This window comes from Gemella haemolysans (assembly GCF_028308085.1).
Classification (GTDB): Bacteria; Bacillota; Bacilli; order Staphylococcales; family Gemellaceae; genus Gemella; species Gemella haemolysans_D.
In genome coordinates, this window is sequence record NZ_JAQMFS010000064.1 from 1 (window position 1) to 48,756 (window position 48,756).

The following is a 48,756-nucleotide window of genomic DNA, read 5'->3' on the forward strand; positions in this document are numbered from 1 at the left end:
ATAACATCCACATGTTTAAACTAAATATATATGTGTCCAGAATTTTGGGTACACATCATTTCTTCGAAATCACGATTTTCAAGTCACTCCCTATTGAATTACATCGTTTACAATTTAATACTTATTCTTTAGGATATCATTTTTAATTAAACTTTTCACATGATATAATATTAGTAAATTACTATGAAAGGCGCAGCTTATGGAGAATAATTTACTTTGTTTTAAACGCACTTCAAACCTTACTGCTCTATCACTTCCAAAAAACTATAGAGAGGGCTTTTATACTAAACAAGGTGTTTGGACAAAACTGATAATAGTTAAAGGAAAAATGAAATTAAGCTTTCTAGATATAGAGAACAGCGTAATTAAACAGTGTTCTTTAAATAAAAAGAGTGAAATTAGTCTCATTGAACCAGAAAGCACATTTAGAATTCATCCTAATTCTACTGACCTACAGTTTCACCTAGAGTTTTACTGTACAGCTGAGAATTACTTTTTTAACAAGTACAACCTAAGTCCGGCTCATCCGGAAGTTGTAGCTGCAATGAAATATATAAAACCTTGCAAAACATTAGACTTAGGTGCAGGTCAAGGAAAAAATTCATTATACCTTTCTTCATTAAATTTTAAAATTACTGCTGTTGATATTGATGCGAAATTCTTACAAGATCTTGCTGACATATCAATTAAAGAAAAACTAAATCTTAATGTTTTTAAACATGATATTGTCGAAGCAAATATAAAAGATACATATGATTTTATCTTCGCTACTGATGTATTCATGTATTTGAATCCAACAAGAATACATAGTATTATCGCTAATATCAAAAAACAAACTAATGATGGTGGATACAATCTAATCGCGAGTGCATTAAACAAAGCAGGTCATAGATGCCCTCCTTTCCCCTTTACTTTTATTGAAGGTGAGTTAAAAAACTATTATAATGATTGGAAGATAATTAAGTATAATGAGAATCTTTCCGCTTCACCTTATCCATACGCTGTAATTCTTGCTCAAAAAATATCAGAATAAAATTTATCCCCACAAGAATATTCAAATTTTCTTGTGGGGCTCTTTTTCTATTCAATATTTTCTCTAATATCTTTCTGCTTCCTTCAAAGCTTAAACATTAGATACTTTCAATTTAAATTGTTTTCTTACATACAAGGCTAATAACACACCAATTAATGTTATACCAGCATTAAACAATACTATATTTACAGGCCCATTCGCTGGACTTACTTTTGTTATATATCCAGCTATTTCTAAAATCACATAGTTAGCTAAACTTGATGCTATCATAACTATTGAAGTGATTTTCCCTTTATTAGTTGGGAATAATTCATTTGCCGTTGATACAGCTAGTTGTAATACTCCACCAGCTCCCGCATAACCAATAACAAATCCAGCAATCAGAGTAATAGATGGTGTTCTTACCAAGTATGTTATAACTAACATCACAAATGATATTGTTGGATATAAAACAAGAACATCTACTGGCTTAAATTTTTTCAAAACTACTAATGCAGTAAATAATATTGCACAAATAGTTCCAGCTGCATACATTGTCTGAATCATTCTAGGATTAGCAAGTCCATACATTTTTCCTAGTTCTTGGTTTGCATTTAACCATAATTGGAATGTTGCTGTACATGTTAAACCAATAGTAATCAATGCAATTGCTGTTGCGTCGAATTTCATTTTTGTTTCTTCTACTTTACTACTTCCCACATCAGAATTCAACTTAGGGAATTTTAAGAAAATAATTAATATACCATCAATAGCAATTAATAATCCCGCTAAATAGAATAAAGTTGTATAAGGTAGGTTCATTCCAGATACTATCCCTATGCAAAACGGTAATACAAGTTGTCCAATTGAAATTGAAAACTTAGTAAACATGTTTGCAATCGCACCTTTATCTTTAAATATTTCTAAACATGATGGAGTTACACATGTATCAAGAAATGAGTTCGCAATACCTCCCATGATAGCAAATACATATGCTACTTCCATAGATTTAGATAATGCTACACCACCAAAGTATAAAACATAAAAGGCAATACCTATTAATCCAGAAACTTTTCTTCCAAATTTATCAGAAATTGGCCCCGAAAACGGTAGTGATATTAATCGCCCTAAACCTAAAGCAGCACTTACTCTAATTACTAATCCAAGATTACTTTCACCCCATGCAGCGACTAAATCACCTTTATACTGAGCCAAAATAGAAACCCCAATACCATGAATAAAATAAGTAAAATATAACGCTAAAGCCGTTAATATAAATGGGTTTTTCGCTTTATTTTCCATTTTTCTTTTCTCCTAATCTAATTTTACTATTTCTAATATTTTTCTAAGTTCAGATACAGGAACTTGTCCTGGTGCAGACGCTTCTTTTGCTGAACCAAATGTTGCAGCAGAACCAAAAGCTTCACCTGCTATTCTACTTATCATACCTAAAGATCCCATTGACATAGTTATTAATGGTTTATTTACTTTTTTCGAAGCTAAGCGTGTTGCTTCTAGTAAAGTTAATACATCTTTACTTTCATTAGGCATGACCGCTATTTTACATATATCAGCACCTTTTTCTTCCATAGAAACTAAACGCTGTACAATTTCTTCGCAAGCGGGAGTTGCATCGAAATCATGATTACACATTACAATTTTTATATCTTTTTCATGAGCAGCTTCTATCAATTTATTTACATCAACTGAATTCATAAATAATTCAACATCTAATAAATCAACTTCCCCATGATTAATCAAGTTGTGATAAATTTCAAAATACTTTGAATCCTCTAACTCTAATACTCCACCTTCCTTTTTTGTTCTAAATGTAACTAAAAGTGGACGTGCAATTGCATCACGAACTTTTTTAGAAATATTTGCTACTTTTTCATTAACCTTTACTTCATTGAAGAAATCGATTCTCCACTCAACTAAATCACAGTCTAAATTTTTAATATCTTCAGCTGCTTCTAAAATTTCTTTTTCTGTTTTTCCTACTATCGGAACTATTATTTTTGGTCTTCCTTTTCCAAAAACAACATTACCTACTGATAATTTTGGCATATGAAATCTCTCCTTCTTTTTTAAAAAAGAGCAACTTAAAAATCTTAATTCATATAAATTTATTTTTAAGCCACTCTTACATACTATAATTAGTACTAAATAGACTTATATAGTCTTAACTAAATGCTATAAAACCTATACTTTTTTAGTATTAATATACAAAACTTTATATTTTATTATTTTTCATTAAATAAAATACTTTTAACGTGATCTATTGGCATATCTTCACCAGTAAATAATTTAAACGCCTCTGCTCCTTGATGAATCATCATACCAATACCATTAATTGCTTTTTTAGCACCATGCTCTTTTGCAAATTTTAATAGCTCTGTTTCTCTTGGAGAGTATACAACATCAAATACTACTAAATCTGGTCGTATCACTTCTGGATCATTAATTAATTTTTCTTTTTCCAGTGGTTTCATTCCTACCCCTGTGGCATCAATATAAATGCTACTTTCTGCAATAGATTTTTTAAAATCATCTTGATTCACAAGGTCTGTGATAGTCGCTTTACAATCTGTATTTTCATTAATTTTTCTAACAGTTTCTTCCCCATTAGCATACTTATCATCTTTAACATTAAATATACGGATTTCTTTTGCACCATCTAATGCAGCTTGAATAGCGATAGCTGTTCCAGCTCCACCGCAACCAGTTAATGTAATAATTTGATCTTTAATATCAACGCCTTCATCAGCTAGAGCACGAACTGCTCCAGTTCCATCGGTAACATGTCCTACTAAATGTCCTTTCCCGTCTTTATTTACCACCGTATTAACAGCCCCTACTAGTTTTGCCGCAGGAGATAATTCATCTAGTAGCGGTATGATAGCTTGTTTATTTGGCATAGAAACGTTAGACCCTCTAATTCCTAGAGCTCTAATACCTTGAACTGCATCAGCTAATTCTTCGTTACCTACTTCAAAAGCTAAATATGCATAATCAAGTCCTAATTTTTTAAAGCTTTCGTTGTGCATTGTAGGTGACATACTATGTCTGATTGGAGTAGCAATTAAGCTAATTAGTAATGTGTGTCCTGTTAAACGTTCTGTAATTTCTGTCATTCTCTTTTACCTCTTTTTTTAAAATTTTTATTTTGATTTTCTAGGTTTTAATACTCTGTTATAGCGATACGTTACCAATATTAAAAGTATTGCTCCTAAAACTCCTAGAACCATATTATATGCAAAAACTGATTTTATTGATTTTTCAGCTATTAATCCAGTTAAATATGGTGTCACCATCAACGATATAGAAGTTGATAATGAATATAATCCTGTGAATTTTCCTTTATTGGCTGGGAAGAAATCTAATAATAAAGAAACCCCTAATTGCCAAATTCCACCTGCTGCAAAAAATCCTATAATTAAACTAACAATAGTTATTGATATTGTTGATGTATTAACTAACATATTTATCTGAGCTATTGCTATCATAACGCAACAAAATGCAATATAAGCCGGTACATTAAGACCTTTTTTCACCATATATGATGTAACAAATACCGATATTATTGAACAAATACTGTAAATTGTTACAAATGTTAGACTTTGAGTTTTCCCTATATGAATAGTCTGTTGCGCAAATGTAGGTATCCAAATAATAAATATATTAAATATAGATGCTGAAATAAATGAGAAAGCAAATAAGGCTATTCCTTCTACCCCTAATTTAGATTTTAGTGTTGGCGTCGATTCTTTAACTTCATTCCTTTTTTCTATATACATAGGAGGAAACTTCATCTTAGAAATCATAATGAAGTTAAATACTATAAATATAGTAATAATTATAAATGGCCATCCAAAATACAAATTTCTAAGCAATACAAATTGTGTCATTAAAGGTAGTATAAACTGTCCTCCAGATATTCCTGCTTTTACAAATACATTAAATGAACTGCTTTCTTCTTTATATGCATCAGATATCGCCGGATAAGTAGATGTATCTAAAAACGCATTACCTACCCCTGCAACCATAGTTAACCCAAATGCTGCAATATAACTTGGAACTAATAATAGTCCTATATAAAAAATCAAATAACAAGTTAGTCCAATGTATACACCTAATTTTCTACCATATTTATCTGAGAAATACCCCGCATAATTTATACTTATAATCCTACCTACTCCAAGTGCACTTATTACCAAAGCCACTTTACTCGCTTCTACTCCCCAAAATTCTTCGAAAGTCGACATATTTTGAGAAATTATTATTTGATCCATTCCTTGGAAAACATAGTTTATTAATAGTAATATAATTAACGGAAGATAATTTTTATTTGTATCTTTCATCTTATTTTGTCTCCATAATTTATTTTTAAAGTAGAGACTGATTTATCTTTAGAATAACTCCCTCTCTAGTTTCAATTTAATTAATTATTTTTTAGAGATTCTTTCTAAATATGAAGCATGCTCTTTAATCGCAAATGCTTTTCTTCCACCTGGTTTTGGAGTTTGATCTCCCATCATAATTCCAAACCCACCTTCTACACGTAACTCATGACCATTTGTATAGTTTGAACGATCACTTGCTAAGTATAATACAGCATTAGCTATATCTAGTGTATTACCTATACGTTTATTTGCAGTTAAAGCTTTTCTACCTTGCTCTACTTGTGGATCTGCATAAAACGCTTCAGATAAAGGTGTTTTAACAAAGCATGGTTGGATACAGTTACTACGTACTCCAAATTCTCCCCATTCAGCAGCCAGTTGTCTTGATAACATATTTACACCAGCTTTACTTGGGCTATATGCCGCAGAGTAAGTTTCTGGAAATACTGAAGCAATAGTTGATATATGTACCATATTTCCATATTTTTGTTCAATCATTAATCGTCCGAAACGTTGTGATACTAAGAAGTATCCTGTTAAGTTAACATCAATTGTTTGACGCCATTCATCTAACGGAAGATCTTCTAATGGACAAGCACGTAACATAGCTGCCGTATTAACTAAGATATCAGCACGTCCAAATTTTTCTTTAACAGCTTCTACCGCAGCATCTACTGTATCTTCTTTTGTAGTATTCACAGCAAGACTAAGTGTTTCTACCCCATAAGTATCTTCTAAATATTTAGCATATTCATCCGCCTTATCTTTAAATAAGTCTAATAAAACGATTTTTGAATTTTGTTTTGCAAACTCTTCACAGATAGTTTTACCCATTCCCCCTACTGCGCCTGTAACTACTACTACTTTTCCTTCTAATCCTAACCATTTATCCATTGTTTTATTCTCCTTTTTTTATATTTGTTTCTATTTTATTTATTATTAGGAAGTTTTTCCGACCATGCTTCTTTTAATACTTTTACTGTATTATCAAAATTATGTTTCGCAGCTTCTTCAACACCTTTTGATAATATTTCGTCAGAAATCACTTCTACACCTATTACTTTTGGATTTATACCTGACTCTTTAATCATTTTTACAAATCCAGCAGTATCTTTAACTCCAGTTCCTGGAGCAAGTCTGTCATGCATACTTTCATCACGTAATACAGATTTAGCATAAGGGCGATCATATGCATCATTTATTTGTATAGAGATAACTGATTCTGCTTCTTCTTTTGTTAAAATTCTATATTCTTGGTCTGCTCTAACCCAGTGCCATGAATCTAGAATTATCGCTGCATTTTCAACATTTGCTTGTTTAACAACTGCATATGCTTTATCAAAATCTGGAATTCCGCTATATGGCATTGGTTCTACTCCTATAATATATGGGGATGATCTCTGACATAATTCTTTTAATTTTTGAGCTGTATGTTCTATAGAATAATTTTCCATAAGTCCTACATTAATGTGTTTTACCCCAAATAATTTACACATGTGAAAACACATTTGCTCTTTGTATTTTTGTTCATAAGAACGTTTATCTTCAGCCCATTGAACAATGTACTCGACTTCAGTTACTTTTATATCATATTTTTCTAAGATATTTAAAATATCATCATCATGCAAACCTTCAACTAAAGCATCTACATACGTTTCAGCACGTAATCCTATACCTTCAAATCCTGCTTCTTTAGCCGCTTTTACACGATCTTCAAATTTACATTCATCCCCTAATGTCCATGAACTTACTGTTATTGGTGATTCTTTACTCATTTCATTACCCTCCAAGTATGAATAATTATTTATATATATAATTAGTGAATTTTTTTTGAATTAATGATAAAATATATTTATTAATTAATTAAAGGAGATTTTATATATGAATATATCTCAACTAGAAGCCTTTGTAATCTTAGCCGAAAATGAACATATGACTAAAACTGCAAAGCAACTAAAAACTTCTCAACCTAATCTTAGCTATACTATATCTGAGTTAGAAAAGGAATTAGGTGTTCCACTTTTCAAGAAAACCGGTCGAAATATCAAATTAACTAAATACGGAAAAATATTTTACGAACATGCATCTAGTGCTTTAATTCGATTAAATCAAGCTTCCTCTCTTATTCAAGAAGAATTAAATCCATATTCTGGAAAAATTAATTTTGGTTTTGTCTATACTGCAGGTTCCGAAATCGCTCCTTTATTAACGAGACTTTTCTTGGAACAAGCAGATAATAAAGATATTAAATTTTCTTTTTCTCTAGGAAACTCATTTCAACTTTTAAATAATCTTAATGATGAAACAATTGATATCGCTATTACTTCATTCGTTGAAAATGTTGATAATATCCAATTTGAAAAATTAATAGAACAAAATATTTATCTTGTTGTACCTCTAGATCATCCTCTTGCTAAAAAGGATGGAGTTTTCCTGAAAGAAACAAAGGACTATCCTTATGTTTACTTTGATGAAAATAGTGGACTTCGCCCTTATTTAGACAACCTTACTAAAAGTTTAAAATTTAAACCTAATATAACTATTGAAGCAAATGAAGACCATACATTACTTGGATTTGTATCTGAAAACCATGGTATTACTATCATGCCTAAAATTAAAGGTATCAGTTCATACCCTGTAAAAGTGTTAGAAATACTTGATAAGCATGAACCACGTTGGCTTTATATTGCTACTCGTAAAGATGGTTTCATTACTCCTGGGGCATTACGATTTAAAGAATTCTGTTTAAACCATTTTAATAAATAATTTTATCTTAGAAGCTGAGCAAAAGCCCCGCTTCTATATTTTTTTATTTTACGTATTTTTTTTCAATTGATTCAGCTGCTAATTTCCCTGAAGTCAAGGCCCATGCATTATTCGCTCCCGATGGTGAGTCTGTTCCCATAACTCCCCCTACTACTTCACCTGCAGCGTATAATCCATTTATTACGTTTCCTTTTTTATTCACAACCTCTAGAGTGTCATTAACAACTAATCCACCCATTGTTGTTGCAAATCGAGGTTTTTGTTCTACTAAATAATATGGTCCTTCGCCTACTTCTTTTTTCAAGAATCTAGCTTCACGATGGAAATCTTTATCCTCTCCATCTCTTACAAAACTATTATATTTAGCTACAGTTTCTTTCAGACTCATTTCAGGCATACTTGCTAATTCTGCTAATTTCTCTAAAGATTCCGCATGATAGAAGTGTGGTGTTCTTTCACCGTTACTTTCTAACCACCTGTCGATATCTTGACTAGAAATACCACCTTCTGCAACTTCTCTTCTGAAGATTTCAAAATGTTCTTGATCTAGTAAGATATATAGTGTTTGATCTTGTTCTTTCATTAGCACATCTAAGATATCATGGTTACTTGCTCGTTCGTTAACAACACGTTTACCAGATTTATTTACTAGCAATCCATTTTCTCTTAGAACTGCAATATTACCTCCAATTGTAGATTTTGCATAACCATTAGATACTTCTATACCATTTGGATAAATTTTTCCATATTCCATCATACGAGTTGCCGCATCTACACCTTCTTTAGTAGCCATCATCAATCCTTCACCATTTGATGACTTAGTTCCGTAGAACAATACTTTTCCTAATTCTTTACTAAGGAGTTGTTTATTATTACCGTATCCACCAGTAGTTAGAATTACAGATTTCGCATGAATAATATGCTTCCTTCCAGTTTCTTCTCTAGCTATTAACCCTACAACATTACCTTCTTCATCTTGTAGTAGCTCTTTTGCCTTAGTTTGTAACAATAACTTCACATTACTATTAGCAACTTTTTCCCTTGCTGCTCCAGCAAATCCATGACCTCCATGATTATATGCAAGCTCACGATCTTTTCGATATTCAGCAAGAACATGCAATCCACCTTCAAGATCATACTCAACTCCAACATAATCTGTTAACCAATCTGTTGTTGGTCCAACATTATGAGCTAATAGATTTAATAGTTCTGGAATATTTTTATTATTTCCATTTTTCATAAAGTCTTCAAACATAAGTTCTGGTGTATCATCTGTTACACCTAATTGTTTTTGTAATTTAGAACCAATTACTACTTGGTTACCTCCACTAATAGAAATTGCTCCACCTATAAATGCTTGTTTTTCTATTAGAGTAACTTTTAATCCTAGTTCATCAGCTCGTAACGCTGCAGCAATTCCTGCAGCTCCTCCACCAATTACAACAACATCTGTTTCTTCTTCTACAACATCTTTAACCCATTTAATCGCAGGTTTTGGTCTAACTAATAGTACTTCCGGATCTGCTCCTGCTAATTTAACAGCTTCAGCTACCCCGTTAACCAATCCCTTACTTGAACTTGAAGCACCTGAAATTGCATCAACATTAAGAGTTTGTCCTTCAATGATTTGCTTAGGTAGTCTAGTAAATACTTGTTCTGATAATCCTTCTGACTCTCCACTATTATCAACTTCAATTTTTTCAATTCTTTCACGTGAAAAAGTTACTTGCATTGGTAGGCTACTATTATGTCCTTTGGCCTGTACTTCATATGTACCTTCTTTAAATTCCAATTTCGTATTTAATAATTTTTTGATTTTTTCATGTTTTTGTTTTTCTACTTCTGCATCTGAAACCATATAAGATATGAAATCCCAAAGTGGCATAGGTAATACTAATTCTTCCCTAAGGTGTTTATCTACAAAATCAGGTATAACTTTCCCATTTGTAACTGCTTCTACCCATTTAGGTTCAATTAAATATCCTTTCCCAACAGCAAGAATATCATAACCTAGTTTAAATGCCTCTTCTGCATCTGCTTTTTGTAGGATACTTCCTACACCGACAACTGGAATCTCAGCAAGTTTTAAACTACGTCTTGCTAAATACTGTGTAATAAGCTCCTCAGGGTTATCAGTATCAACAATTGAACTACGAGTATAAACTCCCATCGAAAAGTGAACATAGTCTAATCCTTCTTCTGCCAATTTGTTTAATAAAAACATAGTATCTTCAAATCTAATTCCAGGTATTTCTAATTCTTCTGGAGAAAATCTATATCCAATTGCAAACTGTTTAACATTTTCTTCAACAACAACCTGTTTAATAGCTCTTAGTACTTCAAGTGGAAATTTAGCTCTATTATCACGACTTCCTCCCCATTTATCTTCACGACGATTAGAATGTGGTGAGAAAAATTGTTGCACTATGAAAGTATTAGCACCATGGATTTCTACTCCATCAAACCCTGCTTTTATCGCTCTTCTTGCTCCATCAGCAAACAATTTAATCATATTTTCTATTTGTTCTTCAGTCATTTCACGTGGAGTTGGTGCATTCGGTCTTAGTGCAGCAACAGGACTTGGGGCAATTGGTTCTGCCCCACCATTATATGCTGGCCAAGCCATTCTTCCTGCATGATAAAGCTGAATAAATGCTTTCGAACCTTTTTCTTTTATTGCATTGGCTAATTTAGTTAACCCTATAATTTTATCATCTTTATCAATACCTAGCGCTCCAGGAAATCCTTTACCGTTAACTTCAACAAACGCACTTTCTACTACAACTGCACCAGCATCCCCAGATCTATGACTATAATATTCAATCATATCCTCGGTAACCCCACCGTCATAAAATGCAGATTGAATAGTCATTGGTGATACAAATACTCTGTTTTTTAAAGTAACTCCTGAACTAAGCTTCATCTCATCTAACAATTTTTTCACTTCAGTTCCTCCTAACTTTTAAATCAATCAGTTATTTTTATTAATTTATATCAATTGATAAATATATTATATAACTATCTGTTATAGTTGTAAAGAGGTATTTAATATATTTTTAACTAACAAAAGCGAATAAACACTGTATTATTCTGTAATAATACAAAATTACAATAGAAAAACAACCTTAATTCATAGCAAATTACTTATTTATATCAATCAACACATTACTGTACTAAAAAAAGAGTTAGATAATTTTCTAACTCTTTTTTCTATTTAATATTTTCTCTAATATCTTTTTGATACCATACGACATCATACCAACGATTAAATTTATAACCTACTTTTTCGAAATGAGCTACCTTTCTAAACCCTCTCTTCTCATGAAACGATACACTACCTTCATCCGGATATGCTATACATGAAGTCAATCTGCATATTCCTCTATCGTAAAGTTGTTTTTCAAGTTCATTATACAACTTCTCTCCAACACCTTTTCCACGTACTTTTTCATCTAAATAAATCGTAATTTCAGCAGTCCATTTATATGCATCTTTCGGATAAAACTCACTAGCATATGCGTATCCTAATAAATCATCTCCTTCTTCCGCTACTAAAAATGGGTAACTTTGAATTGATTTTGAGATTTTTTCTTCGAATTCGTGTACACTTGGTACAGTGTAATCAAAAGTAATAGCCGTATGTTCTACATATGGTCTATAAATATTTACTAAATTTTCGGCATCTTGTAATTCAACCGTTCTAACGTTTAACATTATCTATCTCCTTGAATACTCCCTTTTACAAAGTCAATAATCGCTTTAGTTGCCTCTTCTTGTTGAGCTCCTCTAAACCCATGACCTGCTCCTGGAATTTCTTTTAACCTAGCATCTTTAAAAGTTTCTATAGCACGTCTCGAATAACTTATCGGTGCTACATTATCACTTGTTCCATGAACAATAAGAACTTTTCCATCGTAGTTCTTCATATCATTATAAACATCATAGTCTAATGATTTTTCAAAATAAGCTTTCCCTACTTCTGTTCCTCTATGATTATAAACTTCTGGAATATCTGATACTGATTTGAATAATTCTCGTGCATCATCAAATAATACAAACGCTGGGAATATCAATATTAATCCTTTGATTTCATTTTTAAGTTTAGCACCTTCAATAGTCGACACGACTCCACCTTGACTTTGACCTAATAAGAAAATGTTATTTTTATCTACAAAGTTTTGATTTTTTAATGTGTTTACTACTACGTCGAGATCATCAACCTCTGTAAATACAGACATTTTTAAAGTGTCATTTCCACTTCGGCTATTTTTGTTTCCACCCGTAAAATCAAATGAGTAAACTACATATCCTTCTTTGGCTAAACTCTGAGCATAATAATCTTCTCGTTCAGCATTTCCTCCAAAACCGTGAGAAGCAATTATTGTTGGTAGCTTTTGTTCCTTATAATTTTTTGGTGCTGTTATGTATCCGTATATTTTCTTTCCTTGACCTTCGGCATATAGTTCTTCTTTAACTATATTACTCGTATCAATATTTGAAGTATTTACTGATGAGTTTTCTACAAGACTATTTCCTCTTTCTTGAGGTGTATCTTTATGTGAAAATTGCGATTTTACTCCTAAAGCTACTGCTGCTATAGCAATTAATGCTGCTATTCCTATTACTATTTTTTTAGAATTCATTTATCCTTCTTTCTTGTATCTAATTTAATGTTAGTACATATCTTATTTTACCCTATTAAAGATTATCTTTCTTGATTTTATCTAATAAAGCCGTACATCCTTTAGTTACATCACTAAATGTTGTTTTGAAATCTCCTGTATACCACGGATCATCAATAATTCTATCTTCTCCTGCGTATTCTAATAATTTTTTTACCTCACCAGTTTTTCTTCCTGCGATAAATTTCTTAATGTTTTCTATATTGCTATCATCCATCCCTACGATATAGTCTGCTTGTAAATCGCTATCATTAAGGATACGAGAATACATTCCCTCTACTCCAATTCCAACTTTAGCAAGTTCTTTTCTAGTTCCACTATGAACGGGATTACCGTGTTCCCAACTACTAGTTGCTGCTGAATCAATTTGAATTTTTTCGCTTAATCCTTCTTTTTCTACCATATCTCTAAATATTGCTTCTGCCATAGGTGAACGACAAATATTCCCTAAACATACAAATAATACTTTTACCATTTTTTCATTACCTCATTAATATTTATTTTCTATTTTATTATAACATAAAGAATTAAAATCAACATAATAAAGACAAGGGGCTGACCTAAAAGACCTAAATTTTAACAACGTGTATATAAGAACTCATAGACGCAGTGGTTTATTGATATCTAAAATCCGCTTTAGAAAAGCTTTTTAGATATCTAATAAACTGTGCGGGGGTGACTCGACAAAATCTTGTTTCTTCGAAATCACGATTTTTGAGTCACTCCCATTGTTTTATTTTTATATTTTACATGATATAATTAACTTAAAATTATCCATTAGTAAGGAGATTAAAATGACAGAAAACTTAGTATGTTACAAAAGATTACCAAATTGGACTGCTCAAACTCTACCTGAACCATTTAGACATAAACACAATACTAGAAAAGATGTTTGGGCAAAATTAACTATTCTTAAAGGAAAGCTACAGTTTACAGAATTAACTGAAGAAAATGAGATTGTGAAGGAGCATATATTTACACCTGAGAGTAGTATTCCGTTCGTGGAACCACAAGCATGGCACCGTGTTGCACCTTTATCTGATGATTTAGAATGTTTCTTAGAGTTTTATTGCGAGCCAAAAAATTATTTCGCTAACAAATACAATATTAATCCTGCTCATTCTGAAGTGGTAGAGGCCATAGAAACGATCAAACCTTGTAAAACTTTAGACCTTGGATCTGGTCAAGGACGTAACTCTCTATTCCTTTCTAAACTTGGTTTCGAAGTCACTGCGGTAGATAATAATATTCCTGCTTTAGAATTTTTAATGGAGACTTCTAGAATTGAAAATCTAGATATTAAAATCGGTAGTTACGATATAAATACAGCAGCTCTTAGAAATACTTATGATTTCATACTATCAACTGTTGTTTTAATGTTTATCGAAGAACAATCTATTCCTAGTGTAATAAAAAATATGCAAGAACAGACTAACATAGGTGGCTATAATTTAATTGTTGCTGCTATGTCAACCGAAGATGCTCCTTGTCCTCTTCCTTTCCCATTTACTTTTAAAGAAAATGAGCTTAAAGAATATTACAAAGACTGGGAATTTATAAAATATAATGAAGATTTTGGACAACTTCACAAAACAGATGCTAATGGGAATAGATTTAGGTTACGTTTTGCTACTATGTTAGCCAAGAAAATAAAATAATTTCCTTTGTGCAAGCTAGTTTTTTGACACCGTTATCAACGGATGTTATAATTTTAGTTAATCATTAAAACATTTGGGGTGCATTTAAGCTGAGATTATACCCATGGAACCTGACGTTGTTAGTACAATCGTAGGAAAATGTTTATTTAACCATGTTTATTTTTAAGTATATGAAATTTAAAAGTACCTCTTGTTGTTTTAATGAATAAAATAACAGGAGGTTTTTCTTATGAAAAAATGGTCTACAAAGGACATTATTATTTTAGCCTTAATAGGTTTCTTATTTGGGGGGATATTCCTTGCTGCAGGGTGGATTTATGCTGCATTAGAGGCTGCACTTACTCCGCTAGGTTATCAACCTTTCGCAAATGAGATTCTATTCGGGCTTTGGGTTATGGCTGCACCTGTCGCTGCTGTATTGGTTAAAAAACCAGGGAGTGCAACTTTAGGTGAAGTTCTAGGGGCCTTAGCTGAAATGCTATATGGTTCATTTTTTGGAGCTGGGGTTATTATCTCAGGTATAGTACAAGGATTAGGATCAGAGTTCGGATTTTTTGTTACTAAATATAAACGTTACGATTATAAATCTCTATTCTTATCTGCAATAGGTATTACAATTTTTAGCTTTGTCTTTGAATATTTCAAACTTGGCTATGAAGCCTATTCTATCGGACTGATTTTAGCATTATTAGTTGTTCGTTTTATCTCAGTAATAATTTTTGGCGTTATCTGCGTAAAACTTATTTTAAATATCGTTAATAAAGTTCAAAAAAGCGGTAATGAGTAATGAACATTATAGAAATCGTTGATTTTTCTCTAAAAATTAAAGACAAGGTCTTATTTGATAATGTTAATCTAAATATAAAAGAGCACAGTTGGCTAGTTTTAACAGGAAATATTGGTAGTGGCAAGTCTACCCTACTTCGAACAATTTGTAAATTAAATAAGGAAAAATACGACGGACTCATAACTTACAAAGAAAAAAATATAGTTGATATACCTATGCAAGAACATGTTAGAAACATAGGGTATGTGATGCAACATGCAATTAATCAATTTGTTATGCCTACTTTAGAAGAAGAGATAATCTTTGCTTTAGAAAATCTCTGTTTAGAAGCACAAGTTATTAATGAAAAACTAGAGTATGCTTTATCAATCACTAAGACAAAAGAACTCGCAAATAAACATATTCATACATTATCTGGAGGAGAACGTCAACGTGCTGCATTTGCTGTAGCTTTAGCGATGGGGAGTGAAATATTAATATTAGATGAACCTTTTGCAAATGTTGATAAGAAAACGCGTAGCTCTCTATTAACCTTACTTAAAGACTTAAACAATCAAGGTGTGACAATAATAGTTTGTGATCACGAATATCAACTATATTTGAACTATGCAGATACTTTCTATTATCTTTCTAATGGGAGTTTGGAATTAATAGAAAATCCAAGCATAAAAAATACAACTATAAATCTAGCTAAAAATATACAAACAGAAGAATTGCTGAAACTTGAAGACGTCATTATTACTCAAGGCAACAAAAAATTATTAAACACAACAAACTTTAAAATACATAAGGGAATTACCACACTAACAGGAGATAATGGAACAGGAAAAACAACACTACTACATGCTATTTCCCAATTAAAAAAATATAAGGGAAATATTTATTTTAAAGATAGCAAAGTGAAAAAATCAAGAAAGTTATATAGAAAAATAAGTACCTGCTTACAGGATGCCTTTCAGCAATTCATTAGTTTAATGCCACGAGAAGAAATATCTATGCAAAAAGATATTTGGAATCACGCTAACATGTGGCAAGAAAGACTTTTAAAAGAATTTGATTTAGAAAAAGAACTCGATAAAAGTTTATATTATTACAGCGGTGGCCAAAGAAAACTTATTCAACTTATGTGTTTATTAAGTCAAAAAACTGATCTGTTGCTGTTAGATGAACCTTTTACTCATCTAGATGAAAGGGCCTGTTCATTCATCATGGATTGGATAGAAGAGAATAAGAAGCTTGTAGGTCAATCATTTATTATTGTTAGCCATAGATTAGAACCGCTAAATAACAGAAGTGATTACCATATTGAAATCTCAAATAATACTTTGCATTGTATAACGGAGGATAATTATGGAAAAGAAAATAATTAGTCCTACTCTTACTCTAATAATAATGTTATTAACTATTTGGATTTCGTTTAGTAAATTACTAGCTCTAAATATTACTATAATATGCACAACAATAGTTTTATTAGTTTCGTCAAAATATTGGAATAAGTTACTAATTTTTCTATTCCTACCTCTTCTACCTGCAATAGGTTCTGCCTGGGCTATTATTGTTCAAACTTCTAATTATAAATACGCTCTTTTAATTTTTACTAGAACATATGGTTTTGCAGGATTAGGTTTAATTTTAGCAACATACATCTCTCTAGTGGAACTATTAAAATATCTTGAACAACATGGACTTTCATCTAATGTAGTCTATGGTCTCCTAGTAGTTATTCAAGCATTGCCAAGAATACAATACGAAACCCAAATGATTACAAAATCAAGTCGACTTAGGGGTATCTTCTTACCTTTTTGGTCACCTTACTACTATGCTAAAGCTATATTTATAGCTTTAACTTGGCAACCTCAAATATCTGAAGCGATGACAGTACATGCCTATGAAGACTTTAAAAAACGAACTCACTATAATAAATATATAATCGATAAAAACAAAAGTATATTTATTATATTGATTTTCTCTATACTATTGTCTCTATTATTACTACTAAATAAATAGAAAGAAGCCATCATGAAAATCACTCCATGATGGCTTTTATATGTCTAAAGAATAAAAAAACTGGCGGGAATGTGTGGGAATCGAACCCACCCAAGAGGCTCTTAACCCCTCATACTAGTTTTGAAGACTAGAGAGCACACCAGAACTCATCCACTCCCAAGTATGTTTATATTATACAATAAATATTGTAAAAATGCAAGATGATATGTTAACGTATACAGAATACTATTCTATTTATGAAATCACAAGTGTTCTCATATGCCATAGTTATACCACTTACAACTGGTTTTTTACCACTTACCTAAAAGCTATTAATTTTTACGTTGAAATAATATATAATATACCTATAAACATTTAGAAAGGAGACAATATGAAAATTAACATAGAATTAGATTCAGCGCTTAAAGACATCGAACTTGTTATTAAGACACCTGACTTAAATAATGATGTAATATTAATTAAAGAACTAGTTGAAAAAGCTTTATTAAATTCTCAAAAAATAATTTTCTATAAAGGTGACTCAGAATATTTCATCCCACTTGAATCAATATTATTTTTTGAAACTTCTGATAATAAGGTATATGCTCATACTACAGATGAATTCTTCGAAGTGAAGTTTAAATTGTATGAATTAGAGAAGATGATTCCATTTTATTATTGTCGAATTTCTAAGAGCTCTATAATAAATACAAAAGTAATTTATTCGCTAGAAAAATCTTTTTCTGGCTCTAGTACCGCTTCTTTTTATGATTCTAAGAAGCAAGTCCACATATCAAGACATTACTATAAAATATTAAAAGACAAATTAAAAGAAATGAGGTAAAGAAAATGAGAAGAAGTTTTATTGGATTATTTTTTATAATACTAGCTATAACTACTCTACTTGATGGATTCAGTATTTTTCCAAACGGATCAATCTTCTTAGCTATATGTACTGTAGTTCTTGGATTTTTTGCAATTCGAGGTTTAATGGATTTTGACTCTTTTGGAACAATATTCCCACTAGCATTATTATTTTATGTTTATAACAAAAATTATCACTTTGCAAACATATCAGGATGGAAAATATTCTTAGTTGCTATTTTTCTTAGCATAGGTATTTCTATGATTTTACCTAGAAGATATAAATATAAAGAATTCAGAAAGATTTACAGAAAAAAAAGCTATCAAAAAATACATAATGGACACGATTATTCTGATGTAACATTTGGTGAAAATACACAGTATATAGATATAACTAAATCTGATTCTTTCACTACTTCTACTAAATTCGGAAGTACAAGTATCTATTTTGAAAAACTAGATACCTATCCAATAAAAAACTTTGAACTAAATGTATCTGTTTCTTTTGGAGATTTAAAAATATATATCCCAAAAGAATGGGCTGTTGAAAATAATACAAATAGTTTCTTAGCTAAAGTTCCAACAGATTCTAACAGTGTTGCAAATGATGTTAAAATTATACTAAACGGTTCTGTTAATTTTGGAGAAGTTCATATTATCCAAATATAAAAAATAAACTCTCAAGATTGAAAACATCCTGAGAGTTTATTTTTTTATTCATTTGCAGATTTCTTTTGTTGTTCTCTTTTTTCTACTAATTTAGATAAGTAGATAGAACCAACCGTTAATAAAATTACTAATAATGATGCTATTAAAAACTCTTTACTAAAGACATTTGTACTTGTAGCTCCGAAGTTTAAAAACACTACTGTTCCTGGAATTATTCCAAGTACACTCGCTATCATATATTTTGTTAAACTTATATTTGTTAAACCATATCCATAATTTATCATATTATATGGCACTAAAGGAATAAGTCTCAAAATTACTAGACTCATCATCAACTTTTCATCACTAACATTAAAGATTCTATCATGTTGCTTCGGTGTCATTTTTTTCTTAAGGTAGTTTTTCACCCATTCGCGTCCAAAACGACGAGAAATTACAAACATAATATAACAATTTAATGAAGCTCCAACGAAAGTTAGTAAACTACCCTCAACAAAACCAAACGCTACTCCTCCAGCAACAGCAAGAATCGGTACCGGGAAGAAAAATACCGGTAAGAACATAAACATTAACACATAAATAATAGGTGCTAAAACACCAAAACTTTGAATAAACTCAGTCATTACTCTCCTCCTATTTAAAGTATACTGATACTTTTTCTAAAAATTCTAATTCAATATATGAAGCTATTTTTTTAAATGTAGTCTCATCCATCAGCATCTTATCATTTTCACTATACTGTCTAAACGCCATACTACACCATGTCACACCTCTAAGACAATTAAATATTAGATATCTTTCAAATCTTTCTCGATCAAAAGTACGATATTTATTATACTCTTCTAGGAATTCATCAATTTCTTCTTTCTCTAAAATAATATCAGTCTTCCAAAATGTTGTCGTCGGCGCTAGGAAGTGAGCTAAATCTTGTTCACACTCCCCTATTAATGCCTTCTCCCAATCAATAACATAACTGTCTTCTTTTCTTTCTCCAATCAGGAAGTTTCCTGAATTTAGTTCGGTATTTATAATACATGGATTGGCTATACTATATTTTTCAGGTATAAGAGTTAAACATTTATCTAAGAAAGATTTGATGTAGTCGCTAACCTTGTCATCAGCTTTATCCCAAGCTAAATACTCACCTGCCATTTGTTTACATTCATCAAACATAAGTTGGAATGGATTGGCTGCATTGATTAAGTTATTGTCTCCATATGGTGTATTGTGAACCTTACTTAATAAATAAGCTGCAATATACATATCTGTTTTGTAATTAAGTGGTTTTCCTTTTAAAAATTCCATCGTTAAATATTTATATGGCAGTAAACTTGTTTCTGTCACTAGTTCATAAGGTTTTGGTGTAACTCCACTATCTTTCAACAATTGTAGAGTCTCATATTCATACTCTATTTGATTTTCAAGATTCATCTGGCTCTTCATATTTATTCTAAGAACTTTTTTCAAATCTCTATCATCAAAGGTAAAGTTAATATTATATTCTCCTGCACCTAGTAACTTAATATTCTTATAACCTGTTTCCGCAAGTAGAAGGTCTTCTTTTGTATCGATATCAAGCCCACTTTCACCTAGATAATAACTTAATCCTTGTTCTTTACAAACAACAAGCAGATTCTCTAAAACACTGTTATCTCCGTAACTAGGAAGATCAAATACTTCTTTAATGGCATTCTTCATACCTATTAAAAAGTACCCCCCGTCAATACTAGGGTTTATAACAATATCAAAATTATCTAATTTCTCAAAAGCAGTATTAATCATATCTTTTTTTAAATTATAGATATCAGAACCTAATAAAATCACCTTGTCACTAGTTTTTAATTCTTGTTCAATAGCATTATACATCTTGTCACCAAGTGTTTTTCCTTCTTGATAAGAAAATTCTCTATTTTCTAGAATATCCTTCATCGTATTATCGTCACTAATTTGACCATCGTGATAAACTACTACTTCTTCTCCACTTTCTCTTAAAATACTATAATTTAACTTCATTAATTTTTTTTGAATTTCTATAGCATTTTCTGGAGAAACAAAGTCATACAACCTTGTTTTTGTTGTACCCACCTTCGGTACTCTTGTAAAAAATATTATTTTGTTTTTCATTTCTGAAACTTTTCCTTTAATTTAATCTCTAAAATTATTCTAAATTTACGATCGATATTATATATAAAAAAGGGTGACTCAATAACAATATTTCTAATTGAAATTTCAATTTTGAGTCACCCTGTACTTTAAATATTAATGATTATGCCCCGAATAATCATCTTTCTTATCTGAAGAGTGATTGTGTCCTTCATGACCTTCCTTATGCTCTGCACCTTTTACTGCGTCGCTTGGATCTTTACAGCAATCTGCAATTTCAAATTTATAACTGTGCTCTTTAGTTCCATCAATTGCATTAAATACATTTTTGTATCCTAAATCAATAAGTTTTTGAGCTACTACTGAAGAACTATTACCTGTAGAACTATACACATATATTGGTAATTCTTTGTTTTCTGGTAAAATTGATTTTAAATCATCCAATTTTTTAACATCGATATTTTTAGCACCTGCTGCGTGACCTTTTTCAAAATCAGCTTTATCTCTTACATCTAAAAATACACTGTTTGCAGCTGTATCTAATAATGCATCTTGGAATTTCCCGCTACTTAATAATGAATATTTTACAAGATCATAATTATAATCTTTTAAATTTTGAGCTCCAGAAACATCTTTAAACCCTTGTTTCGTTAATTTTTCTACAGCATCTTTTGTTTTATCAGATTTATCACTATAAACAACTACTTTCTTCTCTCTCCATGTACGAATTTCTTCGATACTTTTATCTATTTTTGACAATGGAATGTTAATTGCATGTTTAAGGTGTCCTTCTTTATAAGAAGCCTCATCTCTTACATCAATGACTAGATAGTTTTCTTTTTCCTTATCGTCTTTTTGAATTTTATTTAACTCTTCACCTTTCAATTCTTTTGCAGATGAAGTAGTTGAACATCCTACTAAGGCTAATGATAACACCGCTGACATACTCACAGCTAAAAACTTATTATATTTCATTTATCTTCTTCCTCTCCTTATTTAATAAAAGACAAGGTAGTACCTTAAATTTTTGTGTATTTATGTAGAACCTCGTCTTCTATTAGTATAACTTAAAAATAGTTTTTTTCCTAATAAATAATTTTATTTTTTACTCTTTTTTTACAATATTTTCTTAGAATTTGTATTCGTGTTCTTTTGTACCATCCCATGCATTATATACATTTGTATAACCAAGTTCTACAGCTTTTTGTGCTGCTTTTGAAGAACGGTTACCGCTATAGCAGTATGTATAAACTGGTGCATTTTTGTCTGCTGGTAATAATGCTGCTAGGTCTTTATCAATGTTTTTAACATCAATATTTTTCGCTCCAGCTACGTGCCCTTTTTCATAATCTTTTGCTTCACGAACATCGATAAATGTTCCTTCTTTTTTGTCAATTGCTGCTTGGAAGTCACTTGCTAATAATGTTGTAAATTTAACTATTTCATAGTCTTTATAGTCTTTAACACCTTGTGCATTAGAAACTTTTTTGAATCCTGCTTTAACAAGTTTATCAGCAGCTTCTTTACTTTTCTTACCAGTATTACAAACTGTTACTACTTCTTTATCTTTCCATGCACTTAAGTGTTCTGCATGTTTTTCAATATCAGCTAATGGAATATTAATAGCATGTTTTACATGCCCCTCTTTATATTCATTAGCATCTCGTACATCGATAACAAGATATTTTTCTTTTTCTTTGTCATCTTTTTCTATTTTATTTAATTCTTCCCCTTTTAGTTCTTTTACAGCAACTGTCCCATTGCTACTGCTTGAGCTACTATTCGAAGCTGAAGAACAACCTGCTAAAGATAAAGATAATACGGCTGCCATACTGACCACTAATAATTTATTGTATTTCATAATTTTAACTCCTTTGTTATTGCTTTCATACATAGTATAACAAATCAAATTCATTCAATCAACATCACAAATTAGAAAAACAAAGAAATATTTTACTTTTTTATCAAAGTTTTAACTTTACATAAAAACAAAATAAAGCCTATAAATAAAACTATTTATAAACTTTATTTAATACCTTATTTTTTTTATACTTTCGTTATATTCGAAAAAATAATAATATTTTTATAACTTGTCTAATTCTGTAAAAAATTGTTTTATATCCTTAACTTTATATCCAGTATAAGCCTTTAACTCATCATCAAAATGCCATTTTTTTTCAACTAAACATGTTTTCATCCCTAATTTCTTAGCTGGTTTTATATCATGATATAATGAATCTCCTATCATCATCGTTTCCTCAAGTAATAATCCTTCAGATTCAAGAACATTTAAAAAAGCTCCTTCTTTCGGTTTACTTATATGAGTTTCTCCTGAAATATATAATTTAAAAACTCCTTCTAAGCCTAATTTTTTCAGTTTTAATCTTTGTTCCTGCGACTTCCCATTCGTTAAGATAATCATATTATATTTTTCTTTTAATTTATCTATCCACATATTCACCTCTTCATCAGGTTCTATCAATGCTAAGATAAATTCAAATTGCTTGTCATAATAAAACTTACAATCTTCATCACTTAGTTTCACACCAAGTTTTGACAAAGTTAATTTTAAGCGTTTATTTCTAAGCTCTATCAATCTTAATTTCCCTTGAACTACTTCTTCTGCTAATTTATTATTGATACTCTTATATAATTTAAAAAACTCATCATAGCTAATCAACTTATCATATTCTAAATATTCAAATACTAGTCTATTAGATTTTTTCCATATATTACTAAAATCATATAAAGTATTATCTAAATCAAAAATTAAATTTTTTATCTTAGTCATCAATTTCACCTCCATTCTTAATGATGAATATAATCTATATTGTACATTTGAAAAAGCTAAATTCCAAGTAAAATCACTTGGAATTTAGCTTTTATTTATCTTCTTCTAAATATCTTACTACAGGTCTTGCTTCATAAACTATAGTTCCATCTGGAACACTATGTTTTACTACTGCATTCGCTCCAATTTTAGAATTTTTTCCTATTGTTATATTTCCTAAAACCTTTGCCCCTGCTCCTATCATAACATTATCTCCAATAGTAGGATGCCTCTTTATGGGATCTAATGTAGTTCCACCTAGAGTAGTTCCATGATACATAGTCACATTATCTCCAACTATTGCAGTTTCTCCTATTACTACTCCCATTCCATGATCGATAAATAATCCTTTACCAATTTTTGCTCCAGGATGTATTTCAATTCCAGTCAATCTTCTCGCCCTTTTTGACAAAAGACGGGCCATTGTATGCCATCCTTTTTTATATAATTTATGTGAAAAGTAGTGATAATTTAGAGCTTTTATGTGAGGATATGTAAGATAAATCATTAGTTTCGACTCCGCTGCAGGATCGTCTTTTAAAACTCGATTTAAATTGTAATTTAAATTCTCAAAATAACCCATTACACTTCTACATGTGTAACATCTTCGAAATCAAGGACAGATAAATATTTATCAACCCCATCAGGTAAGATAGTTACAATGTTTTTACCAGGGTATTTTTCAGCTGCTTTCTTAGCACCAACTATTGCTGCTCCTGATGAAATACCAATACCTATTCCAGTAGAACGTAAGAAGTTTTTAGTTTCTTCTATTGCTTCCTCACTTGTTACTGTAAATATATCATCCATATATTCTTTTTTGAAGTTTTCTGGAATAAATCCTGTTCCAATTCCTTGGATTTTGTGTGGTCCTCCATGTCCTTCACTAATAGCTGGTGATTCTGCTGGTTCCACAGCAATTGATAATACTTCTGGTTTATTTTCTTTTAAATATTTAGCAACACCTGTAAATGTTCCTCCAGTTCCAACTCCAGCAACAAAGATATCAATATTAGGTACTTGTTCTAATATTTCTCGTCCTGTTGTTTTGTGGTGATACCCTGGGTTAGCAGGATTATCGAATTGACTTAGAGAAATAGCATTGCTATATTTTTCACGAATTTCTGCAGCTTTTTCGATTGAACCTTTAATTCCTAATTCTTTTGGTGTTAAAATTAATTGTGCTCCATATGCTTTAATAATATTACGTCTTTCAATACTCATGCTTTCTGGCATAATTATCACAGCTTTTAATCCTAAAACAGAAGCTAAAATAGCTACAGCTATACCTGTATTACCACTAGTTGGCTCAACAAGGATAGTATCTTTATTAACCGCACCTTGAGAAATAGCTTCTTCTAACATACCAAGCACAGCTCTATCTTTAACGCTTCCTCCTAGATTATATTTTTCTAGTTTCACAAAAATATTTGTGTTATCTAATTGATATACGGGTGTATTACCCACGAATTTTAATGAAGTTGAAATCATAAAATTCCTCCTCTTCTGACTTTATAATAAATAACTTTTGTTATTTGAATAAAATTATAACATAAGTTCTTAATGAAAATAAAGTAATTAATCTGACTTTTTTATCGTTTTCATTTCTATTTTATTATTTAATTTTTAAAAAATATAATAATACTAATATTAAATATCTATAGAATTCAAATTTATAATGTATTTAATCTAATAACTATTTATATAAATTACTACAATATCTCTAAAATATATAACTGAAAATAATAAAATAAAAAACATAACAAGTAAAAATAATTACTCATTATGTTTAATTATATTGCTCATATCATCTGGTAAATTTGTACATACATTTACTTTTTCTCCAGAAATTGGATGGATAAACGCTAAATTACTGCAATGGAGTGCTTGCCTACTTATTAAGCTAACATCTCCACCATACAACTCATCACCCAAAAGTGGATACCCTAAGTATTTCATGTGCACTCTTATTTGATGAGTTCTTCCTGTATACAGTTTTAGTTTAACAATACTAACGTTATTTTTGAGACTATGTTTTTCTAACCAATATTCAGTCTTGGCATACTCTCCATCTTCTCCTACCTCACGTTCTATAATACTAGAGCTTACTCGACGTATAGGTGCCTCAATTATTCCATGTTGTTCTATTTTTCCATTTATTAACGCAGTATAATACTTATCTATCTCCATATTACTAAATAATGCGTGAATATGTCTATGTTTAGCTATTAATACTAAACCTGATGTATTTTTATCAAGACGCGTTACTATATGAGGAATTGAATTAATATTTTTCTCTCTAAAATAGTAATTTACTCTCTCTAACAATGATTCATCTTCAACATTTCTAGATGGTATTGAAGGCAGATTAATTTCTTTGTTCACAATTAAAAAATAAGCATCTTCATACACAATTTCGATAGTTTTATCTATAAATCTAACAAAGTCACTATAATTTTCACTCGGAAGAGTAATTTCTACAATATCGCCTTCTTTTAAGATATATCTGACATTTTCTTCCTTGCTATTTACTTTTATACTACCATCATTATCAAACTTTATTCTAGTAAGAGTTTTTCTAGAAATATTGTTTTCTAGAAGAAATTCCCTTAACACTTGCTCATTTTTAACTACATACTTCAAAATAATATTAGTCATTTTTAATAAATGATCTCTTCACTCGTTGCCAAAAACTGTCATCATTATAACGAATAAAAGAAACTTTCTTATCCTTTGCTAAAGTAATTTTTATTTTTGAAACACTGTCATAATTAAAGTGCATATGATCCACTGTAATACGATGATTTTCCTTATCTATCGGTTTTATCATAAGTTCGTCATCTTGAGATAGTATTAGAGGATTTCCTAACGTTCTATAAACAAGATTATTTAATGCTGCAATTTCAGTCACTTGATACAACGGTAACTGTGGGTGAATTACCGCTCCTCCTAGGCTTTTGTTATATGCAGTTGAACCGGTAGGCGTACTAATGCATAGTCCATCGCCTCTAAAACTTTCAAAATGGACACCATTAATATATACCTTAGCCGAATACGTGCTTCCAGTATGATTATTAACTGTAATTTCATTTAAAGAATAATAATCTGAAACTAAATCTCCATTTGAACAATATGCTTTTACTCTTAATAAAGGATATTCTTCAATTTTCGGTTTTAAAGCTAACATATCAAAAAAGATTCTTTCGTAATTTTGAACTGAGTAGTCTGTATAAAATCCTAAGTGCCCTGTATGAATAGATAAGAATTTGATATTATCTAAATTATCCATATACTTATTAAATGTTCGCAGTACGGTCCCGTCTCCACCAACCGCAAAAACATAGTCAGGATTCTCTTTATCTTCTTTCATATCACTAGATAAAAGAAACTCTTTTAACTTCAAACCAATCTTTTCTGATATTTCGTCATGTCTGACCTCTACACTAAATTTACCTTCTAACATTTTGATCTTCACCCATTATTTTTTCATAGTTTTCTAACCATACATCTGCAAAATCTGGTGCAAGCGCTCCGTGATTTTTATCAATCCATTCTTGAAGTTTGTTTACATTATATTTTAATATTTTATCTATTTTTTCACCATACTGATAACGTGCTTTATTTTGATTATATTCGTCTTCATCTAGTAAGAAATATTTTCCATCTGGATATTTTTTTATATCTAAATCATAGTCAATATATTTTACTCCATCTACGTCATATGCAAATGGACTACTTAAATTCGAATAATAGTGAACTCCATCTTCTCTAAACATACAAATTATATTAAACCAACATTCATTATGGAAATAAACTAGTGCTATCTCTTTTGTAACCCATGTTCTTCCATCACTCTCTGTCACAAGAGTTCTGTTGTTTGCTAAAATCAGAACTTGTTCATCCGCTTCCAGTACAACATTCTTGTGCCAAATTCTATGAATAGATCCATCATGTTTATACGCTATAATTTTTACTACATCACCTTTTTTAGGCTTTTCTCCTCTGTACATAGTTCCTCCTTTCATACTCATTTTTAATGTCTTTTTAATTATAACATATTTAATATATTTCATTCTACTGTAATAACTATTTTTTTATAAATTTCTAAAACTAATGAATCTCTGTTTTTTTAATAACAAAAAAGCAACTTCAAAATTCTTTTTAAAATCAATTTTGAAATTGCTTTTTGTATTTATATTTTATTCGTAATCTATTACCCCTAGAGCAATTTTAGCATATCGTGACATTTTATCTTTTGTCCATGCTGGTTCCCAAACTATATTTACATCTACTTTTTCTATCTCATCAACACCAAGCATTGCTGTCTCAACTTGCTCGATGATAATAGGAGCTAGAGGACATCCCATAGATGTCAATGTCATGTCCACTATAGCGTGCTTATTATCATCACTCATCTTAACATCATATACTAGTCCTAGGTTCATTATATCGATACCAAGCTCAGGGTCTATTACATTTTCTAATGCTTCTATTACTCTATCTTTTAATGTTTCCATTTATTCTACCTCTTTCTTATTCTTAAAAATCATATTCTACTTCTTTTCCGTATTCTTCTTTTAATATTTTTCCTAATTCAGTAATTTCTGCTGTTGCATCTTTATAATATGAACACATTTTTATTACTTCATTTGATTCAAATTCTCTATGAATTTCCGCTGTATAGTACTGGATATTATTTTTCGAATCATTTATATCACTAAAAGTAATCTTCAAAAATCCTGATAATAATTCGAAATTAAACACCCCTCCATAAAATACCAATGCGTCTTTATATATTAAAACTCTTAAATTTTTATTTATATATTTTGCATCTCGCACTAAAATATCTACATCATATTCTGTCTCTGGATATTCAATGAATAATTCTTCATATTCCGCTTTAGATTTTCTAATACCTTTTATTATAGATCTAATTAACAATAATGTAGCCAAAACAATAGCAGCAGGAAATCCATAAATACCTAGGTAATATATAGTTCCAGGTACTTTTATATAGACATTTGAAATAAAAGGTTTTTCTTGTAATTTACTTTTATAATTAGCTTCTGTCTTATCTAATCCAAGGTCTTTAATTACCTCTAGGATTCTAACTTTAATCAAAGTACTATGGTCTGCAGCAGTATTGAATTTATCTAACAATTCAGAAGAAATATTAGTTTTTCCTTTGCTTCCTTTTTCTTCTATTACATCGATAATAGAATAAAGATTTTTATCTTTCAGATTTATAATCTTGCCTTCTGGAACATCACTACTTTGGATTAATTTCTTAATATCTTTTTGTGTAGCCTTTAATATTACAAAACCATTTTCGTGTTGAACCATATAAAATTTTTCATCGTCAGCTAATTTTTCATCTACTATATCAAGTTTTTCGATTGCTTCTAATTTAATATAAGTAATTCCGGAATAATTCCCCGTGAATTGATCACCTTCATTATATAACGTTTCAGCAGACTTTGTATAGCTATTATATGAAGCTCTAGTAGCGATCAAACTAACAAAAATCAAGTTTATAGCAATGAATATTTTTAACCTTGTTCCTCTTAAATAACTCTTCTTCATAACTTCACTTCCTTTTTTATTTAAACTTTTCTTTACACACTAAAATATCTATAACACGTTCTATCTATAAATATTCAATAATAAATTTTTCATATTAATCTCTAGATTTTCTAATATCTTTAATTATAGAAGTTATCAAAAATAATGTACCTAGAATAAAAATCGTAGTAAATACATAAGTACCCATGTAATATAAATAACCAGGTACTATTAGATAAACATTAGAAACAAAAGGTTTTTCTTTTAATTTTTTATAGTAAGATTCTGTTTTATTTGAGCCCTCTTCTTTTAATACATCTGAAACTCTTCCCTTAATCAAAGAACTATGTTTTGCTGCATCATTGAATTTATCTAATAATTCAAAAGAAATATGAACTCTGTCTCTCTTTCTTCCTTTTTCGCTTTTTACATCAACACGAGAATAAATATTTTTATCTTTTAGATTTATTATTTCTCCCTCTGGTACATCACTAATGTGAATTAATTTCTTAATATCATCTTGTGCAGCTTTTAATATTACAAAACCATTTTCGTGTTGAACCATATAAAATTTTTCGTCTTCGTCTAGTTCTTTATCTACTATATCTAGTTCCTCAAGAGCTTCCAATTTAACATATGTAATCCCTATACTTTCACCTTCAAATTGATCACCTTTTTCATATGACCTTTCAGGAGATTGTATGGTGTCATTATATGTTGATCCAACAGCTATAATACTAACAAAAATAAACATTATAGCAAAAACTAATTTTAACCTTATACCTTTTGGTCTCCTTTTCTTCATAACTTTCCTTTTCGTCCTTAATTATTTAGATTTTCTATAATTATACTTTTTGTTTTCATTATAAATTTTGAAATACCCTCTATTCGCTATTTTTCAGGTATTCTCTTAACGTTTTAATATTTTAATATTTTTTATCAAAAATTATATCTTACTGTTTTCCCGAAAGTTTCTTTTAATGTTTTTCCTAGTTCGTCAATATCTTCTCTTAAATTTTTATAGTTCGAACAGACTTTTACTTTTTCGTCTGTTTCAAAATTATTATGGAAATATGCTATATAGCTTATACCTCTACCTTTTCGAATTTCCCTATCAAAAGTTACCTTTGAAAAACCTGATAATAATTGGAAATTAAACCCTCTACCATATATTATTAATGCATCTTTGTATATTAGAACCTTTAGTTTTTTGTTTATATATTTTGCTTCTCGTACTAAAATATCTAAATCTCGTTCTGTCTCCGGATATTCAATGAATAATTCTTCGTACTCAGCTTTATTTTTTCTAATATTTTTTATTACAGATTTAATTAAGAAAAACGGAATAAGAAGAAATACTACTTCCATTGCATAAGCTCCAATATCAGATCCTTTAACAGGTACTGCTAAATAATAGTTGGAAAGAAATGGTTTTTCTTGTAATTTACTTGATTGATTATCTGACACACTCTCTCTAAATATTAAACTGTGCTCAGCAGCATTTTCAAATTTTTCTTTTAATTCTGGAGAGATATTTAATTTTTCCCACTTACTTTCTCTTTCAAATATAGCATTAACACGAGAGTAAATATTTTTATCCTTTAAATCTATTAATTTTTCATTTGGTATATCATTACTTTGTATTAATTTCTTAACATCTTCCTTAGAAGCTTTTAACATTACAAAACCATGTTCATGCTGGAGCATATAGAATTTTTGATTATCTTTTAAGCTATCATCTTTAATATCTAACTCTTCAAGGGCTTCTACCTTAATAAAAGTATAACCACTAGATTTTTGGAATTGTTTTCCCTCTTTATACTGCACTTCTGCTGATTTTGTTCTATCATCATAAAGGCTTTGGATCCCCCCGATACTCATCAGAACGAACAATATTGCAAAGAATAATGTTAGCCATGTTCCTCTTAAATAACTCTTCCTCATAACTTCCTTCATGTCCTTAATTATTTAGATTTTTTATTAAAAATTATACCTTACTGTTTTTCCAAAGGTTTGTTTTAATATTTTTCCTAATTCATCAATATCTTCTCTTGAATTTTTATAGTTCGAACAGACTTTTACTTTTTCGTCTGTTTCAAAATTATTGTGGAAGTGTGCTATATAGCTTACAACTCTACCTTTTCGAATTTCTCTACCAAAAGTTACCTTTGAAAAACCTGATAACAATTGGAAATTGAACCCTTTGCCGTATAATATTAATGCATCTTTGTATATTAGGACTTTTAATCTTTTGTTTATATATTTTGCTTCTCGTACTAAAATATCTAAATCTCGTTCTGTTTCCGGATATTTAATGAATAATTCTTCATATTCAGCTTTATTTTTTCTAATATCTTTTATTACAGATTTAACTGAGAAAAATGTAATAAGAAGAATTACTACTTCCACTGCATAAGTTAAAAAATAATATCCTTTACCAGGCACTGTTAAATAAAACTGTGAAGTAAATGGCTTTTCTCGTAATTTACTTGAAGAACCATCTACACTTTTCTTTATTACAATTTCATTAACTATATCTGAAACTCTTGCTCTAATTAGTGAACTATGCTCTGCAGCATTTTTAAATTTTTCTTTTAATTCTGGAGAGATATTCTTCCTCCCCTTACTTCCTCTTTCAAAGATGGCATCAACAGGAGAATAAACATCTTTATCCTTTAAATCTATTAATTTTTCATTTGGTATATCATTACTTTGTATTAATTTCTTAACATCATCCTTAGAAGCTTTTAACATTACAAATCCATGTTCATGCTGGACCATATAGAATTTTTGATTATCTTTTAAGCTATCATCTTTAATATCTAACTCTTCAAGTGCTTCTACCTTAATAAAAGTATAACCACTAGATTTTTGGAATTGTTTTCCTTCTTTATACTGAACTTCTGCTGATTTCGTTCTATCGTCATAAAGGTTTTGGATCCCCCCGATACTCATCAGAACGAACAATATTGCAAAGAATAGTTTTAACCATGTTCCTCTTAAATAACTCTTCCTCATAACTTTCCTTCACGTCCTTAATTATTTGGATTTTCTATAATTACAGCTCCCTGTTCTGTTCCTTTAATGCATAGTTTGCACATATTTAAAAATAACCCATGCTCTACTACTCCAACTATACTTTCTAGTTTTTCTTTTACAGCTTTAATATCAAATCCGTAACCTAAGTGTAAATCTACAATGTAATTATTGTTGTCTGTTATAAGAGTTGCTCCATCCTTTAATCTTAACACTGGTTTTAAGCCCGCTTCTTCCATTTTTCTTATAGTATGACTATATCCAAATGGTAATATTTCTACAGGTAAGTTGAAATTTCCAAGTTTTTCTACATCTTTACTTTCGTCATAGATCCAGATTACTTCACGAGCAATATCAGCAACTATTTTTTCTCTAAATAATGCTGCTCCCCCGCCTTTTATCGCATTAAAATCCTTATCGATTTCATCTACTCCATCAACAGCAAGATCAATATGATCAATCTCTTCTAGTTCTTTGATTGAAAGACCCAAACTTTTAGCTAGTTCAACCGTTTGAATTGACGTTGATACCATTTCAACATTCAATCCTTCTTTTACTCTGTCAGCTAGTGCATGAACAAAATAGAATACAGTCGACCCTGTCCCTAAACCAACTATCATACCATCTTTTACATATTCTACAGCTTTTTTACCAACGACTTCTTTTAAATTCATTTCGGTTCCCCTCTTTATGTATATGTTACTTTCAAATTATTTATATTCTACTAATAGATATTTCTTCTTACCACGTCTAAGTACTGTAAATCCATCTTCTAGTCTATCTTTAGCTTCTACAACATATTCTAAGTCTGTAACTTTATCTCCATTCACATAAACAGCACCATTGTTTACATCTTCACGAGCTTGACGTTTTGATTGAACTAGATTGCTTTCAACTAAGAAGTCTACGATATTGTATTCTTTTTTTTCTAATTCAGATTTTGGCATTCCTTTAACAGCTGCTTTTAATTCGTCATGAGTTAATTCTTTAATGTTTCCTGAGAATAATGCTTTTGTAATATTTAATGCACTTTCTAATGCTTTTTCACCGTGAACAATTTTCACCATTTCTTCAGCTAATGCTTTTTGAGCAAGACGTAGGTGTGGTTCTTTTTCTGAACTTTCTCTTAATGCTTCAATTTGGTCTTTTTCTAAGAATGTGAATTTTTTAAGAGCTGGTACTACTTCTGTATCCGCAGTGTTAAACCAGAATTGGTAAAATTCATAAGGTGTTGTTTGTTCTGGATCTAACCATACTGCTCCACCAGTAGATTTACCAAATTTAGTTCCGTCAGATTTAAGCATTAATGGGATAGTGAATCCATACGCCTCAACATCTCCACGAAGTTTTCTCATTATTTCTAGACCAGTAGTAATGTTACCCCATTGGTCAGAACCACCAATTTGTAATTTTACATTGTGGTGTTCATTTAAGTAAGCATAGTCAATCCCTTGTAGTATAGTATAACTGAATTCTGTAAATGATAATCCATTATCTAAACGGCTTGAAATTGAATCTTTCGCTAATAGGTAATTAATGTTTACTAATTTTCCGTAATCACGTAAAAATTCAATCATAGATAGTTTACCTAACCAGTCAAGGTTATTTACGAATTCGATATTGTCATCTCCACGGAAAATATTACGAAGTTGCGCTTCAAGACGACGAGCGTTATCTTCGATTACTTCAAGGCTTTGTAATTGACGTTCTTCGCTTCTTCCTGATGGGTCTCCGATAATACCAGTTCCTCCACCTACTAAAATAACAGGTTTATGTCCATGTTGTTGAAATCTTTTTAATGTTAAAAATGGAAGTAAGTGACCAATGTGTAATGAGTTTCCTGTTGGATCTGTACCACAGTAAATTGATACACTTTCTTTTTCTAATAATTCTTTTATTCCTTCTTCATCTGTTTGTTGATAAACTAAATCTCTATATTTTAAATCTTCTAATAATTTACTCATTAAAATGCCTCCATATCAATTTTTATACACTTACTTCAATTATAACATATTTTTATTTTTTGTTTTATCTTTTTCTTTTAATTTGAATATAAAATATATTATTCACTAGCATATGATTTAGTCTTTCATATAAAAATATGGTATAATATAGCTAATAGTATGCAATCTAAGGAGATTACAATGAAATTTAAGAAGATATTAACTTCTATGACTCAAGCCCTTCTTCTTTCACTTGGACTGTTAATCAGTCTAAGTATGGGACTTGCTATTGGGTATGTAGGTGGCCTTGTAAAAGATCAACCTGTTTTAACTCAAAAAGAAATGAAGGAACAAATAAATAACATTAGTAAGAACAGTGAAGTATACTTTGGTAGCGGAGAAAAACTTGGTACAATAAACTCCGAATTAATTAGAAAAACTGTTTCTTACGAAAATCTAGGAGACAATGTCAAAAATGCAATAATTGCGAGCGAAGACTCTAACTTCTACTCTAATAGCGGAATTAATATTTTTGCTATACTAAGGGCTACACATAGTGAAGCTACGGGAGCTAGAACATCTGGAGGAAGTACAATTACTCAGCAATTAGTAAAAAATCAGCTTCTTGACAATTCTAGATCTTACGAAAGAAAAGCGAAAGAAATATTACTAGCACTACGTGTAGATAGTCACTTCTCAAAAAATGAAATTCTTGAGAATTATCTAAATGTTGCTCCATTCGGAAAAAATAGTTTAGGTCAAAATATCAGCGGTATAGAAACTGCTGCTCAAGGTGTTTTCGGTGTTCATTCTAAAGATTTAAATGTGGCACAAGCAGCATATTTAATTGGATTTGTTCAATCACCATATAAATACACACCTTTTGATGCAGCTGGTAATGTTCGCCCAGATGAAGAACTTCAAGCTGGATTAGATAGACAAAAATATGTACTTGAAAGAATGGTTGCGAATGATTTCATCACAAAAGAGCAAATGGAAGAAGCTAAGAAATTTGATATTAAAGGTGCATTTACTAAACAAAAATATTCTGAATATACTGACTATCCATATATTCGTGATGAGGTTACTAGTTCAGTTGCTGAAATTCTAGCTGAACAAACAGCAGCAAGAAATAATAGACAAGAAGACTTCAAGACTAACTCGGATTACAGAAATGAGCTAATCGAAAAAAGTCGAATTAAATTTATTACTGGAGGATATAAAGTAAAAACAACACTTGATAAAAAACTTTATGATACTCTTCAAGAAACAAAAAAACAATTTGCTTCTTATCCTACATATTCTCAAGGGGGAGTTGTTTATCCTTTAGAAATTGGTGCCTCAGTAATAGAAAATAACAGTGGTAAGCTTTTAGCTTTTATCGGTGGTATGGATTATAACAAACAACAACTTAACCATGCTACAAGAACAAGACGTTCTCCAGGTTCAACGATAAAACCATTATTAGTTTATGGACCTGCAATAGATAAAGGTTATATTACACCTAATTCTACTCTTTTAGATAAACGTTTCAATTATAATGGTTGGCATCCTGAAAACTATGATGATTCGCAACATGGTTATCTTCCAGCAAGACAAGCATTAGGAGGATCTCTTAACTTAGCAACAATAAGATTGTATTCTGCCTTCCAAAAAGAAGAACCTGTAAAGAATTACTTAGAGAAAATGGGCATCGGTGGCCTTACAGCTAGTGATAAAGAAAATCTAGCTACATCTATTGGTGGTATGACGTATGGTTTTTCTGTAACAGAAAACACTAGTGCATTTTCTACTTTTGGAAATAAGGGTGAACATAAAAAAGCTCATATCATAGAAGAAATTGAAAATAATGATGGTGAAGTTATTTATAAAGCAGATTTTTCACCTGTTAAAATCTATGAAGAATCAACAAGTTACTTAATGGTTGATATGCTTGGAGATGTTATTAATAAGAGCTATGGTATATCTAGAGATATGCCAAGCAAACTAAAATTTAGCTCGAAAAATCTATTTGTTAAAACAGGGACATCTGAATACTATAAAGACCTTTGGGTTGTTGGTGGTACTACTAAGGTAACTGTTGGACTATGGAATGGTTATGATAGTCCCGCAAAAGTACCAAGCTATGACTACGCTCAAAGAAGTTGGATTGCTGTCATGAATGCTATATACACATTAGATAAAAATATTATTTCCCCTGATACAGCATTCACCCGACCTAGCTCAGTTACTGAGTCTAGCATTAATCCTTATAACAATGCTAAAGGGGGCACAAAAGATCTCATACCTACTGGCTTTAAAGAATTATCTAAAGAAAAAACATTAGCTAAATTAGGTTCTAATATAGATAAAGGTGTTTCATTTGGAGATCCGGCAAAAGTAGTAGTCAAGAAACAAGAAGCTAAAAAAGAGGACAAAAAAGAAGATAAAGAGAAGAAGGAAGACAAAGATAAAAAAGAAACAAATAATAGTTCAGATCCTGTCACTCCTACAACTCCATCTTCTCCACCCCCTATCTTGAAACCAGTTGCACCTGGTGACAATTCAGATTAAACTAAAAAGTCAACATGAATGACATTTTCATGTTGACTTTTATTATTTCACTTTTTCTAGTACATCGTAGAAAGATGGTAAATCATGTGCTTCAGCTATTTCTGACCAATTTCCTACATCGTCTAAACCTTTAGCATGAGTTAGCGTATAAATTGCCTTAGTTAATGTGTAAAATTCTTGCAATGGTTTTAATAAGTTCTTAAGATTTGATTTACTCGCATCTCCCATTACTTTTTCATAGAGTGTTGTCGCTTTTTTACTATCATTACAATTTATTACATCATCTGATATGATTCCTGAGTGTGCTAAATACAATAAGTAATTATAAATTGCCTTAAACGTTCTGTATGAATCTATAATTCCTACTTCACTAGAAGTTTTTACTCCCTTTTTATAAGAGAAATTACTAATTTGTTGTTGAATTGGTATTTTTATCTTTTCTACAATCAATCCTATAAATTCATCCGTCACCTGTTTTTGATTTTCTACTACATCATCTGGTGTAATATTTTTTTCAATTAACCTATTATAAAAATCGCAGAAAATTTTATCTAATTCATACGTATCCTCTTCTGTTAAATACTCTTCAGGCGCAACAAAGTTCTTTATTATCTCAGGAAACTCTATAGTTTTTCCTACATGAAATGTTCCCACCGTCATATTTAACGATTGTATGAAATCATTTTTCCTCACAAAATTATATATATGATGAGAATTTTTTGCATAATAATTAGAAGTAAAATTCTGTAGTTTGTTAGTCTCTTCTAAATCTTTTTCTAAAAAATACTCTTCCAGTTTTTTATTAAATTTTTTATCGTATTTTCTTAGTTGTTTTAACTGAGGTAAAGCTGTATTAAATGTGTAAACTCGTTGATATGTCTGTTTTAGCAGTTCCACAGTAATTGCTATATGCCCCCCAAGAGAGTGACCAGCAGCAACTTTATAACAAGAGTCAAAGTTTACAATCTTTCTTTTTAAAAACTTAGTAAATTTACATGCAGAATCTATTTGGCTAGTATTTTCCCCCGAAACGATTCCTGTATAATTATAAAACCAATCGCTAATATCTTCACTCTCACTTCCTCTATAAATAACAAGAAGCTCATTAAGCTCTGGAATGTATATCGCAGTAGCTTGGAATCCATTTTTGGTAATCTTTGGAACTGATAGCCCACTATTATATACTTCAATATCCTTAAAAACTTCTCCAGTAACATCTTTTATAATTCTTTTTATTTTATATTCTGCTGTACTCTGTTTCTTATTTCCTTTAATTAAATACTCATACTCTGTTAATTTAGCTACAAGTAATGGATTATGGAAAAATCTTAACATAGTCAAATCACCTCTTTTATATAAAAATAATTATAACATATTTTATAGAGAATATAAAAATTCTATATCTTCTCAAGTTATGAGAAAATATAGAATTCTATTTTTATTATACGTTAAATCTAAATAACATAATGTCGCCGTCTTTTACTTCGTACTCTTTACCTTCTAGACGTACACGACCTGCTTCTTTAGCTTTTGACATACTTCCGTATTCAACTAAGTCATCATAACTTACAGTTTCAGCACGGATAAATCCACGTTCAAAGTCTGAGTGGATAATTCCAGCACATTCAGGAGCTAACATACCTTTTTTGAATGTCCATGCACGTACTTCTTGTACACCTGCTGTGAAGTATGTTGCTAATCCTAATAGGCTGTAACTAGCTTTGATTAGTTTGTCTAATCCACTTTCATCAATTCCTAGTTCTTCTAAGAACATTGCTTTTTCTTCATCTTCTAATGAAGCCATTTCTTCTTCGATTTTCGCACAAACTACGATTACTTGGCTACCTTCGCTTGCAGCAAATTCACGAACACTTGCAACGTGTTTATTAGCATCAACGTCTAGTAAATCATCTTCACTTACGTTAGCAACATAAAGCATAGGTTTCATTGTTAATAAATGTAATCCTTTTGCGATTTTTTGCTCTTCTTTATCTAATTCTAAAAGTCTAGCTGGTTTTTCTTCTTTAAGAATATCACGTACTTTAGAAAGCACTGCAAATTCTGCAACAGCATCTTTATCTTTTTGTTTAGCTTGTTTTTCAACACGTCCGATACGTTTTTCAACACTTTCTAAGTCTGCTAAGATTAACTCTAAGTTAATAACTTCGATATCGTATAATGGATCTACACCACCTGCAACGTGTGTAATATTTTCATCTTCAAAACATCTAACAACTTGACAAATTGCATCTACTTCACGGATGTGACTTAAGAATTTATTTCCTAGTCCTTCACCTTTAGAGGCACCTTTTACGATACCAGCGATATCAGTAAACTCGAATGATGTTGGTACTGTTTTTTTAGGTTCTACTAATTCTGTTAATTTATTTAATCTGTGGTCTGGTACTTCAACAATCCCTATGTTTGGATCAATTGTTGCGAAAGGATAGTTCGCAGCTAATGCCCCTGCTTTTGTAATTGCGTTAAAAAGTGTACTCTTTCCTACGTTTGGTAATCCTACTATTCCGGCTGTTAATGCCATAGTATCAATCACTCCTTTTCTTCATTAATTTCTTATATTACTTAGGCCTTGCCTACTCAACTTAACTATTATAACATAAAACACAAAACTTATCATTTAATATTATGCTATTTAAAAATATTTTTGTTAATAAGCACTAATTTCATCTATTAGTATACTAAAAGATACTAACTATTATAAAAGTACGTACTTTACAAAATATATTGTGGTATGTAAAATATATTACAAGATATAAATTTCTGTGAAAAAAATTAAAAGGATGGTAATTAACTATGAAAAAATACAATTCGAATATTAAACTTGGAACTGCAACACTTAATGTTGTAAACTTTGACAGACAACTTAAATTCTACACAGAAGCTATGGGGATGACTATAATTTCTAAAAAAGAAACTGAAGCTACTTTAGGTACTTCTGATAACACTCCGCTTCTTCACTTAAAAAAAGTTGATGGTCCACTAGTTCGTTCTTATGGACTATATCACATAGCTTATCTAGTTCCAAATGAACAAAGTCTAGCTAATATACTACGTCACTTTATAGATTCAAACATTCCTTTAGATGGTGGATCTGACCACGGTTATAGTAATGCTTTATATTTAAGTGATATTGAAGGTAATGGCATAGAAGTATATTATGACAAAGATGAAAGTACTTGGGATAGAAAAGAAGACGGTAAAATCATAGGAGTAACTGAACCTATAGATGCTAATCATCTACTTAATATTTCTGAAACTGTAGTACCTTATACTTTACCAGTGGGTACTATTATTGGTCATGTTCATCTAAGTGTTCAAAACTCTAAAGTTTCTTCTAACTTCTATCAAGAAGTACTAGGATTTAGTGATAAATTCACTGTGGCTAGTGCAAGTTGGATTGCTTATGGTGATTATCATCATCACCTTGCTGTTAACCACTGGGGTGGTCCTAACCTAAGTCTTAGACAAAAAGGTACACCAGGTTTAGATCATTTTGAAATTATATTTATAGATGATATTACTTACAACAAAGTTGTGGAAAATATAAAAAATAACAACGCTAAAATCATCTCTGAATATGACGGAAAAATCATCATTAATGATCCTAATGGAATTGAAATTCATTTAATAAAAGAAGTATAATATTTAAAAATCTTTACGTGGGTGACTCATCAAAATCAATTTCTTTGAAATCACACTTTTCGAGTCACTCACTTTTAGTTTTTATTCGCCTATTTCCCTAGCTTTATGATATAATAAGAATATTATTTTAGTAGAAGGAGGAACTATGCAAGATTTTATAGCACAATTTGGTAGCTTTGCACCTATAGTTTTTTTTATACTAGCATCTATATTACCAATATTTTTATTCCCACCAGGAATATTTTCTGCGATTGGTGGTTATTTATTTGGTTTTACTCATGGTTTTATCCTTTCGATAATTGCATCAATAATCTATACTAGCGTGATGTTTATCATTTCAAGATATTTTGCCAGTGATTATGTAGAAAAATACTTAGCAAAAAAACTATCGAAAAAACAATATGATACAATTTTCGGTATAAGTGAAAATAAACTAACAATGTTTCTAATAATCTATAGATTAATCCCAGTTCTTCCAAACAGTGTTATCTGTTACTCATATGGTTTAACTAGAATATCTTTTAAAAAATATTTTATCGGTAACATTATAGGCCTGATTCCTGGAAAAATGATTTGGTTACACTTCGGTACAACTCTTAACAACATTGGAAGTATAGAATTTTTATACGGTATAATTATTGTTTTATCTTTTGTCTTTATCAGTTCTAAAGTAGCAAAGCAATTTAATAAATAATATTAATAAAAAGCTAATGATTCTATTTAAAGATTCACTAGCTTGTTTATATGGGTCTATAATAATTCCCCCCTGAAAAGGGGTAGTTTTATCTTAATTTTTAACTTTTTCTTTTTTTATTATACTTGTTAATGTTAAAGTTACACCAACTATTACTACATAAATCAATTCTTTAGTAGCTAGATTCCAAGCACCTTGACCAAAGTATAAAATATTTTTTACTCCGTCAAATAACATACGCATTGGTAACCATGGTAACACCCAATCTGTATAGAAACTACTTAGCATTTCAGGTTCTAATGATAGCAATGGCATTGCAAAGAATAATAGTAAAGCAGACAGTGGAGCTCCTGCTAGTCCTATTAAGCTAATTGTACCAAAGATTATCGTCATAAATGTGAATGTTGCAATACTTAAAAATGTTGCAATACCTGAATAATTATCTACTGTCACTCCTAAAATCCTTTCTGAGAAATACGGAGCCAGTAAGCCTAGTGTTATAGAAACTAAACCTAATATACATAGTTGAACTATTTTTTGTACTGCTTTATCTTTAATTGAGTTCTCTTCTTTACGACTATACATAAATAATATAATACTTCCTGCTAAAGAAGTTATCCAAATTGGTAAAAAATATACTGATGGAGCAGTTGAGAAATCACCAGTAGTATTAATATTCTCTACGTTAACTCTAACTGGATTCATTAAGTTTCCAATTACTTTTGCTGGTAAAGGCTTATTTGATGCTTCAGCTTGTTTTATTATTTGTGTGCTAACCATCTTCCCACTATTATTCACAACCTGTGTAAGAATTTGTGAGACTTGAGCTGAAAGTTGGCTATTCATACCTTGGTTAACAAGTACTGTGAATTCAGGGGTTTGTGGATTAGAAGACACTAATGTAGCTAAAGATTTTGTGTAATTTTCTGGAATAACAATTGCACCATAGTATTCTTTATTATTCATTTTTTCTATAGCTTCATCTTTACTACCTACTTCTATCCATTTTACACTAACATTATCATTTAAAGTTGATCTTTCTTTAAGTTTTTCTATCATCGTAGCAGTTGTTTCATTTTTATCTTGATTTACTATTGCGAGAGGTAAATCTGTAATTTTTGGATTTACTGTTGGTATTTGAGTACTCATAATTATACTCAATACTACTACGGCAACAGAAAGAAGTATTCCTGTTATTTTTCCATATTTTTTCATTTTCTTTTCCTCTATTTCGATTATAGATATTTTTATTCTTTTTATTCTAAATTCTTTCTTTATATTTTTTGCAACACCTTGTTGCTCTTTTGATGGTTTTATTATATAATTTTTATGAATAAAAAACGAGAGTCAAATTACTACAAATTGTTGCATTTTAGACAAATTATTATAATTTGTTTCTTATTTAATATAAAAAAGAGGATATTTCTATGGTATATAAAAAAAAAATAACAAAAACTCAAAAAAAATTCGAAGAATCATTACTTAAATTAATGGAAACAAAAAAATTCGAAGCGATTACTGTTAATGATATTACGGAACTTGCAAATGTTAATCGTTCAACATTTTATAGGCATTATTTTGACAAATATGAATTGTTAGAAAAAATTGAAGATAATATTTTAAATGATGTTCTTACTTATCAATCTAATATCATAAATAAACTCAATAAAAATGAGATTACTAAAGACTTTAAACTTACAGACTATGTTAGTACTGATACAAACCTTTTTATTGTATACGAAGGACGTTTAAATGAAATAAAAATATTGCTGGGTCACAACGGAAGTAACAGCTTTAGAAAAAAAATTCGTCTTACTATGCTTGATATTTTCAAACAAACATCTAATCTTGCAAATTTAAATGCTAGCAATCAAGAAATAGAATTGTTATTTCAATTTTTAGTTGGAAGTTTTATGTCTATATTAGATTACTGGACAGATAATCAGGAGTTAACACCTACTGAACTTTTCTTATTTTACAGTTCTTTGTATTCTAATGGAGTAGTCAATTTTCTAAAGGACAAAATGATATAACAAAAAAGACAACAAAACATGTGTTTGTTGTCTTTCATTGATATTAAGAATGTTTTTCTAATATTTTTTTAATTTTTTTGTTAAACTCACGTCTTGGCATCATAATGTTATTATCACACTTTAGGCATTTTATCTTTATATCTGCTCCCATACGTGTAATTTGCCATCTATTCGTTCCACAAGGGTGTTGTTTTTTCATTTCAACTATATCATTTAATTCGTATTCCACAATCCAACCTCCTATTTTTCTTCATTCGATGTTAATGAAGATTCAAACTCTCTATAAAAATCACGTCTTAACATTGTTTCCACATCTTGTTTTTTCCCAACTTTTGCTTTTCCAATAACATGAATTGTAACAACGTTGTCAGCAATTTTTTCTATATAATCGATATGGAATTTATCGTTCTTATATAATAAATCATGATATTCTTTTTTATTATTAGCATTATTAACTACTTTGTTTACTCGGTCTTCTATTTCTTCAATAGATTTATCAATTTTTATCGGTAACTCTACTAAAGCTAAGTTGTACATTAATGAGTAATTTACAACTTGATTAATAGTTCCATTCGGAATAAAGTAAACTTCACCATTTTTAGAACGGATCTTAGTAGAACGTAAACCAAGTGACATTACATAACCACCTGCAATAAAAGCTGCTTGGTTGTATATTTTCACATTATCTCCTACATCAAATTGTCCTTCAAGAATAATGAAAAATCCAGATATAATATCTTTAACTAAGCTCTGTGCACCAAAACCAATAGCTACCGATGCTATACCTGCACTGGCAACAATACTTGTAGTATTAACTCCTAGGATTGACAATACTTGGAAAAATGCAATAAAGTATACTGTATAACGAACTGCACTTCTTACAAGTTTATGTAAAGTTTCTGATCGTTTCTCATTAAACTTTATATTAAACTTCTTATTGGCATTATCTCCAGTTGTCATTATATAATCAATAATTCTATTAAATATACGTACTAAAATTGATGCAATAATAAAAATTACGATTATAAGTAATATTTTTTCTAAAACTGTGATTAGTAAGTCAGTGTTGCTTACTGATGTTTTTATCTTTTCAATAAAATTCATAATTACTCATCCTTGAATAATGAAATAATACGTTCAAATTCATCATTATCTTTGAACTCAATTTCTATCTTACCTTTTTTATTACGACTTTGTTTAATCGTTACAGAAGTTCCTAGCAGTTTTTTAAGATTGTTTTCTTGTTCTTCTATAAATATATCCTTAGCTCTTGGTTTCTTAATCTCTTTAGGTTTTAATAACTTCGCTACATATTCTTCTAGCTCACGAACTGACATTTTTCTATCAATTACTAAAGCACAAACTTCTTCCATAGCTTTTTTTGTTTTTAATGAAAGTAAAGTTCTTGCGTGAGCTGCACTTATTAGCCCTTGTTCAAGCTTATTTTTTATTTCTGTAGGTAATTTTAATAGTCGTAAGCTATTGGCGATATACGGTCTACTTTTACCAAGTTTCTTAGCCAATTCTTCTTGGGTTAATGACATTTTATCCATCAGATTTTTATAACTTTCTGATTCTTCTAGCGCTGATAAATCTTCACGTTGCAAGTTCTCTAGAACCGCAAAAATCATCATTTCTTCATCTGTCATTTCTTTAATAATAGCTGGAATTTCTTTCTTACCTAGCAGTTCAAAAGCTCTATAACGGCGCTCCCCTGCTATAATATAATAACCTTTTACAGCTTTTTTTACAATAATAGGTTGTAATAATCCATTTTTTTCAATTGATTCTTTTAATTCATTTAACTTCTCTTCATTAAAATAAGTACGTGGTTGATATGGATTTTTCTTAATCTCTTCTAATGAGATTTCTACTATTTTATCGCTATCAGTAGTTAACTCTACATTTTCAGTAGCGAAAATTGCATCAAGACCACGACCTAATCCCTTACCTAGTTTCTTAGCCACGCTCAATCACCTCTTTAGCTAATGATAAATATTGTTTTGCACCATTAGAATTTTTAGCATATTCAATAATTGGTTCACCAAAACTTGGTGCTTCACTTAAACGTACAGTTCTTGAAATAACTGTGTTAAATGCTTTATCTTTAAAGTGTTCTCTAACTTGCTCTGCTACCTGATTAGATATATTTGTTCTACTATCAGTCATAGTAAGTAATACACCGAAAATATCTAATTTAGAGTTCAAGTGCTTTCTAACTATATTAAATGTATTCATAAGCTGGCTAAGCCCTTCTAAGGCATAATATTCAGTTTGTACAGGAATTATTACCCCATTAGCTGCAGTTAAAGAATTTAACGTAATTAGACCTAAAGACGGTGGACAATCGATTACCACATAGTCATATTTTTCTTTAATTTCCGAAATTGCATTTTTCATACGTTGTTCACGACTAATCGCTGAAACTAGTTCAACTTCTGCACCTGCTAATGCTATGCTAGATGGAACTATATCTAAGTTCTCATAAGCTGTTTTTAAAATAACATCATTAATATTAACTTCATCAACAAGTATGTTATAAATTGATTGTTCTATCGCTGCTTTATCTACACCTACACCGCTCGTAGCATTAGCCTGTGGATCAGTATCTATTAATAATACTTTTTTCTTTAAATGTGCTAGAGACGCAGCTAAATTTATTGAAGTAGTTGTTTTACCAACTCCACCTTTTTGATTACATATCGCTAAAATTTTCATCTTTTACCTCTTTATTTACGTATCTTGGTATGGTAACTTTAATAACCACACTATCCATATTTTCTTCTTCTTCTTTGTTAAGACTAATATTATACTTTTCTTCTAATTTTGCTATTTCTTTTGTAAGTTTTGCTATAACTTTCTGACCATCATAATTAACGGCAGTATTAAAAACTTTAATATCTTTTTTAATCTTTAAATAAGTATCAATTTTTTCTTCTGTTTGAGAAACATTTAGATTTTGTGATAAAATCTGAATTAATAATTTCTCTTGAGCAGAAGCATCTAATTTAACCATAGCTCTACCATGTCGCTCAGTAATTTTTTTAGTATTAATAGCATCAATAACTTTATCACTTAATTTTAATAATCGTAACTTATTAGCAACAGTAGCCTGTGTTTTCCCTAATGATTTCGCAAGCTCATCTTGAGTAAGCTTATTGATGCTTAATAACTCTTGATATGCATGCGCCTCTTCTATAGGTGTCAATTCTTCCCTTTGAATATTTTCAATTAGCGCAAGAGTCGCCATCTGTTCATCTGTAAGTTCTTTTACAATAGCTTTAGTTGTAGGATACTGTAGGTACTTAATAGCCCTTAATCTTCTCTCCCCAGCTATAAGCTCATAAAACCCATTCCCTATATCACGAACAGTAATAGATTGAAGTAATCCATTTTGTTTTATAGACTCTGCTAATTCTTTTATTTTTTCTTCTGTAAATTCTCTTCTAGGCTGATATTTATTAGGAACAATCTTTTCAACTAATATTTCTCTAAGGACATCATCATCTGAAATACCGACTTTCTCAGCTCTTTGTGTTAAATCATACAGTTTACTAAATGGTTTTACACTTTCACTCATATTTTACCTCCTATGGCACTTCTATACAATAATACAATAACATAATTACTATCTTTTGTCAAAAGTATTTCCCAAAAAATATAACACTATAACCTGTATATTTTAGGTATTTCAAAGAATATTTCCTGAGAATATATGAAATTTAGTTATTTTTTTGATAAAAAAAAAGTGTAATCATAAATGATTACACTTTGAACAGGGACGGCAGGAATCGAACCCACACCAAAGGTTTTGGAGACCTTTGTTCTACCGTTAAACTACGTCCCTAAGAATGGTGGGAAGAAGTGGATTCGAACCACTGAACCCTAAGGAGCGGATTTACAGTCCGCCGCGTTTAGCCTCTTCGCTATCTTCCCAAAATATAAAAAAAATGCCGGCCAGAGGACTTGAACCCCCGACCTACTGATTACAAGTCAGTTGCTCTACCAACTGAGCTAGGCCGGCAACATGGTGCCTCGAGACAGAGTCGAACTGCCGACACATGGAGCTTCAATCCATTGCTCTACCAACTGAGCTATCGAGGCATTATTAAATTTTTACATAAAAAAATGGCGGTCCCGACGGGAATCGAACCCGCGATCTCCTGCGTGACAGGCAGGCGTGATAACCGCTACACCACGGGACCTAATTATTAAAAAATTGCGGGAGATGGATTTGAACCATCGACCTTTGGGTTATGAGCCCAACGAGCTGCCAGACTGCTCCATCCCGCGATAATAAAAATGGAGGAGGAAAGGGGATTCGAACCCCTGCGAGCTTTTACACTCCTGTCGGTTTTCAAGACCGATCCCTTCAGCCGGACTTGGGTATTCCTCCTTGATAAATGGTGGACTCTGCAGGACTCGAACCTGCGACCGATCGGTTATGAGCCGATAGCTCTAACCAACTGAGCTAAGAGTCCGTGTTCCTAGAGAATTCACTAACTATTATTGGTGGCGGCAGAGGGGATCGAACCCCCGACCTTACGGGTATGAACCGTACGCTCTAGCCAGCTGAGCTACGCCGCCAATAAAGGCTAAATTCATTATTTAAAATGGTGGAGCCTAGCGGGATCGAACCGCTGACCTCCTGCGTGCAAAGCAGGCGCTCTCCCAGCTGAGCTAAGGCCCCATATTAATAATGTTTAAATATTCTTTTAAATGGTCGGGAAGACAGGATTCGAACCTGCGACCCCTTGGTCCCAAACCAAGTGCTCTACCAAGCTGAGCTACTTCCCGTATATTTAAATGGCGCGCCCAAGAGGAGTCGAACCCCTAACCTTTTGATCCGTAGTCAAACGCTCTATCCAATTGAGCTATGGGCGCTAATATAATGGTGCCGAGGACCGGAATCGAACCGGTACGGTATTGCTACCGCAGGATTTTAAGTCCTGTGCGTCTGCCAGTTCCGCCACCCCGGCACTATATTAACTATTGGAGCGAAAGACGGGATTTGAACCCGCGACCCTCACCTTGGCAAGGTGATGTTCTACCCCTGAACTACTTTCGCGAATATCTAGAAATGGTGCGGGTGAAGGGAGTCGAACCCCCACGCCGTGAGGCGCTAGATCCTAAGTCTAGTGCGTCTGCCAATTCCGCCACACCCGCAAAAGAATGGTGAGCCATGAAGGACTCGAACCTTCGACCCTTTGATTAAAAGTCAAATGCTCTACCAACTGAGCTAATGGCTCTAAATAAATGGTGCCGGCCAGAGGACTTGAACCCCCGACCTACTGATTACAAGTCAGTTGCTCTACCAACTGAGCTAGGCCGGCATAAATGGTGGAGGTTAACGGGATCGAACCGCTGACCCCTTGCTTGTAAGGCAAGTGCTCTCCCAGCTGAGCTAAACCTCCGAATCAAAAGCCTGGCAACGTTCTAGTCTCACAGGGCGTAAGCCCAACTACATTCGACGCTAAAGAGCTTAACTTCTGTGTTCGGTATGGGTACAGGT

At 31.0% G+C, this 48,756-nt stretch carries 47 protein-coding genes, 19 tRNA genes, 1 rRNA gene and 1 riboswitch; of the genes, 12 read left to right on the top strand and 55 right to left on the bottom strand.

The genetic code is table 11. From position 1 onward, the window contains the following. Positions 1–199: 199 nt before the first annotated feature. Complete coding sequence (tehB, locus tag PNO30_RS05260) at positions 200–1,033, top strand: tellurite resistance methyltransferase TehB (protein WP_271987414.1); 834 nt, start codon at positions 200–202, stop codon at positions 1,031–1,033. A 90-nt stretch (positions 1,034–1,123) separates the two neighbouring features. On the opposite strand, the gene PNO30_RS05265 is transcribed toward tehB (PNO30_RS05260), so the two are convergent. The 6 genes from PNO30_RS05265 to PNO30_RS05290 all read right to left on the bottom strand — a co-directional run bounded on the left by PNO30_RS05265 (position 1,124) and on the right by PNO30_RS05290 (position 7,190). Beyond that, positions 1,124–2,314, bottom strand: coding sequence for an MFS transporter (locus tag PNO30_RS05265; RefSeq protein WP_271987415.1), 1,191 nt, complete (start codon positions 2,312–2,314; stop codon positions 1,124–1,126). 12 nt (positions 2,315–2,326) lie between these two features. Then, the gene (gene aroD, locus PNO30_RS05270) at positions 2,327–3,079 is read right to left on the bottom strand and encodes a type I 3-dehydroquinate dehydratase (protein ID WP_271987417.1); all 753 of its coding nucleotides are present in this window, start codon (positions 3,077–3,079) and stop codon (positions 2,327–2,329) included. 176 nt (positions 3,080–3,255) lie between these two features. After that, positions 3,256–4,146: a shikimate dehydrogenase gene (locus tag PNO30_RS05275; protein WP_271987418.1), complete on the bottom strand. Its 891-nt coding sequence runs from the start codon at positions 4,144–4,146 to the stop codon at positions 3,256–3,258. A gap of 27 nt (positions 4,147–4,173) precedes the next feature. Beyond that, entirely contained in the window at positions 4,174–5,373 is a 1,200-nt protein-coding gene (locus PNO30_RS05280; protein WP_271987419.1) for an MFS transporter, read from the bottom strand. A gap of 84 nt (positions 5,374–5,457) precedes the next feature. Next, a complete protein-coding gene (locus PNO30_RS05285) occupies positions 5,458–6,309 on the bottom strand; it encodes an SDR family NAD(P)-dependent oxidoreductase (protein WP_271987420.1) in 852 nt (283 codons plus the stop codon). Positions 6,310–6,344: 35 nt separating this feature from the next. Next, positions 6,345–7,190: a sugar phosphate isomerase/epimerase family protein gene (locus PNO30_RS05290; RefSeq protein ID WP_271987421.1), complete on the bottom strand. Its 846-nt coding sequence runs from the start codon at positions 7,188–7,190 to the stop codon at positions 6,345–6,347. Between the two features lie 106 nt (positions 7,191–7,296). Here PNO30_RS05290 and PNO30_RS05295 point away from each other — a divergent pair, with 106 nt between their 5' ends. After that, positions 7,297–8,181, top strand: a complete 885-nt coding sequence (locus tag PNO30_RS05295; RefSeq protein ID WP_271987422.1) for a LysR family transcriptional regulator — start codon at positions 7,297–7,299, stop codon at positions 8,179–8,181. Between the two features lie 43 nt (positions 8,182–8,224). Here PNO30_RS05295 and PNO30_RS05300 read toward each other — a convergent pair whose 3' ends face one another. The 4 genes from PNO30_RS05300 to PNO30_RS05315 form a co-directional block, all read right to left on the bottom strand. After that, complete coding sequence (locus tag PNO30_RS05300; protein ID WP_271987423.1) at positions 8,225–11,125, bottom strand: NADH-dependent flavin oxidoreductase; 2,901 nt, start codon at positions 11,123–11,125, stop codon at positions 8,225–8,227. A gap of 266 nt (positions 11,126–11,391) precedes the next feature. Further along, complete coding sequence (locus tag PNO30_RS05305; RefSeq protein ID WP_271987425.1) at positions 11,392–11,895, bottom strand: GNAT family N-acetyltransferase; 504 nt, start codon at positions 11,893–11,895, stop codon at positions 11,392–11,394. Beyond that, a complete protein-coding gene (locus tag PNO30_RS05310; RefSeq protein ID WP_271987426.1) occupies positions 11,895–12,824 on the bottom strand; it encodes an alpha/beta hydrolase family protein in 930 nt (309 codons plus the stop codon). The genes PNO30_RS05305 and PNO30_RS05310 overlap by 1 nt, the downstream gene beginning before the upstream one ends. Positions 12,825–12,879: 55 nt before the next feature. Beyond that, positions 12,880–13,338, bottom strand: a complete 459-nt coding sequence (locus tag PNO30_RS05315; protein WP_271987427.1) for a low molecular weight protein-tyrosine-phosphatase — start codon at positions 13,336–13,338, stop codon at positions 12,880–12,882. A gap of 319 nt (positions 13,339–13,657) precedes the next feature. Between PNO30_RS05315 and tehB (PNO30_RS05320) the strand changes: the two genes are divergently transcribed. The 4 genes from tehB (PNO30_RS05320) to PNO30_RS05335 all read left to right on the top strand — a co-directional run bounded on the left by tehB (PNO30_RS05320) (position 13,658) and on the right by PNO30_RS05335 (position 17,315). Continuing rightward, the gene (gene tehB / locus PNO30_RS05320; protein WP_271987428.1) at positions 13,658–14,521 is read left to right on the top strand and encodes an SAM-dependent methyltransferase TehB; all 864 of its coding nucleotides are present in this window, start codon (positions 13,658–13,660) and stop codon (positions 14,519–14,521) included. Between the two features lie 64 nt (positions 14,522–14,585). After that, positions 14,586–14,675, top strand: a riboswitch (TPP riboswitch). A 75-nt stretch (positions 14,676–14,750) separates the two neighbouring features. Next, positions 14,751–15,308, top strand: a complete 558-nt coding sequence (locus tag PNO30_RS05325) for an ECF transporter S component (protein WP_271987430.1) — start codon at positions 14,751–14,753, stop codon at positions 15,306–15,308. Then, positions 15,308–16,678, top strand: a complete 1,371-nt coding sequence (locus PNO30_RS05330; protein WP_271987431.1) for an ABC transporter ATP-binding protein — start codon at positions 15,308–15,310, stop codon at positions 16,676–16,678. Before PNO30_RS05325 ends, PNO30_RS05330 begins: the two co-directional genes overlap by 1 nt. Beyond that, positions 16,659–17,315 carry an energy-coupling factor transporter transmembrane component T gene (locus PNO30_RS05335; protein WP_271987432.1) on the top strand — a complete coding sequence of 219 codons (657 nt, stop codon included), beginning with the start codon at positions 16,659–16,661 and terminating at the stop codon, positions 17,313–17,315. Before PNO30_RS05330 ends, PNO30_RS05335 begins: the two co-directional genes overlap by 20 nt. A 61-nt stretch (positions 17,316–17,376) precedes the next feature. On the opposite strand, the gene PNO30_RS05340 is transcribed toward PNO30_RS05335, so the two are convergent. After that, a tRNA-Sec gene (locus PNO30_RS05340) sits at positions 17,377–17,473 on the bottom strand. A gap of 212 nt (positions 17,474–17,685) precedes the next feature. Here PNO30_RS05340 and PNO30_RS05345 point away from each other — a divergent pair. Both PNO30_RS05345 and PNO30_RS05350 read left to right on the top strand, forming a co-directional pair. Beyond that, positions 17,686–18,138: a LytTR family DNA-binding domain-containing protein gene (locus PNO30_RS05345; protein WP_271987433.1), complete on the top strand. Its 453-nt coding sequence runs from the start codon at positions 17,686–17,688 to the stop codon at positions 18,136–18,138. 5 nt (positions 18,139–18,143) lie between these two features. Continuing rightward, positions 18,144–18,827, top strand: a complete 684-nt coding sequence (locus PNO30_RS05350) for a LiaF transmembrane domain-containing protein (protein ID WP_271987434.1) — start codon at positions 18,144–18,146, stop codon at positions 18,825–18,827. 44 nt (positions 18,828–18,871) lie between these two features. Here PNO30_RS05350 and PNO30_RS05355 read toward each other — a convergent pair whose 3' ends face one another. The 17 genes from PNO30_RS05355 to tyrS form a co-directional block, all read right to left on the bottom strand. Continuing rightward, positions 18,872–19,450 carry a TVP38/TMEM64 family protein gene (locus PNO30_RS05355; RefSeq protein WP_003147384.1) on the bottom strand — a complete coding sequence of 193 codons (579 nt, stop codon included), beginning with the start codon at positions 19,448–19,450 and terminating at the stop codon, positions 18,872–18,874. 10 nt (positions 19,451–19,460) lie between these two features. Then, positions 19,461–20,951, bottom strand: coding sequence for a TIGR04282 family arsenosugar biosynthesis glycosyltransferase (locus tag PNO30_RS05360; RefSeq protein ID WP_271987435.1), 1,491 nt, complete (start codon positions 20,949–20,951; stop codon positions 19,461–19,463). A gap of 135 nt (positions 20,952–21,086) precedes the next feature. Then, positions 21,087–21,905 (bottom strand): rhodanese-like domain-containing protein, encoded by an 819-nt coding sequence (locus PNO30_RS05365; RefSeq protein WP_271987436.1) that lies wholly within the window; start codon positions 21,903–21,905, stop codon positions 21,087–21,089. Between the two features lie 154 nt (positions 21,906–22,059). Continuing rightward, positions 22,060–22,791 carry a rhodanese-like domain-containing protein gene (locus tag PNO30_RS05370; protein ID WP_271965598.1) on the bottom strand — a complete coding sequence of 244 codons (732 nt, stop codon included), beginning with the start codon at positions 22,789–22,791 and terminating at the stop codon, positions 22,060–22,062. A gap of 222 nt (positions 22,792–23,013) precedes the next feature. After that, positions 23,014–23,721 (bottom strand): HAD family hydrolase, encoded by a 708-nt coding sequence (locus tag PNO30_RS05375; protein WP_271987437.1) that lies wholly within the window; start codon positions 23,719–23,721, stop codon positions 23,014–23,016. A gap of 91 nt (positions 23,722–23,812) precedes the next feature. Beyond that, positions 23,813–24,343 (bottom strand): serine O-acetyltransferase, encoded by a 531-nt coding sequence (gene cysE, locus PNO30_RS05380; protein WP_271987438.1) that lies wholly within the window; start codon positions 24,341–24,343, stop codon positions 23,813–23,815. Next, on the bottom strand, positions 24,343–25,251 hold the full coding sequence (locus PNO30_RS05385; protein WP_271987439.1) for a PLP-dependent cysteine synthase family protein: 909 nt from the start codon (positions 25,249–25,251) through the stop codon (positions 24,343–24,345). The genes cysE and PNO30_RS05385 overlap by 1 nt, the downstream gene beginning before the upstream one ends. 285 nt (positions 25,252–25,536) lie before the next feature. Continuing rightward, on the bottom strand, positions 25,537–26,418 hold the full coding sequence (locus PNO30_RS05390; protein WP_420319627.1) for an RluA family pseudouridine synthase: 882 nt from the start codon (positions 26,416–26,418) through the stop codon (positions 25,537–25,539). Continuing rightward, complete coding sequence (locus PNO30_RS05395) at positions 26,411–27,235, bottom strand: NAD kinase (protein WP_271987441.1); 825 nt, start codon at positions 27,233–27,235, stop codon at positions 26,411–26,413. Before PNO30_RS05395 ends, PNO30_RS05390 begins: the two co-directional genes overlap by 8 nt. Then, positions 27,210–27,770: a DUF402 domain-containing protein gene (locus tag PNO30_RS05400; protein WP_003147394.1), complete on the bottom strand. Its 561-nt coding sequence runs from the start codon at positions 27,768–27,770 to the stop codon at positions 27,210–27,212. The genes PNO30_RS05395 and PNO30_RS05400 overlap by 26 nt, the downstream gene beginning before the upstream one ends. 189 nt (positions 27,771–27,959) lie before the next feature. Then, positions 27,960–28,277 (bottom strand): metal-sulfur cluster assembly factor, encoded by a 318-nt coding sequence (locus PNO30_RS05405; protein ID WP_003147395.1) that lies wholly within the window; start codon positions 28,275–28,277, stop codon positions 27,960–27,962. Between the two features lie 22 nt (positions 28,278–28,299). Then, positions 28,300–29,343 carry a hypothetical protein gene (locus tag PNO30_RS05410; RefSeq protein WP_271987442.1) on the bottom strand — a complete coding sequence of 348 codons (1,044 nt, stop codon included), beginning with the start codon at positions 29,341–29,343 and terminating at the stop codon, positions 28,300–28,302. Between the two features lie 94 nt (positions 29,344–29,437). Continuing rightward, positions 29,438–30,127: a hypothetical protein gene (locus PNO30_RS05415; protein WP_271987443.1), complete on the bottom strand. Its 690-nt coding sequence runs from the start codon at positions 30,125–30,127 to the stop codon at positions 29,438–29,440. Between the two features lie 134 nt (positions 30,128–30,261). Next, positions 30,262–31,266 carry a hypothetical protein gene (locus PNO30_RS05420; protein WP_271987444.1) on the bottom strand — a complete coding sequence of 335 codons (1,005 nt, stop codon included), beginning with the start codon at positions 31,264–31,266 and terminating at the stop codon, positions 30,262–30,264. A 36-nt stretch (positions 31,267–31,302) separates the two neighbouring features. Continuing rightward, positions 31,303–32,340, bottom strand: coding sequence for a hypothetical protein (locus PNO30_RS05425; RefSeq protein ID WP_271987445.1), 1,038 nt, complete (start codon positions 32,338–32,340; stop codon positions 31,303–31,305). A 17-nt stretch (positions 32,341–32,357) separates the two neighbouring features. Further along, complete coding sequence (rpiA, locus tag PNO30_RS05430) at positions 32,358–33,032, bottom strand: ribose-5-phosphate isomerase RpiA (protein WP_271987446.1); 675 nt, start codon at positions 33,030–33,032, stop codon at positions 32,358–32,360. A 36-nt stretch (positions 33,033–33,068) separates the two neighbouring features. Beyond that, positions 33,069–34,322, bottom strand: a complete 1,254-nt coding sequence (tyrS, locus tag PNO30_RS05435) for a tyrosine--tRNA ligase (RefSeq protein WP_271987447.1) — start codon at positions 34,320–34,322, stop codon at positions 33,069–33,071. Between the two features lie 180 nt (positions 34,323–34,502). Between tyrS and PNO30_RS05440 the strand changes: the two genes are divergently transcribed. Then, positions 34,503–36,854 (top strand): transglycosylase domain-containing protein, encoded by a 2,352-nt coding sequence (locus PNO30_RS05440; protein WP_271987448.1) that lies wholly within the window; start codon positions 34,503–34,505, stop codon positions 36,852–36,854. A 42-nt stretch (positions 36,855–36,896) separates the two neighbouring features. On the opposite strand, the gene PNO30_RS05445 is transcribed toward PNO30_RS05440, so the two are convergent. Next, the gene (locus PNO30_RS05445) at positions 36,897–38,189 is read right to left on the bottom strand and encodes a DUF6792 domain-containing protein (protein WP_271987449.1); all 1,293 of its coding nucleotides are present in this window, start codon (positions 38,187–38,189) and stop codon (positions 36,897–36,899) included. A gap of 106 nt (positions 38,190–38,295) precedes the next feature. Continuing rightward, entirely contained in the window at positions 38,296–39,396 is a 1,101-nt protein-coding gene (gene ychF, locus PNO30_RS05450; RefSeq protein WP_271987450.1) for a redox-regulated ATPase YchF, read from the bottom strand. Positions 39,397–39,668: 272 nt separating this feature from the next. Here ychF and PNO30_RS05455 point away from each other — a divergent pair, with 272 nt between their 5' ends. Both PNO30_RS05455 and PNO30_RS05460 read left to right on the top strand, forming a co-directional pair. Beyond that, on the top strand, positions 39,669–40,517 hold the full coding sequence (locus tag PNO30_RS05455; RefSeq protein WP_271987451.1) for a VOC family protein: 849 nt from the start codon (positions 39,669–39,671) through the stop codon (positions 40,515–40,517). A gap of 145 nt (positions 40,518–40,662) precedes the next feature. Next, positions 40,663–41,211: a TVP38/TMEM64 family protein gene (locus PNO30_RS05460; protein WP_271987452.1), complete on the top strand. Its 549-nt coding sequence runs from the start codon at positions 40,663–40,665 to the stop codon at positions 41,209–41,211. 93 nt (positions 41,212–41,304) lie between these two features. On the opposite strand, the gene PNO30_RS05465 is transcribed toward PNO30_RS05460, so the two are convergent. Next, positions 41,305–42,426: a YhgE/Pip domain-containing protein gene (locus tag PNO30_RS05465; protein WP_271987453.1), complete on the bottom strand. Its 1,122-nt coding sequence runs from the start codon at positions 42,424–42,426 to the stop codon at positions 41,305–41,307. Between the two features lie 212 nt (positions 42,427–42,638). Here PNO30_RS05465 and PNO30_RS05470 point away from each other — a divergent pair, with 212 nt between their 5' ends. After that, a complete protein-coding gene (locus PNO30_RS05470; RefSeq protein ID WP_271987454.1) occupies positions 42,639–43,244 on the top strand; it encodes a TetR/AcrR family transcriptional regulator in 606 nt (201 codons plus the stop codon). Positions 43,245–43,287: 43 nt separating this feature from the next. Here PNO30_RS05470 and PNO30_RS05475 read toward each other — a convergent pair whose 3' ends face one another. The 24 genes from PNO30_RS05475 to rrf form a co-directional block, all read right to left on the bottom strand. Further along, entirely contained in the window at positions 43,288–43,473 is a 186-nt protein-coding gene (locus PNO30_RS05475; protein WP_271987455.1) for a DUF951 domain-containing protein, read from the bottom strand. 11 nt (positions 43,474–43,484) lie between these two features. Next, complete coding sequence (locus tag PNO30_RS05480; RefSeq protein WP_271987456.1) at positions 43,485–44,348, bottom strand: mechanosensitive ion channel family protein; 864 nt, start codon at positions 44,346–44,348, stop codon at positions 43,485–43,487. A 2-nt stretch (positions 44,349–44,350) separates the two neighbouring features. Then, positions 44,351–45,211 carry a ParB/RepB/Spo0J family partition protein gene (locus PNO30_RS05485; protein ID WP_271987457.1) on the bottom strand — a complete coding sequence of 287 codons (861 nt, stop codon included), beginning with the start codon at positions 45,209–45,211 and terminating at the stop codon, positions 44,351–44,353. After that, entirely contained in the window at positions 45,204–45,962 is a 759-nt protein-coding gene (locus PNO30_RS05490) for a ParA family protein (protein ID WP_204641844.1), read from the bottom strand. The genes PNO30_RS05485 and PNO30_RS05490 overlap by 8 nt, the downstream gene beginning before the upstream one ends. Further along, positions 45,940–46,824, bottom strand: a complete 885-nt coding sequence (locus PNO30_RS05495; RefSeq protein WP_271987458.1) for a ParB/RepB/Spo0J family partition protein — start codon at positions 46,822–46,824, stop codon at positions 45,940–45,942. Before PNO30_RS05495 ends, PNO30_RS05490 begins: the two co-directional genes overlap by 23 nt. Before the next feature lie 196 nt (positions 46,825–47,020). Further along, positions 47,021–47,091, bottom strand: a tRNA-Trp gene (locus PNO30_RS05500). 5 nt (positions 47,092–47,096) lie between these two features. Then, positions 47,097–47,180, bottom strand: a tRNA-Tyr gene (locus PNO30_RS05505). A 15-nt stretch (positions 47,181–47,195) separates the two neighbouring features. Further along, positions 47,196–47,268: transfer RNA gene (locus PNO30_RS05510), tRNA-Thr, on the bottom strand. A 4-nt stretch (positions 47,269–47,272) separates the two neighbouring features. Then, positions 47,273–47,348 (bottom strand) — tRNA-Phe (locus PNO30_RS05515). A gap of 25 nt (positions 47,349–47,373) precedes the next feature. Next, positions 47,374–47,449, bottom strand: a tRNA-Asp gene (locus PNO30_RS05520). Between the two features lie 14 nt (positions 47,450–47,463). Continuing rightward, positions 47,464–47,537: transfer RNA gene (locus PNO30_RS05525), tRNA-Met, on the bottom strand. A gap of 10 nt (positions 47,538–47,547) precedes the next feature. Continuing rightward, positions 47,548–47,640 (bottom strand) — tRNA-Ser (locus PNO30_RS05530). An 8-nt stretch (positions 47,641–47,648) separates the two neighbouring features. Further along, a tRNA-Ile gene (locus PNO30_RS05535) sits at positions 47,649–47,725 on the bottom strand. Between the two features lie 29 nt (positions 47,726–47,754). Further along, positions 47,755–47,831: transfer RNA gene (locus tag PNO30_RS05540), tRNA-Met, on the bottom strand. Between the two features lie 27 nt (positions 47,832–47,858). Continuing rightward, positions 47,859–47,934: transfer RNA gene (locus PNO30_RS05545), tRNA-Ala, on the bottom strand. Positions 47,935–47,964: 30 nt separating this feature from the next. Further along, a tRNA-Pro gene (locus PNO30_RS05550) sits at positions 47,965–48,041 on the bottom strand. 10 nt (positions 48,042–48,051) lie between these two features. Then, positions 48,052–48,128 (bottom strand) — tRNA-Arg (locus tag PNO30_RS05555). Positions 48,129–48,136: 8 nt separating this feature from the next. Further along, positions 48,137–48,223: transfer RNA gene (locus PNO30_RS05560), tRNA-Leu, on the bottom strand. Positions 48,224–48,237: 14 nt separating this feature from the next. Continuing rightward, positions 48,238–48,312: transfer RNA gene (locus tag PNO30_RS05565), tRNA-Gly, on the bottom strand. Positions 48,313–48,325: 13 nt separating this feature from the next. Then, positions 48,326–48,410: transfer RNA gene (locus PNO30_RS05570), tRNA-Leu, on the bottom strand. A gap of 7 nt (positions 48,411–48,417) precedes the next feature. Further along, positions 48,418–48,493: transfer RNA gene (locus tag PNO30_RS05575), tRNA-Lys, on the bottom strand. 8 nt (positions 48,494–48,501) lie between these two features. Further along, positions 48,502–48,577: transfer RNA gene (locus PNO30_RS05580), tRNA-Thr, on the bottom strand. 5 nt (positions 48,578–48,582) lie between these two features. Next, positions 48,583–48,658: transfer RNA gene (locus PNO30_RS05585), tRNA-Val, on the bottom strand. 9 nt (positions 48,659–48,667) lie between these two features. Next, positions 48,668–48,756, bottom strand: a 5S ribosomal RNA gene (gene rrf, locus PNO30_RS05590); the annotation flags it as partial.

What these genes read in the sequence shown, in the direction of transcription:
- PNO30_RS05410 (WP_271987442.1), bottom strand. Translation starts at nt 29,343, where the DNA reads ATGAAGAAGAGTTATTTAAGAGGAACAAGGTTAAAAATATTCATTGCT.
- PNO30_RS05420 (WP_271987444.1), bottom strand. Translation starts at nt 31,266, where the DNA reads ATGAGGAAGAGTTATTTAAGAGGAACATGGCTAACATTATTCTTTGCA.
- PNO30_RS05310 (WP_271987426.1), bottom strand. Translation starts at nt 12,824, where the DNA reads ATGAATTCTAAAAAAATAGTAATAGGAATAGCAGCATTAATTGCTATA.
- PNO30_RS05350 (WP_271987434.1), top strand. Translation starts at nt 18,144, where the DNA reads ATGAGAAGAAGTTTTATTGGATTATTTTTTATAATACTAGCTATAACT.
- PNO30_RS05445 (WP_271987449.1), bottom strand. Translation starts at nt 38,189, where the DNA reads ATGTTAAGATTTTTCCATAATCCATTACTTGTAGCTAAATTAACAGAG.
- PNO30_RS05315 (WP_271987427.1), bottom strand. Translation starts at nt 13,338, where the DNA reads ATGGTAAAAGTATTATTTGTATGTTTAGGGAATATTTGTCGTTCACCT.
- PNO30_RS05335 (WP_271987432.1), top strand. Translation starts at nt 16,659, where the DNA reads ATGGAAAAGAAAATAATTAGTCCTACTCTTACTCTAATAATAATGTTA.
- PNO30_RS05290 (WP_271987421.1), bottom strand. Translation starts at nt 7,190, where the DNA reads ATGAGTAAAGAATCACCAATAACAGTAAGTTCATGGACATTAGGGGAT.
- PNO30_RS05360 (WP_271987435.1), bottom strand. Translation starts at nt 20,951, where the DNA reads ATGAAAAACAAAATAATATTTTTTACAAGAGTACCGAAGGTGGGTACA.
- PNO30_RS05295 (WP_271987422.1), top strand. Translation starts at nt 7,297, where the DNA reads ATGAATATATCTCAACTAGAAGCCTTTGTAATCTTAGCCGAAAATGAA.
- PNO30_RS05470 (WP_271987454.1), top strand. Translation starts at nt 42,639, where the DNA reads ATGGTATATAAAAAAAAAATAACAAAAACTCAAAAAAAATTCGAAGAA.
- PNO30_RS05415 (WP_271987443.1), bottom strand. Translation starts at nt 30,127, where the DNA reads ATGAAGAAAAGGAGACCAAAAGGTATAAGGTTAAAATTAGTTTTTGCT.
- aroD (WP_271987417.1), bottom strand. Translation starts at nt 3,079, where the DNA reads ATGCCAAAATTATCAGTAGGTAATGTTGTTTTTGGAAAAGGAAGACCA.
- PNO30_RS05285 (WP_271987420.1), bottom strand. Translation starts at nt 6,309, where the DNA reads ATGGATAAATGGTTAGGATTAGAAGGAAAAGTAGTAGTAGTTACAGGC.
- PNO30_RS05400 (WP_003147394.1), bottom strand. Translation starts at nt 27,770, where the DNA reads ATGTACAGAGGAGAAAAGCCTAAAAAAGGTGATGTAGTAAAAATTATA.
- rpiA (WP_271987446.1), bottom strand. Translation starts at nt 33,032, where the DNA reads ATGAATTTAAAAGAAGTCGTTGGTAAAAAAGCTGTAGAATATGTAAAA.
- PNO30_RS05280 (WP_271987419.1), bottom strand. Translation starts at nt 5,373, where the DNA reads ATGAAAGATACAAATAAAAATTATCTTCCGTTAATTATATTACTATTA.
- PNO30_RS05355 (WP_003147384.1), bottom strand. Translation starts at nt 19,450, where the DNA reads ATGACTGAGTTTATTCAAAGTTTTGGTGTTTTAGCACCTATTATTTAT.
- cysE (WP_271987438.1), bottom strand. Translation starts at nt 24,343, where the DNA reads ATGGGTTATTTTGAGAATTTAAATTACAATTTAAATCGAGTTTTAAAA.
- PNO30_RS05390 (WP_420319627.1), bottom strand. Translation starts at nt 26,418, where the DNA reads ATGACTAATATTATTTTGAAGTATGTAGTTAAAAATGAGCAAGTGTTA.
- PNO30_RS05385 (WP_271987439.1), bottom strand. Translation starts at nt 25,251, where the DNA reads ATGATTTCAACTTCATTAAAATTCGTGGGTAATACACCCGTATATCAA.
- PNO30_RS05460 (WP_271987452.1), top strand. Translation starts at nt 40,663, where the DNA reads ATGCAAGATTTTATAGCACAATTTGGTAGCTTTGCACCTATAGTTTTT.
- PNO30_RS05465 (WP_271987453.1), bottom strand. Translation starts at nt 42,426, where the DNA reads ATGAAAAAATATGGAAAAATAACAGGAATACTTCTTTCTGTTGCCGTA.
- PNO30_RS05275 (WP_271987418.1), bottom strand. Translation starts at nt 4,146, where the DNA reads ATGACAGAAATTACAGAACGTTTAACAGGACACACATTACTAATTAGC.
- PNO30_RS05330 (WP_271987431.1), top strand. Translation starts at nt 15,308, where the DNA reads ATGAACATTATAGAAATCGTTGATTTTTCTCTAAAAATTAAAGACAAG.
- PNO30_RS05375 (WP_271987437.1), bottom strand. Translation starts at nt 23,721, where the DNA reads ATGACTAAGATAAAAAATTTAATTTTTGATTTAGATAATACTTTATAT.
- PNO30_RS05490 (WP_204641844.1), bottom strand. Translation starts at nt 45,962, where the DNA reads ATGAAAATTTTAGCGATATGTAATCAAAAAGGTGGAGTTGGTAAAACA.
- PNO30_RS05405 (WP_003147395.1), bottom strand. Translation starts at nt 28,277, where the DNA reads ATGGAAACATTAAAAGATAGAGTAATAGAAGCATTAGAAAATGTAATA.
- PNO30_RS05440 (WP_271987448.1), top strand. Translation starts at nt 34,503, where the DNA reads ATGAAATTTAAGAAGATATTAACTTCTATGACTCAAGCCCTTCTTCTT.
- PNO30_RS05305 (WP_271987425.1), bottom strand. Translation starts at nt 11,895, where the DNA reads ATGTTAAACGTTAGAACGGTTGAATTACAAGATGCCGAAAATTTAGTA.
- ychF (WP_271987450.1), bottom strand. Translation starts at nt 39,396, where the DNA reads ATGGCATTAACAGCCGGAATAGTAGGATTACCAAACGTAGGAAAGAGT.
- PNO30_RS05325 (WP_271987430.1), top strand. Translation starts at nt 14,751, where the DNA reads ATGAAAAAATGGTCTACAAAGGACATTATTATTTTAGCCTTAATAGGT.
- tehB (WP_271987414.1), top strand. Translation starts at nt 200, where the DNA reads ATGGAGAATAATTTACTTTGTTTTAAACGCACTTCAAACCTTACTGCT.
- tehB (WP_271987428.1), top strand. Translation starts at nt 13,658, where the DNA reads ATGACAGAAAACTTAGTATGTTACAAAAGATTACCAAATTGGACTGCT.
- PNO30_RS05370 (WP_271965598.1), bottom strand. Translation starts at nt 22,791, where the DNA reads ATGAAATACAATAAATTATTAGTGGTCAGTATGGCAGCCGTATTATCT.
- PNO30_RS05265 (WP_271987415.1), bottom strand. Translation starts at nt 2,314, where the DNA reads ATGGAAAATAAAGCGAAAAACCCATTTATATTAACGGCTTTAGCGTTA.
- PNO30_RS05345 (WP_271987433.1), top strand. Translation starts at nt 17,686, where the DNA reads ATGAAAATTAACATAGAATTAGATTCAGCGCTTAAAGACATCGAACTT.
- tyrS (WP_271987447.1), bottom strand. Translation starts at nt 34,322, where the DNA reads ATGAGTAAATTATTAGAAGATTTAAAATATAGAGATTTAGTTTATCAA.
- PNO30_RS05495 (WP_271987458.1), bottom strand. Translation starts at nt 46,824, where the DNA reads ATGAGTGAAAGTGTAAAACCATTTAGTAAACTGTATGATTTAACACAA.
- PNO30_RS05455 (WP_271987451.1), top strand. Translation starts at nt 39,669, where the DNA reads ATGAAAAAATACAATTCGAATATTAAACTTGGAACTGCAACACTTAAT.
- PNO30_RS05425 (WP_271987445.1), bottom strand. Translation starts at nt 32,340, where the DNA reads ATGAGGAAGAGTTATTTAAGAGGAACATGGTTAAAACTATTCTTTGCA.
- PNO30_RS05480 (WP_271987456.1), bottom strand. Translation starts at nt 44,348, where the DNA reads ATGAATTTTATTGAAAAGATAAAAACATCAGTAAGCAACACTGACTTA.
- PNO30_RS05365 (WP_271987436.1), bottom strand. Translation starts at nt 21,905, where the DNA reads ATGAAATATAATAAGTTTTTAGCTGTGAGTATGTCAGCGGTGTTATCA.